This is a genomic window from Actinacidiphila alni, from assembly GCF_900112845.1.
Classification (GTDB): domain Bacteria; phylum Actinomycetota; class Actinomycetes; order Streptomycetales; family Streptomycetaceae; genus Actinacidiphila; species Actinacidiphila alni.
This window is the reverse complement of the sequence record NZ_FONG01000020.1, coordinates 56,020-113,229: the sequence shown is the minus strand read 5'-3', so window position 1 is coordinate 113,229 and position 57,210 is coordinate 56,020. Positions and strand designations below refer to the sequence as shown.

The window sequence follows — 57,210 nt, the reverse complement described above, 5'->3', positions numbered from 1 at the left end:
CCCCCGCCGAATTCCGTGAGCAGCGCCCGCGCCACCGGATGGTCCGGCACCCGCACCGCCACCGTCTCCAGCCCGCCGGTCACCTCCATCGGCACCCGGGGGCCGCGCCGCAGCACCAGCGTCAACGGGCCGGGCCAGAAGTGCTTCGCCAGCAGCCGTGCCGCCGCCGGCACGGCCTCGACCCAGTCGTCCAGGTGGTCCGCCGAACCTAGGTGCACGATCAGGGGGTGGGACGGCGGGCGGCCCTTGACCGCGAAAATACGGGCGACGGCCGCCGGATCCTCGGCATTCGCGCCGAGCCCGTAGACCGTCTCGGTCGGCAGGGCGACCAGCCCCCCGGCCCGCAGCACCTCGGCCGCCTTCGCGATGTCACTCTTCGTCGCCGTCACCCGCCCATCCTCCCACCGCCCGCACCTGCCTCCGACCGCTGACGGCTGGGAGGTCGGCCGCCGGCCGCCCGGCACAGTAGTGCCGCGCGTCACATCACCACCGCGGCGGCCCGGCAGGATGGGCGCCATGACTCACATCGCGCGCCGCATGTTCGAACTCCTGGAACCGATCTGCCTGGTCACCTTCCTCGCCGAGGAGTGCAACGAGGAAATGGCCGCACTCGGCCACCGCACGTACTGGGACGGCTACTTCGCCGGGCGCGGTGGTGTGCTGGGCGAGGTGCCCGCGGAGGTGATGCACGCCGCCTTCTACAGCTTCGCCGACGGGGAGGTCGCGCGGCACATCCCGAGCGCGTGGCGGACGATCCCGCGCGAGGCGTCCATCGCGGCACGGGAGCGGGGCAGCGCGGCGTCACTGCGGCGGATCCTCGGCGCGGAGGCGGCCGGCTCCGCCGGGCTGGCGCGCGCCGCCGACCTGATGACCAAGGCCGCGGTGAGCGCGCCCATGGAAGGCCGCATGATGTACGCCGGGATGCGGTCCCTCCCGGTGCCGGGCGAGCCGGTCGCCCGGCTGTGGCACTCCGCGACCATGCTGCGCGAGCACCGCGCCGACGGGCACATCGCGGCCCTGATCGGTGAGCGCGTCGGCGGCACCGAGGCCCACGTACTGTCCGCGCTGGACATGGGCATCGATCCGCCGGAGTCGTTCGGGCGCATCCACCACCTGCCCAAGGAACGGCTGGCCGCGGTGATGCGGGGCTTGCGCGAGCGCGGACTCGTCGACGCCGACAGCCGGTTCACCGAGGCCGGCCGCGCGACGAAGGGGCGCATCGAGGCGCTCACCGACGAGTTGGCCGCTCCCGCGTACGACGCCCTCGCGCCCGACGAGCTGGACGAGTTGATCGTCGTTCTCGAACCCCTCACCGCGACGCTGGTGGCCGCGGGATCGCAATGACGGGCGGACCCCGCCCCCCCCCGCGTGGTTGAACGATGAGAGTGCTGGTGACGACAGGCGCGCCCGCACGGCTGAACAAAGCCCGGATCGGGCTCAATCGCCGACCGTCATCCACCTCGTGCGTCGAGTACCGGCGGCAAATGAGGCCGGATCCAGCGTGACACCGCCCCGCGCCGAGGGCGGCGCCGGGACGTTCTCTCCCTCCGATTCCGCACGCGGCACCGGCTGACCGGCGCCGCACGGGTCCGCGCGGGCGGACCGACACCACGCAATCACGGGCCATGGCAACCCGATCCGTGACCGCGAACCAATCCGGGTCCGCGCCCGCTCCGAATCACTCGGTGGAGGCACCGGCCTCCGCTCGTCGAGCCGACCTCGCGCCGACTCTGCGGTATCCGCGAGTGAAAGGCAGCATCATGCGATCCACCAGCGCACGTGTCGCGACCGCGATAGGCGTGGCGGCCGTACCGTTGGCGTTCCCGGTGGCGGCATCCGCGGCCCCGGCGGCACCGGCCGACACCGACGTCCCGTGGACGACGTACCAGGCGACGCTGGACCCGGTCACCGCCAACCACGTCACGGGCAGCGGCACCGCGATGATCCAACTGTCAGGCAACACCGCGAAGATCACGGTCACCGCGAAGGGACTGGCCGGCGGCGCCGCGCCGCACGCCATGCACATCCATGTCGACGGCAACGGCGTGTGCCCCAAGCCGTCCGAGGCCAAGGACCACAACGGGCACAGCTCCACCAATGTCGCCGACGCCATGAAGGACTACGGCATGATCGGCACCTCGCTGACCACCAAGGGCGACAGCACTCCCAAGAGCGCGCTGGCCGTGGACCGTTTCCCGGCCGGTTCGTCGGTGAACTACAGCCGCACGCTGGAGGTCAGCGACGATGTCGCGGCGAATCTGAAGTCGGGCAAGGCCGTTCTGGTCGTGCACGGCATCGACTACAACGGCAACGGGAAATACGACAACGTCCTCGGCCCGAGCGAACTGGACAAGTCGCTGCCCGCCGAGGCCACCGACCCGGCGCTGTGCGGCCCCTTCGCCGTCTCGCAGATGACGTCGATGCCCGGTGGCGGCGCGGACACCGGTGACGGGTCCACGCAGTACGGCAACGGCGTCCAGACCGGCATGGTCGCCGGCGGTTCGGCCGCCGCCGTGATCGGCCTGGGCATCGGCGGATACGCACTGCGCCGGCGGAACGCCGCGAACCGGTGACCGACGCCTCCGCGCCGCGCGCGGGCCACACGCGACGTACGGCGATCCTGCTCGTCGTGCTCGCGGTGGTCTGCGTCGCGGCGGGCCTCACCGCCGTCCTGGCCGGGACCAGTGGCGGCGGCGCGGCCCCACCCCCGCAACCCGGCCCCGCGGCGGCCGGCACGCTGCCGGGCCATGAACCGGGCCATGGACAGGGCCACGGCGCGGGCCACGACATGCCGGGGATGCCCGCACCGTCGAGCGGCGCCGCGCCGGCCCCCACCGCCACCACCACGGTGCCCACCAAGCCGACCGCGAGCCCGGGTGCGCTGCCCGCCTCCCGGCCGGTCACCCTGGACATCCCCGCGATCGGCGTCCACTCGGCGCTGCTCGACCTCGGCCTGCACAAGGACGGCACGCTCGAAGTGCCGGCCAAACCGCTCCAGGCGGGCTGGTACCGCAATTCGCCGACCCCCGGCCAGGCCGGACCGTCCGTGATCCTCGGCCACGTCGACTCGTACGAGACCGGTCCCGCGGTCTTCTACCGCCTCGGCGCGCTCAAGCCCCACGAGCAGATCCGCGTCACCCGGGCCGACCACAAGGTGGCCGTCTTCACCGTCGACGCCGTCCGCTCCTACGAAAAGGCGGACTTCCCGACCCTCGACGTCTACGGCAACACCCCTGACGCCCAACTCCGCCTGATCACCTGCAGCGACTGGAACACCCGCACTCACTCGTACGAGGGCAACACCGTCGTCTACGCGCACCTCAGCACGTAACCGACGGCGTCATTCGGTGGCTTCCACCTGTGCGCCCCTTGTTACGGTCGCGGTCGCGGCCAGACGGCGGTAGAGGCGGTCGCGCCAACGCAGGACGGTGGTCGCGAGCAGCGCCGAGGTGAGGGAGCCGAGCAGGATCGCCGTCTTGACGTGGTTCTCGCGTGGTGTGCCGGGGGTGAAGCTCAGCTCACCGACCAGCATGGAGACGGTGAAACCGACGCCGGCCAGCAGGGATATGCCCAGCACGTCCCACCAGGACAGGCCGGCGTCCAGGGTGGCGCGGGTGAAGCGGGCCAGCAGATACGTCGATCCGAACACCCCGATCAGCTTGCCCACGACCAGACCGAGACCCACGCCCAGGCCGACGGGATCGCGCAGGGTGGGGCCGAGGCCGCCGGACAGCGAGACGCCCGCCGAGACCAAGGAGAACAGCGGGACCACGAAGCCCGCGGAGACCGGGCGCCAGCGGTATTCGAAGCGCTCCGCGAGGCTGGTCCTCCCGCCCGGTCCCGACAGGGCGGGCACGGCGAAACCCAGCAGTACGCCGGCGATCGTGGCGTGGACGCCCGAGGCGTGCATCAGCGCCCACGCGCCCACGCCCAGCGGCCCGAGGATCCACCAGCGCGTGACACCGCGCCGGGCCAGCAGCCCGAAGACCGCGACGGCGGCGAAGGAGCCCAGCAGCGGCCAGAGGCTGATGTGCCCGGCGAAGACCACCGCGATCACGAGCACCGACAGCAGATCGTCCACCACGGCCAGCGTCAGCAGGAACGACCGCAGCCCCGAGGGGAGATGGGTGCTGACGACGGCGAGCACCGCCACCGCGAACGCGATGTCGGTGGCCATCGGAACCGCCCAGCCGTCCGGAGTCCCGCCCCTCATCGTGGTGTTGACCAGGAGGTAGACGATGACGGGGCCGATCATCCCGCCGACGGCCGCGAGGATCGGCAGCGCCGCCCGGCGCGGAGAGCGCAGGTCCCCGGCGACGAACTCCCGCTTCAGTTCCAGGCCCGTGACGAAGAAGAACACCGCCAGTAAACCGTCCGACGCCCACTGCCGCACGCTCAGGTGGAGATCGAGCCCGCGCGGTCCGAACGTCACGTCCGTGAACGAGGCGTAGCCGGACTTCCACGGCGAATTCGCCCAGACCAGCGCGACGACGGCACCGGCCAGGAGCAGCAGACCGCCCACGGTCTCACCGCGTAGAGCGACCGCGAGCGCCCGGGCCCCGGCCCGGTCCAGCCGCGCGAACAGTCGCAGGCCCGAACGGCGTTGGGACGGAGGCGGCGAGGCGGCCACAGGGAACTCCCGGGGAAGAGGGCAGGCAGAAGACCTCGCCGACCAGACTTCCCGGCACACCTTCGGTCACCTTAACGGGTCCTTGACGGCCGGCGCACCGGCCGGTCCACCTCACCGTTCCCGCGCGACAGGCGGGGCCCGCCGACGCGTGGTGTTCGTTATCCACCGCAAAATTTCTGACGAGCAGTCAATTCCCTTTGTTAGCGCAGCTTTCCGCCGCGTCGAGATAGCGCGCGACCGGGCCGAGGGTGAGCATGCCGCTGGCCGCGCCCGCGTGTTCGGCGGCGCACAGGCGCAAGGACTCGGCGGCGCGCGCGGCGATCGCCGGCTCGCCCAGGTGGGCGGCGGCGTGGGCGACCAGAGACCACATGGCCTCCTGGAGATGGTCGGGCGGCGGCTCGGGCGCACGGCGAAGGGCGGCGCGGGCATCGTCCGTACGGTCCTCGGCGAGCAGCAAGAGCGGGGCGGCCCAAGGGAGATACGGGCCCCAGTCGAGGCCGGGACCGGTCGGCGCGGGCCGGTCGTGCAGCAGGCGCAGGCCCAGCAGGGCCAGCGGGAGCAGGCCCCGGCGTACACCCGGCATGCCGGCCGTGGCGAGTGTGCCGTCGGCCACGCGGTACGCCTGCGCCGCGGCCGCCGGAGCGGGCCCGCCGGGTTCGGCGCTGCGCTCGGCCATGAGCCGGGCCCGGAACCACTGCGTGAAGACGGGCACGAGCCGGGACTCGTGCTCCGCGCCCAGCCGGTCCACCGCGCCCGCGTGCGCCTGCGCGGCCTCCCGGTCGCCGGCCGCCGAAGCGGACTGCAAGCGGATGAGCAGCCCCAGGATGGCGAAGGCCGGCAGCCCGGCCGAGGCGGACAGCGCGATCAGCTCCGCGCCGATCGCGTCCCTGCGCGGCGCGAGACCCGGGCGGCCGAAGGACTGGAGGAACACGCCGTCGAGCGCGAAGGCCAGCGCCGCGGGATCGCCGAGGTCCCGGGCCAGTACCTCGGCCTCCCGCGCGGCCCGCGCCGCGCGCTCCCGCTCCCGCGTCCCCAGGTCGCCGCTGCGGCTCTCGACCGCGACCGTGGCCAGCAGCCGGGCGCGCGACGCGGGATCGCCGCCGGGTCCGAGGCCCGCGAGCGCCCGTTCGGCCGCCGCCACGACGGCAGCGGCCTGCACGGGATCGTCGGCCCGCGCCCAGACCGCGGGCACGTCGTAGGCGCCGATCACCCGCGCGGTCAGCGCCACGTCGCCGGTACGCTCCGCCGCCCGCACGGCCGCGAGGCGATTGCGCCGCGACAGGACCAGCGCGTCGCCGCCGGCGAGGGCGACGGCGCGGGCGAGGTCCATGGTCGTCCGCGGGCCGAATCCGGCGCCGCCCGACGGCAGCGGCTGCGCCCCGGACGGTTCCAGGGCCGCGGACCGGGTAAGGATGTCCGTCTCCAGGCGGGCCAGTTCCGGCCCCGGATCGAGTCCCAGCCGCTCGGCCAGCATGGTCCGGGCCCTGCGGATCGCGGCCAGCGCGTCGGCCTGCCGCCCCGACCGGTACAGCGCGCGTGCCAGCAGCGCCCAGGCCGGCTCGCGCCACGGGTGCTCGGTGACATGCGCGCCGAGTTCCGCGACGAGCGCGGCACCGTCTCCCGCACCGCCGCCGTCCAGCAGCGCCCCCGCCCGTACTTCCACCGCCTCCAGCCGCAGCTCCTCCAGCCGGGCCCGCTCGCGCCGCACCCAGGGGGAGTCGGGCAGATCGGCGTAGGCGGTGCCGCGCCAGGACCGCAGGGCCTCCTCCAGCGCGCCGACGTCCTGCGGCGGGCGCCGCGCGGCGGTGAGCGCGTCCTCGAAACGGTGGACGTCCACGGCCGCGCGCGGCAGCCGCAGCGCGTAGCCGCTGCCTTCCGTGACGAGGATCCGCGGGGGCGTGCGCGGCGGCTGGCCGGGTTCAAGGGCGCGGCGCAGAGCGGCGACGAACGTCCGCAGCGCGCCCACCGCGCCGTCCGGCGGATCCGGCCACAGGTCCGCGACCAGGTCCTGCGTGGTGACCATTCGCCCCTCGGCAACCACCAGCCGCGCCAGCACCTCGCGCTGCCGCGGCCCGCCCAGCCGGACCGGACCGCCGCCGCCGTCCACGGCCCGCACGGCCCCCAGCACATCGATCCGCATGCCCTCATCCTCACCCACCGCCCCCGACCGCGCCGGACCGTACTGATCGGCTGCTGATCGAGTCCGTGCACGGTGGGGTGCGGCGGCGTCGGTGTTCGCCTTCGGCGGGCGGGACGGGCCGCCGGTAGCGGACCGGCGGACGGCCGGCGACCGTCACCCAACGACTCCCGCGCCCACCGGCGTACGGGACGCGAAAGGAAGCACCATGACCCCCACCATCCCCGGCTTCGAGAACACCACGCTGCCCGGTGCGGACGGCGTACGGCTCGCCGCCGCGGTCGGCGGCAGCGGCAGCCCGGTCGTGCTGCTGCACGGCTTTCCCGAGACGCACCTGATGTGGCGGCACGTGGCCGGACGGCTGGCCCGTACGCACACGGTGATCTGCCCCGACCTGCGCGGCTACGGAGCGAGCGACAAGCCGGCGGCGACCGGGCCGGAGGTGTACGCCAAGCGCGGCATGGCCGCCGACGTGGTGGCCGCGGCGGCGGCGCTCGGGCACGACCGTTTCGCGCTCGTCGGGCACGATCGCGGCGCGCTGGTCGCCTTCCGCGCCGGACTCGACCATCCCGAGACCGTGACGCACCTCGGCATCCTCGACATCGTGCCGACCCTCGACATGTGGCAGGTGCTGCGCGGGGTGTCGGCCGCGGTCGGCTACCACCTGTTCCTGATGGCCCAGCCGCCCGGCCTGCCGGAAACCATGATCGGCAACAGCGCGGACGCGTTCTTCGGGTCCTTCCTGGACGCCTGGGCGAAGGACCCGGCCGCGATCCCCGACGACGTACGGGCGGCCTACCTGCGGGCGAGCGCCGCGGCCGTACCGTCGATCGTCGCCGACTACCGCGCCTCCGCCGGGATCGACATCGCCCACGACCAGGCCGACCAGGACGCGGGCTCGCAGTTCGCCATGCCCGTCATGGTCGTGCAGCAGGACTGGGGCGCCCGGCTCGGCTACGACGCCGCCGAGGTGTGGCGGGCCTGGGCACCGGACCTGGACCACCGGCTCACCACCGCGGGCCACTTCATGGCCGAGGAGGCGCCCGACGAGATCACCGGGGCGATCCTCGACCTCCTGGCCCGCTGAGCAGCCGCCGGGCCGATCGGTTTCGCGCCGTAACCGCGTAGCCGGGGTGCCTCCGCGTTGCGACAGCCGGTCCGAGCCGTATCACCCGCCCGGACCGGCTGCGCCGGGGCTCACTGCCGAACCCCGGACCTGATGTGTTCAGCCTCGTATGACATGGGGGGTCGCGCGCACCGGGTGCCCCGCTGCGAGACATGAAACGTACGAGTGGAAGCTTGTCCGCACCGCGGCTTCGCGCCCCCGGGCGGTACGCGTGCGGGCGGGCCTCACGAGAGAGCCCCGGTGCGGCAGACGTGCTCGGCGACCGTCCTCAGCTTGACGTTCCTCTCCTGGGACCGGCGCCGCAGGGCGTCGAACGCCTCGGATTCGCTGAGCCGGTCACTGACCATGAGGATGCCCATCGCCTCGCCGATCACATGCCGCGTGAGGACGGCCTGCTCCAACTGGGCCCGGTTGTGGGCGCCCGCGACCGCGACCGCCGCGTGCGAGGCGAGCAGCCAGGCCGCGGTCTGGCTCGCCTCGGTGAAGGCACCGACGGTACGGGAGTACATGTTGAGCGCGCCGAAGTCCCCGTCCTCGGTGAACAGCAGAAAGCCCATCATGCTGGCGACCCCCAGATCATGGGCACGGGGCGCGAACAGCGGCCACCGTTCGCGCTGCCGGTCGTCGGTGAGGTCGGCGATCCGGTACACCTGCCCGGAGACGCTGGTGCGCGCCGCGTCGAAACAGGGGCCCTGCCCCAGCTCCTGCTGAAGCCGGTCGCAGCTGACCGCGAGCGGGTCGGTCGGCGCGAGGGTCCGGCTGTCCTTCCCTCGCAGCAGCAGGATGCCGGCGACTTCGCAGCCCTCGATCAGTTCCGTCGCCGAAGCGGTGACGCGGCCGAGGGTGTCGTCGACCGAGTGCTGGGCCAGCAGGTCGCGGGCCAGCGATGCCATGCGTTCGCCGTACTGCCGCCAATCCATAACAGTCTCCCGAACAAGCCGTGGACGGTGCTGCGAGTGCCCGTGCGCCACGCCCCGAAACCGCCCCCCGAGCCGGAGGCAGCGCGTCGCGCCCCCCGGGCGTGCGGGAGCCGTAGGATGGAGCGCGAGCGCGTGGCGCTCCGGCTGAGCGTATTCGCGCGGGGACGCGGCGGACACGATTGTGGGGTACGGAAGCGTTGCCCTCCCTTTTTGACCGAAGGTGAGGCGTCGACGTGCGCGGGAACATTGTGCGGTTGCGGGGCGGTGCGGGCTGGCTGTGGCTGGTCAGAGCCGGTGAGGCGCTGAACGGTCCGGTGAGCGGCTGGCCCGAGGGGATGCGCGACGAGGACGACGCCTGCCGGGGCGTCCTGCTGGATCTTTCCCGGACGAATCTGCTGTCGGCCGCCGCGGCCGGATCGACGATCGAGCGGATGGTCGTACTGCGGCAGCAGGGCCGTCGGGTCTGGCTCGCGGGCGTCGGCCCCGGGATCGAGCGCGTCCTGCGGCGGGCCGATCGCGACGATCTGCTCGCCACCGGGCGCCAGGACATACTGCAGCCGTCGGTGGAGGCGGCGCTGGCGGCCGCGGCCTCGGCGTATGCCGACGCGACGGACCTGGCGCACGCCATGGCCCGGCCGGACGGCGGCCACGCAAAAGCCACTCTCGTGGAGGTGGGCGGCGGCCCGCGCACCTGCGCGGGCGCCGGCGCCGGGCGGGAGGAAACCCGGTCCGGGCGCGAGATGCGGGACGGCCGCCGCAAGGCGCGCGGCCGACCGGTCGTGGCCCTGGCCGGCGGTGTGGTGGGCAGCCGCTACGGGCTCGACGGCGACGCGGCGCTGGAACTGCTGGTGGCGACCTCGCAGCGGCACAACATGAAACTGCGGGCACTCGCGGCGTCCGTGGCCATGGTCGTACCGCCGCAGCCGGGCGGGGCTCAGTGGTTCCCGGGGCGTTCGCGCCGCCCGGCGCCCGCCCTGTCGTTCCTCGAAGGGCGCCCGGTCGCGAAGGCGAACCCCTCGGAGGTGCTGGCCGCACTGCTGCGGTCGGTGCTCGAGGTCGCCTGGGCGGACATGGGCAACGCGCAACTGGCCGATCCGATGACCGGTGACCTGTGGATCGAGGCGCAACGGGGTCACTCCGAGGAGTTTCTGGACTACTTCGACTATGTGGCGGGTCCGGGCCACGCCTCGAAGGACCCCGCCGGCGACACGGACTCCGGGGCGCCGGCAGTCGACCGCTCCAGCAGCCATCTGGCCGCTGCGCGGGGCGTTCAGGTGGCGGTGCTGGACGTCCCCCACGACGCGCTGTACGACGCCCCGGGACAGGCCGTCATGCGCGACTCCGGTTCCGTGGCCTGCCACAGCGTCCCGATCGCGCTCCCCACCGGGGAGCTGCTCGGCATGGTGACCTGCCACTACCGGCACCCGGCCGCGATCAGCCGCGTGCTGGTCGCCGGACGTACGTACGCGCTGGACCACCCCGCGGGACAGGCCGCCGCCTGGCTGGACTGGTACCGGCGCACCATTGTCCTGGACGCGCTGGAGGACCTGCACACGCGGGCCCGCGCCTTGCGTGCGGGCGACTGAGCCCCGGGCGCCCGAGTCCCGGCCCCTCGTCCGTCGGATGGCGGATCTACGTCAACGCGGCATCGCGCTCACTTGATTTGTCGCCGCGCGGGCAGAAGGGTTGCCACGGAACGACGAACACCCGGTCAGGACGGCGGCCGATCCCCTTTCCCCGCCTGAGGTGTGTCATGAACCAGCGATCCGCGGGTCCCCGTAGCGGCAACGGGGCCCTGCACAACGGCCGCGCCGTGGCCGTCCGGCACGAGAGCGCTGTCGGCCGGCTCCCGGCCGGTGGGTCGCCGGATCCCGACGTCATGCTGCTGCCGCTCGTCGGAGCCCTGGACGCGTCGAACGTCGGTGATCTCGGCCGGCGGATCCGCCGGCATGTCGACGCGGCCCGGGCCGCGGGGGAAGGTCTCGTCCTCGACCTCGACGGCGTCGTCGTGTTCGGCGCGGCGGCCGCCGCCGCGGTCGGCGGCGCGCTCGGCGACGCGGACGGTGTCGCCGTCGCCGTGGCGGTGTCCGACGCCACCATCCGTGCCGTACTGCGCGCACGGGCACCGACGTTGGAGGTGTACGCCACCGTCGTGGACGCCGTCCGCGCCGTCTCCGCCCGGCCCGCGGGTCCCGCGCCCCGGGCGGACGCGCGCGTCCAGGACGAACTGGCCGCGCTGCGCGAGGAGGTGTACGGATTGCGGGCCCGTTCCCGGTCCCGCGGTCTGATCGGCGTCGCCCAGGGCATGGTGCTGGCCCGGTATGCGCTGCCCGACGCGGACAGCGCGCTGGCAGTGCTGCGGGAGTCCTCGCAGCACCACAACGTTCCGCTGCGGGCCTTCGCCTCCGCGGTGGTGTCGGCGCCGCCGCCGGCGGCGGACGGCCCGTGGTTCCCCCGCCGACGGCGCGCGCCGGCACCGCCCGCGGAATTCCTCACCGCCCGCGGCGTACGGCCCGACGAGCGCGGCAGGGCCCTGCAGGCCGCTGTCGAGGCGGCCGCCGACGGTACGGACGCCGACGCGGCGGCCCTGCATCTCGTCGACCCGGCGCGCGGCGGAGCACTGTTCCTCGAGGCGGACCGGCATCACGGCCCCGCCTACCGCGACGCCTATGCCCGGCTAGCCCCCGACGCCTCGGACACGGCCGTCACCGTGGCGCGTGCCCACAGCGCCGGTCGGCCCACGGCGGGCACCGAGGCCGCGCCGCTCTTCTTCGAACAGCGTTCCGCCGCACCGCTGTTCGCCTCGGTCTTCCACCGCGTGCACGCCGTTCCCCTGCTGTCCTCCGACGGCCGGTGCGTCGGCGTCCTCTCCGTGCAGCACATCGGCACCGACCGTCGGCTGACCCGCGCCGAAACCGGCCTGCTGGTCTCCCTGGCCGCCGACACCCACGCATGGCACAGCTGGTACCAGCGCACCGTGGTCCTCGACGCCCTCGAACGCCTGCACACACACGGCACCGGTCGTGGCTGACCCCGCCCTACCCGTACGGACCGGCTCCCGAACGGGCTGCTGAAAGCCACCGGAAAGACGTACGAATGCCGCGGGCGCATCCGGGCACTCGGCCCCCCGCCGTGGGCGCCCGCGGTGGGCGCGGCGGCCCCGGTGCCGCCGGCGTCGCGGTGTCGACCAGGGAGTGATGCGCATGCTGGTGTTCCGCCGACAGCGGTTGAGGACACGAGCTGTCGCACGGAACGCCGCCAGGACCGGCTTTGTCGTCATCGACCGCAGACTCCCGGTCGCGGTCAGCGCCAAGAGGCTGCTGCGCAAGGCGTTTCCCGACCACTGGAGCTTCCTGCTGGGGGAGTTGGCGCTCTACAGCTTCGTCGTGCTGCTGCTCACCGGCACCTGGCTGACGCTCTTCTTCGACGCCGGAACGACGCAAAGCACGTACCGTGGGTCGTACGCGCCGCTGCAAGGGCTGCCGGTCTCCGCCGCGTACGACTCCACCGTGCACATCAGTCTCGATGTCCGCGGTGGTCTGCTGATCCGGCAACTGCACCATTGGGCGGCACTGATCTTCGTCGCCGCCATCGCCGTGCACATGCTGCGGATCTTCTTCACCGGCGCCTTTCGCCGGCCGCGCGAGATCAACTGGATGATCGGTGTGACGCTCTTCCTGGTCACGCTGCTCGAAGGCTTCTGCGGCTATTCGCTCCCGGACGACCTGCTGTCCGGTACCGGGCTGCGCACCGCCAACACCATCGTGATGTCGATCCCGCTGGTCGGCAGCTATCTGGCGTTCTTCGTGTGGGGCGGGCCCTTCCCTGGGCACGTGCTCAACGGCCGCCTGTACATCCTGCACGTGCTCTTCGTGCCGGGACTGCTGATCGCGCTGATCACCGTGCATTTGATCCTGGTTTTCTACCTCAAGCACACCCAGTGGAGCGCACCCGGGCGCACCAACCGCAATGTCGTGGGACGCCCGCTCTTCCCGCACTTCGTCGCCAAGTCCACCGGCCTGTTCTTCCTTGTGTTCGGCGTCCTCGCCGTGCTCGCGGCCACGGTGCAGATCAATCCGGTGTGGGAGTACGGTCCCTACCGCGCCGACCAGGTGAGCACCGGAGCCCAGCCCGACTGGTACGTCGGCTTCCTGGAGGGCGCGCTTCGGCTGATGCCGCCCTGGGAGACGGCGGTCGCCGGGCACACCGTCATGTGGAACGTGCTGCTGCCCGCCGTGGTCCTGCCGGGCGTTCTCTTCCTCGCCCTCTACGGCTATCCGCTGTTCGAACGCTTTGTCACCGGTGACCGCGGCGAGCACCATCTGTGCGACCGCCCGCGCGACAGACCGACAAGAACGGCGCTGGGAGCGGCCGGGATCGTCTGGTACGCCGTCCTGCTCGCGGCCGGCGGCAATGATGTGACGGCCTTCTCCTTCCATCTGTCGGTGAACGCGCTGACGTGGCTCTTCCGGGTTCTGGTCGTCCTCGGCCCGGTCCTGGCGTTCGTGGTGACCAAGAGGATCTGCCTGGCGCTCCAGTCCCACGAACGACGGTTGCTGACGGAAGGTCAGGAAACCGGCGAGGTCGTCCAGAGCGTCTACGGCGCGCTGGAGCCCCGGCACGCCGATGTCGCACCCGAGCGGCTCTACCGCTTTCTGGTCCGCGACCTGCCGGTCCCCGAGCCCGCCCCCGGTCCGGACGCTCCGGCGCGCCGTCGCCTGCGGGCCGCGCTGAGCCGCTGGTACTACGGCCGCGGTGTCCGCCTGCCCATGACGCCCGAACAACGGCGCCACGTCGAGGAAGCACTCGCAGAACCGGAACGAGGAACGCGATGACGCGTACCGACGCACGGGCCGCATCGCCGGAGCCCGCGGGGCCCGACACCACCGAAGGCGCCGACCGGGGAAGCCGGCTGGGCGACCGGTTGCTGGACTACGTGACCACCACCGACCACAAGACGATCGGCGGCATGTATCTGGTGACGGCCTTCTGCTTCTTCCTCTTCGCGGGCCTGCTCGCCATGGGGATGCGGGCCGAACTGGCCCGGCCGGGACTTCAGTTGTGGAGCACGGGGCAGTACAACCAGCTCGTCACCATCCACGGCACCATCATGATGCTCCTGTTCGCCACGCCGATGTTCGCCGGCTTCGCCAACGCGATCATGCCTTTGCAGATCGGCGCGCCCGACGTGGCCTTCCCGCGGCTGAACGCGCTGACGTACTGGCTCTATCTGTTCGGCGCCCTGATCGTCGTCTCGGGTTTTCTGGTGCCGGGCGGTGCCGCCGCCTTCGGCTGGTTCGCCTACGCGCCGCTCAACAGCGCGATCCATTCGCCAGGAGCGGGCGGCGACCTGTGGGTGATGGGCCTGGTGCTGACCGGATTGAGCACCACCTTGGGATCGGTGAACTTCATCGCCACCATCGTCTGCCTGCGTGCCCCCGGCATGACGATGTTCCGGATGCCGATCTTCACCTGGAACATCCTGTTCACCTCGATCCTCGCGCTGCTGGCCTTCCCGGTGCTCACCGCGGCGCTGTTCGCCCTGGAGGCGGACCGGAAATTCGGTGCGCATGTCTTCGACGCGGCCAACGGCGGGGCCATTTTGTGGCAGCACCTCTTCTGGTTCTTCGGGCACCCCGAGGTGTACATCGTGGCTCTGCCGTTCTTCGGCGTGATCACCGAGATCATTCCGGTGTTCAGCCGCAAACCGACCTTCGGCTACATCGGCATGGTCGGCGCCACGATCGCCATCACCATGCTGTCCGCGACCGTGTGGGCCCACCACATGTTCGCCACCGGAATGGTGCTGCTGCCCTTCTTCTCCCTCATGTCGTTCCTCATCGCGGTACCCACCGGAGTGAAGTTCTTCAACTGGATCGGCACCATGTGGCACGGCACGCTCTCCTTCGAGACCCCGATGCTGTGGTCGCTCGGCTTTCTGACGACCTTTCTGCTCGGTGGCCTGAGTGGGGTCCTGCTCGCCTCGCCACCGCTGGACTTCCACGTCACCGACAGCTATTTCGTGGTGGCACACCTGCATTACGTGCTCTTCGGCACCGTCGTCTTCGCGATGTTCGGCGGCTTCTACTTCTGGTGGCCCAAATGGACCGGCCGGATGCTCGACGAACGGCTGGGCCGTATTCACTTCTGGACGCTCTTCGTCGGCTTCCAGACCACCTTCCTCGTCCAGCACTGGCTCGGCGAGAAGGGCATGCCGCGCAGATACGCCGACTACCTCGCAGCGGACGGCTTCACCACGCTCAACACCGTGTCGTCCATCGGTTCGTTCCTGCTGGGACTCTCGACGCTCCCGTTCCTCTACAACGTGTGGAAGACCTGGAGATACGCGCCGACGGTCGACGTGGACGACCCATGGGGATTCGGCCGTTCCCTGGAGTGGGCGACCTCCTGCCCGCCGCCGCGGCACAACTTCCACACGCTCCCCAAGGTCCGTTCCGACTCACCGGCATTCGACCTCCACCACCCGGAGGCCGCGCTGCTCGCACCCGCGACGCCGCCGGGCCGGCCCACCCCCGACCCGCACCAGGAGGCCGCGTCGTGAGGACCGAGTCGTATCTGTTCGGCGGCGTCGCCATGTTCTTCCTGATCACAGGAGTGGGTTACGGGCTGTGGTCGGGTCCGGAACCGGCGGGCACCGCGGCACTCGCCGTCGCCTTCGTCATGTCCGCGCTCGTCTCGTTCTTCTTCGACCAGACCTACCGGCGCCGCGGCTCCCGACCGGAGGACCGCAAGGATGCCGAGGTCATCGAGCGCGCCGGACCACTGGACTTCTTCCCCGCCCGCAGCGCCTACCCGCCGGTCGTCGGGGCCGGTGCCGCCCTTGCCGCGCTCGGCATCGTCTTCGGCCTGTGGCTCTTCCTCATCGGCTTCGGAGTCCTGGGCGCGGGCGTGGGCGGCATGGTCTTCCAGTACGCGCGCAGGGGTGAGTGAACCGTCCGCGCGTTTCGGCACGGTCCGGCACGGTACCCGGAAGGCGTGGGCGTCCGGCGGACGGGTGCCGAACCGGGAAGGTGGACAGCATGATCGAGGTGCCGGGGGACGGTGTGGTGACGGTCCGGACCACCGGGTGCCTCGACCTGCCCGGGGACGCGGCGGCACTGGTGGCCGCGGAACTCGTCTACCGGCCCCGGGACTGCTTCGCGGTGAATCTGCTGCTGCGCGGTCCCGACGGTGTGACCGTCGGCTGGACCTTCTCCTGGGAGCTGCTGAGCCAGGGCCTGCTCGGCCCGGTCGGCGACGGTGACATCAGAATCCGGCCGGAGAACGGGACCACACCCGTCATAGAGGTGCTGCTCGAACCCCACTGCGTGGCCGCCCGGATACGGTTCCCGGCCCGCGACATCGGCTATTTCATCAGCCGGGTCCGGGCCGCGGAAGCGCCCCGCGAGCGGCGCATAGCCGAGGCCCTCGACCGGGAACTGGCCTCGATCATGGAAGAGACGTAATGCCCGTCCCGCGGAGCGGGCCCCGGCCGCAGCCGCGCACGACGGGAGCCTGCCCCCGTTTTTTCCGGACAGCAGATTTCAGGGGTTAGAGCCAACTCGGCCAGGGCACTCGCCATCGCGAGCCCGTCGAGACCACGGCGGCAGCACTGCGCACCCCGACAACGGCCGTGTCCCATGTTCCGGCCCGGGGCGCGGGGAATTCCTGAAATCCGATGAAGGGCCGATCCATGCCGTCCATGACCGCGCCCGCACCCTGGCGCCGGGCCCTGGTGACCGGGGGAGCGGGATTCCTCGGATCGCATCTGTGCGAGCAGCTGCTGGATTCGGGTGTCGACGTCGACTGCGCCGACAATCTGCTGTCCGGTTCGCCCGACAACATCGCCCATCTCACCGGGCGGCCCGGCTTTCGCTTCGTGGAGTGCGATCTCAGCTCGCCCGACAGCGTGAGCGTGCTTCCAGGACCGTACGACCTCGTACTGCACTTCGCGTGCCCCGCCTCGCCCGCCGACTACCTGGGGCATCCGCTGGAAACGCTCGACGTGGGCAGTTTCGGCACCCGGCACGCTCTGGCGATCGCGCACCGCGACTGCGGTCGCTTCCTGCTCGCCTCCACCTCGGAGGTCTACGGCGATCCCTTGGTGCATCCGCAGCGCGAGGACTACTGGGGCAACGTCAACCCGGTCGGGCCGCGCAGCGTGTACGACGAATCGAAGCGCTTCGCGGAGGCCCTGGTAACCGCGCATGTGCGCACCTTCGGGAGCAACGCGGGCATCGTCCGGCTGTTCAACAGCTACGGCCCCCGGATGCGCGCCGACGACGGGCGGGCGGTGCCCACCTTCATCAGCCAGGCGCTGGCCGGCGAACCGGTCACCGTCTCCGGCGACGGCAGCCAGACCCGGACGCTGTGCTACGTGGACGACACCATCGCGGGCATCCTGGCGGTCGCCGCCAGCCGTTCGGTGCGCCCGGTGAACATCGGCGGCACCGACGAGACCAGCGTGCTGGACATCGCCCGGCAGGTGGTGGACCTGACCGGCTCCCGGTCGGAGCTGGCGTTCGTGGAACGGCCCGCGGACGACCCCGAAAGGCGCCGGCCGGACATCACCGTGGCCCGCGAACTGCTGCGCTGGGAACCACACGTGCCGTGGACCGAGGGCATCAAGCGGACGATCGCGTACTTCGCGGACCATCCGCGAGCGGCGTGAGCCGAGCCGCACCGGGATGCCCGTACGGGGCGGCGCCGTCCACCTGACCGGTTCACAGCAATCGAAGCACCCGTAGGTCCCGACCCGCCCGAGGAAGGGGAGACATCGATGCGAGTCCTGGGAATCAACGCGCTCTTCCACGATCCCGCCGCGGCCCTGGTCGTCGACGGCCATGTCGTGGCGGCTGCCGAGGAGGAACGTTTCAGCCGCCGTAAGCACGGCAAACGGCCGATCCCCTTCTCCGCCTGGGAGCTTCCCGAACTGTCGGCCCGCTGGTGCCTGCGGCAGGCGGGGCTCACACCCGGTGACCTGGACGCGGTCGCGTACTCTTACGACCCCGCGCTCGCCCGGCCCGCCGACGAACTCGGCCTGCACGACCCCTGGGACCACCTCCGCCAGGACTACGCCCGCCGGGCACCGGACTTCCTCGCCGAAGCACTGCCCGGCCTCACGCCCGACAAAGTGCGCTTCGTCCCCCACCACGTGGCGCACGCCGCGTCCGCCGGCCTCGCCTCACCGCACGGCGACTGTGCCGTCCTGGTCCTCGACGGCCGCGGGGAGTGCGCCTCCCACCTGGCGGGCCGCTACCGCGACGGACACCTCACCGTCCTGGACACCCAGGAACTGCCCGATTCCGTCGGTCTGTTCTATGAGGACGCCACCCAGCACCTCGGATTCCTGCGCAGCAGCGACGAGTTCAAGGTCATGGCGCTCGCCTCCTATGGCACACCGCGCTTCAGCGACCGTCTACGGGAGTACGTGCACGCCGAGGGCGACGGCTTCCGGGCCGGTACCGTGCCATGGGCCGACCTCGTGCCCGCCCGGGAACCGGACGGGACCTGGACGCGGGAGCACGCCGATCTCGCGGCGAGCGCCCAACTCTGCCTGGAAGAAGTGATCCTGGGTCTCGCCCGCGGCCTGCACGCGCGTATGGGCGAGCAGACGCTGGCGCTGGCCGGCGGCGTCGCGCTCAACTGCGTGGCCAACACTCGGATCCACCGGGAGACGCCGTTCGAGAACGTGTGGGTGCAGCCCGCGGCCGGGGACGCCGGCACCGCGCTCGGGGCGGCCCTGCATGTCGCGCGCGAGCACGAAGAGACCCATCCGATGCCGACTGCGGCGCTCGGCCGCGGCTGGAGCGATGACGAACTGCGCGGCTGGCTGGACCGCGCGGCCGTGCCGTACGAAGAACCCGACGACATCGCCGAGACGGTGGCCGCGGAACTCGCGGGCAACGGCGTCGTGGCCTGGTTCCAGGGCCGCGCCGAGTACGGCCCGCGGGCGCTCGGCCACCGCTCGCTGCTGGCCCACCCCGGCCACGCCGACAATCTTGAACGGCTCAACGCCGTCAAGGGGCGTGAGGAATTCCGGCCCGTCGCCCCCATGGTTCTGGCCGACCGGGCGGCCGAGCTGTTCGACGGCCCGCTGCCGAGCCCGTACATGCTCTTCGTCCACGACGTCGACGCCGCTTGGCGGGAGCGGATACCGGCCGTGGTCCACGTGGACGGCACCGCCCGCATCCAGACCGTCGACCCGGCCGCGGAACCTCTCGTCGCCCGCATGCTGAGCGCGTTCGAGGCGCGCACCGGACTGCCCGTGGTGGTCAACACCAGCCTGAACACCGCCGGCCGCCCCATGGTCGACGATCCGCGGGACGCCCTGGAGTGCTTCGGCTCCGCGCCCGTCGACCTGCTGGCGCTCGGCCCCTTTGCCGTCCGCCGGAAGGAGCTTTTCGCATGACCACCCGGCACTCCTCCGCCACCGCCCCCGCGTACGCCGTCGTCATCCCCACCATCGGCCGTCCGTGCCTCGCCGACTGCCTGCGGGCCCTGGCGGCATCAGAGGGACCCGGACCCGCCGAGATCGTCGTCGTCGACGACCGGCGCGACGCCACCGCCGGGCTTCCGCTGGAAGCCGCGGGAGACCTGCGCCCCCGGCTGCGCGTCGCCGGGAGCGGCGGCCGGGGCCCGGCGGCAGCCCGCAACACCGGACTGCGCGCCGTTACCGCGCCATGGGTGGTCTTCCTCGACGACGACGTCCGTGTGCTGCCCGACTGGCGGCGGCGCTTGGCCGGCGACCTGCTGGCCGCCGACGCGCGGACCGGGGGAGTGCAGGGCGTCCTTCAGGTGCCGTTGCCGCCCGGCCGCAGGCCCACCGACTGGGAACGCGGCACCGCCGGACTCGAGGCCGCGTCCTGGGCGACCGCCGACATGGCTTACCGGGCATCGGCGCTGACAGCCGTCGACGGCTTCGACGAGCGATTCCCGCGCGCCTTCCGGGAGGACGCCGACCTCGCGCTGCGTGTGCTCGACGCGGGCTGGAGCTTGTGCCGCGGCGACCGTGTCACCCAGCACCCGGTCCGGCCCGCGGACCGCTGGGCCTCGGTGCGCGCCCAACGCGGCAACGCGGACGACGCGTTGATGACCGCACTGCACGGGCCCGACTGGTGGAGCCGTGCCAGGGCACCTCGTGGCCGACTGCGCCGGCACACGGCGGTCACTGCCGCGGCCCTGACCGCATCCCTGCTCGCACTGTCCGGGCGCCGCACGGGCGCCGCGGTCTGCGCGGCGCTCTGGGCGCTGGGCACCGCCGAATTCGCGTGGGCCAGGATCGCGCCGGGACCGCGCACCGGCCAGGAGGTCACCACGATGCTGGCCACCAGCGTGGTGATCCCGCCGCTCGCGGTCGCCCACCGCGCCGCCGGAGCCGTACGGCACAGGGGCGCCGCACCGCTGGGACGGGTCGCATGACCGGGACCGCGCGGCCGGTCGCCGTGCTCTTCGACCGGGACGGCACGCTGATCCACGACGTTCCGTACAACGCCGACCCGGACCTCGTCCGCCCCATGCCCTACGCGGCCGAGGCGCTGCGGCTGCTGCACGCCGAGGGTATCGCGACCGGCGTCGTCAGCAATCAGTCCGGCATCGGGCGCGGCCTCCTCACGGCGGACCAGGTACGCCGCGTCAATGCCCGGGTGGACGCCCTGCTCGGCCCCTTCGGTACCTGGGAAGTGTGCCCGCACCGCCCGGCCGCCGGCTGCACCTGCCGCAAACCGGAACCAGGACTCGTCCTGCGGGCGGCGCACCGGCTCGGCGTCCGGCCCCGCGACTGCGCCGTGATCGGCGACATCGGCGCCGATCTGCTGGCCGCCCGCGCGGCCGGTGCCCACGGCGTCATCGTGCCGACGCTGGCCACGCGGTGGGACGAGTACGCCGACGAGCCCGACGCCGCGCCGGACATCCTCACCGCCGTACAAAGCCTGCTGTCGATAGGCCCCGACCAGGAGCAGGCGGGCGGTGGGCCGTCATGAGGGCCCTCGTCGTACGCCTGGACAGCTTCGGAGACGTGCTGCTGGCCGGGCCCGCCGTACGCGCCGTCGCGGAGCACGCCGACCAGGTGACGCTGCTGTGCGGGCCGCTCGGCGAGGCCGCGGGCCGGCTGCTGCCCGGGGTGGACGACGTCAAGGTGTGGCGGGCGCCGTGGGAGGGCGTGAGCCCGCCCGGCGTGGAGGAGGCCGACATCGACGGCCTTGTCCGGCGGCTGCGCGATGCCCGCTTCGACACCGCCCTCGTCCTCACGTCCTTCCACCAGAGCCCGCTGCCGACCGCGCTGGTGCTCCGGATGGCCGGTGTCGAGCGGATCGGCGCGGACAGCGCCGACCAGCCCGGCCGGCTGCTGGACGTCAGGCACCGGCGGCAGCCTGGCCGGCACGAGTGCGAGGCCGCCCTCGATACCGCGGCGGCCATGGGGTTCACTCCCAGGGCCGGGGACGACGGACGGCTGCGCGTCCTGCCGCCACCGGACACCACCACGCTCACCGGCAACGGCTCCTATCTCGTCTTCCACCCCGGAGCCAGCGCGCCCGCGCGCGCCTGGGGGCCGGAACGGTGCGCGGAAGCCATCGAGTCGCTCACTGACCACGGCCACCGGGTGATCGTCACCGGAGGCCCGGCGGAGACCGGGCTGACCCGGCGGGTCAGCGGCGCCGTGGCCGTCGACCTCGGCGGCAGGACCGACGCACGGACCCTGTCAGGAGTGCTGTACTTCGCCGACGCGGTCGTCTGCGGCAACTCCGGACCCGCACACCTCGCGGCGGCCGTCGGCACACCCGTGGTCTCCCTCTTCGCACCCGTCGTCCCCGCCGACCGCTGGCGGCCGTACGGCGTCCCGCATGTCCTGCTCGGCGACCAGGGGGCGTCGTGCGCCGACACCCGGGCCCGGCACTGCCCTGTCCCCGGCCACCCCTGCCTGACCGGCATCACACCGCACGACGTGGTGAGCGCCGTGCACAAACTCGTGCAGGAGACCCTATGAACATCCTCGTCTGGCATGTGCACGGCTCCTGGCTCACCTCGTTCGTCCAGGGTCCCCACACCTACCTCGTACCGGTGACGCCCGACCGCGGCCCCGACGGGCTCGGCCGCGCGCGGACCTGGGACTGGCCCGCCTCCGTGCGAGAGGTGTCGCCGGACGAGCTGCGGACGGCCGACATCGACCTCGTCGTGCTGCAACGGCCGCGCGAAGTGGAACTCGTACGGGCGTGGACCGGCCGCCGCCCGGGCATCGACCTGCCCGCGGTGTATGTCGAGCACAACACCCCGGCTGCGACACCGGCCACCCAACGGCACCCGCTCGCCGACCGCGACGACATCACGCTCGTGCACGTCACCCATTTCAACCACCTCATGTGGGACAACGGCCGGGCACCCACGACCGTGGTGGAGCACGGCGTGATCGACCCCGGTCCGCTGTGGACCGGGGAGGAGCGGCGCGCCGCGGTGGTCGTGAACGACCCCCTGCTGCGTGGCCGCGTCACCGGCACCGACCTGCTGCCGTCCTTCGCGGCGAGCGCACCGCTGAGCGTGTTCGGCATGCGCACCCAGGGGCTCGCCGACCGGCTCGGTCTGCCCGCCGACCGCTGCCGCACGCAGGATCTGCCGCAGCACCGGCTGCACCCGGCGATGGCGCGCTGCCGCCTCTACCTGCATCCGGTCCGGTGGACGTCACTCGGGCTGTCCCTGCTGGAGGCGATGTTCCTCGGCATGCCCGTCGTGGCCCTGGACACCACCGAGACCCGCGAAGCCGTACCCGAAGGCGCTGGCGTCGTCTCCAACCGCCTCGACATCCTGCGCGACGCTTGCCGCGACTACTTGGGCGACCACGGCCACGCCAGGAGAACGGGGGAGGGGGCCAGGGCCGCGGCCGTCGCCCGCTACGGAGTGCGGCGCTTCCTGGACGACTGGGAACAACTGACGAAAGAGGTCACGCGATGACGTACACGTACTCCGCCCGCGGCCGGATCGCCATGGTGTCCGAGCACGCCAGCCCGCTCGCCGCCCTCGGCGGGCCCGACGCCGGCGGGCAGAACGTTTATGTGGCGCGGCTGGCCGAGCAGTTGGCGGCCCGCGGCCACGAAGTGACCGTATACACCCGGCGTGACGATCCGGAACTGCCCGAGCGGATGACGATCGGCGACGGCGTGCGGCTCGTGCACGTCACGGCGGGCCCGGCCACACACATGCCCAAGGACGAACTCCTCTGCCACATGCCGGAGTTCGGCGACCGGCTGGCCGCGTACTGGCACGAGGAGCGGCCCGATGTGGCGCACGCCCACTTCTGGATGTCGGGCACCGCCGCTCTTGCCGGTGCGGCGGGCCTGGGCGTCCCCGTCGTCCAGACCTTCCACGCCCTCGGCACCGTGAAGCGGCGCTACCAGGGCGCGGCCGACACCAGCCCCGCCGAACGGATCGCCGTGGAACGGCGGATCGGCCGCGAGTGCGCCCGTGTCCTGGCCACCTGCTCCGACGAGGTCGCGGAACTGGGCGCCATGGGAGTGCCGGAGAACCGGATCTCCGTCGTGCCGTGCGGGGTCGATCCCGCGGACTTCGCGCCGGTCATCGGCCGCCGGTCCGACACCGCCCGTGCCCCGGACCGTGACCGGCGCCGCCAGGTGCTGACCGTCGGCAGACTCGTTCCCCGCAAGGGCTTCGACCGGGCGATCCGCGCGATGGCCGAGATCCCCGACGCGGAACTGCTCATCGCGGGCGGGCCCGCGCACGACCTGCTCTTCGCCGACCCGGAGGCCGAGCGGCTGCGCAAGATCGCCGCGGACTTCGGCGTGGAGGACCGGGTACGGCTGCTCGGCGGGGTCGACCACGACGACATGCCGCGGCTGATGTCGGAGGCCGACCTCGTGCTGTCCGTGCCCAGTTACGAACCCTTCGGGATCGTCCCGATCGAGGCGATGGCGTGCAGGACACCGGTTGTCGCGACCGCCGTCGGCGGACAGCTCGACACAGTCGTCGACGGCGTCACCGGCACATGGGTCGGGTCCGACGCGGAAGGCGGCGCGGTCCCGGGCGGACGCGGCGGCGACAGCCTCGGCCGGGTCGTCCGTGACCTGCTCGGCGATCCCGCACGGCTCGCCCGGTACGGCGCCGCGGGCCGCAGGCGGGTGCTCGGCCACTACACCTGGAGCCGGGTGGCGGACGGGATCGCCGGTGTCTACGGCGATGTGTCCGGTGCCCCTTCCCTGGCAGGAGGCACACGATGAGAACGGCGACCGATCTTCGGCACTGCGACGACCTGAAGACCGCACTGGACGAATTCCGCACCTCCTGCTCGCTGACCCGGCGCTGGGGCGTGGACCTGGCGGACGCGCTGAGGGGCGGCGCCAGACTACTGGTGGCGGGCAACGGCGGCAGCGCGGCCCAGGCCCAGCACCTCACCGCCGAACTCGTCGGCCGCTACCGGGACGACCGGCCGCCGTTCTCCGCGCTGGCGCTGCACGCGGACACCTCGTCCACCACAGCGATCGCCAACGACTACGGCGTGCAGGAGGTCTTCGCGCGCCAGGTCCGCGCACACGGCCGAGCCGGTGACGTGCTCATGCTGCTGTCCACCAGCGGTGCGAGCGCGAATCTGCTGGCTGCGGCCGACGCCGCCCGGCGGACCGGCATGCGGGTCTGGGCGCTCACCGGCCCGTCGCCCAATCCGCTCGCTGCGGCGGCCGACCAGACGCTGAGTGTGAGTGCGCCCGCCACCGCCACGGTGCAGGAAATCCACCTCGTCGCGGTCCACATGATCTGCGAAGCCTTCGACGAACGGGCCGGCGTCGGAGCCGCGCGCGGGCGGCCCCGCGCGTCAGGGCGGGGGGACGGCTCATGACCGGGCGTACACCGCTGCTGGTTGTCGGCGACGCCTTGCTCGACCACGACCTGTCCGGGCGGGCCGACCGGCTCGCCCCTGACGCGCCCGTGCCGGTCGTGAGCGGGGCCGCCCGGTCGGTCCGGCCCGGCGGAGCCGCGCTCGCCGCCTGGCTGGCCGCGGGCGACGGGCGCGAGGTCACGCTGGTCACCGCGCTCGGCGACGACGCGTCGAGCCACGAGGTGCGGCGGCTGCTCGCCGGCCGCGTCGAACTGGTCGAACTGCCGCTCAACGGCGGCCTCTCGACCAAGACCCGTATCCTGGCCCGCGGTCGGCCCGTCGTCCGTCTCGACGACGGTGACGGCCGCGCCGGTGCCGCCACCGCCCGTGCCTGCGCCGCCGTCGCCGCGGCCCACGCCGTCCTCGTCTCCGACTACGGCCGCGGCACCGCGGACGCCCTCCGCCCCGACCTGCACCGAGCGGCGACCCGCGCCCCCCTGGTCTGGGACCCGCACCCCCGCGGCGCCCCACTGGTCCCCGGCACTCGCTTGGCCACCCCGTCGGCCACCGAGGCCCACGCCTTCGCCGGTGAGGAGGACGGCGGATCCGGACCTGTGCGGAGGGACGCGGCGGCGCGCGGTGGCGGATCGGGTACCGAAACGGCCGGATCGGGTGCGATCGGATCCGATACGGCCGGATCGGAAGGGGCCGGATCCGATATGGCCGTCGGCCTGCGGGACGACCTCGGCTCATCCGGTCGGTCCGGAGCCTTGGAGCGGACTTCCCCGGCGTGGGACGTAGCGGTGCCGGGCGTCCCTGCGGCTACGGCATGGGCCGGTTCGCGCGGCGACCGCCCGGACGGCGACGGTGCCGCGGGCGCGCTGCGGGCTGCCGCGCGGGACGCTCATGTGCTGGTCGCACGGTGGCGCGTCACATCGGTCGTCGTGACCCTCGCCGAATACGGCGCGTTGCTGTCGCACGGGGAGGCGCCGCTGCTCGTGCCGACACCGCGGCGGGCGCACGGCGACGCCTGCGGGGCGGGCGACCGCTTCGCGGCGACGGCCGCCTGCCTGCTGGCCGATGGCGCACTGACCGAGACGGCCGTGCGTGGCGCCGTCGAGGCGGCCACTGACTACGTCGCGGCGGGCGGCGCCGGATCGGTGTCGTCGGCCGCCGAAGGACGCGAACCGGCCGCGGGCGACGTATCCGCCCTCGACGTCGGCGGCGAACCCGGTCCCGCCGAGGTCGTGACGCGGGTGCACCGCGCCGGCGGCACCGTGGTGGCGGCCGGCGGCTGCTTCGACCTCCTGCACGCCGGGCATGTTGGCATGCTCCAAGCGGCGCGCCGCGCGGGCGACTTCCTCGTGGTGTGCCTCAACTCCGACGCATCCGTCCGCCGGCGCAAAGGTCCGGGGCGTCCCCTGGTCCCGTGCGCCGACCGGATGCGCGTGCTCCGGGCACTCGAATGCGTCGACGCCGTCGCCGTCTTCGACGAGGACACGCCCGAACGGCTGCTCGCCGAACTCCGCCCCGACATATGGGTCAAGGGCGCCGACTACGCCCGCGGCAGCCTCCCCGAGACGGCACTCGTCGAGAGCTGGGGCGGCCAAGTCGTCCTGCTGCCCTACCTCGACGGCCGGTCCACCACCCGCATCGCCCGCCGCGCGGCCGAAGACCGTACGCCCTCGGTGCCCGTCGACAACGCCCGCGCGCCGCAGCCGCCCGCCTCCGGCGCACGGGTGGTCGACCGTACCGCTCCGACCGGCGGCCAGGAGCGGTCGTCGTGAGCGGGACGGATCCGAAGCGGACGCGGAGAACTCGGTCCCTTACACCGGAGGCGTGGGCGGGCCACCGCAGGAGTGGACGTCAGGAGCGGCCGTCATGAGGCGACGGAGGCCGGTCCGGGCGCGGCGCCTGCTGGTGCTGCGGGCCCTCGGGCTCGGGGACCTGCTGGCCGGGGTGCCGGCCCTGCGCGGCCTGCGGCGGGCGTTCCCGGCGCACGAACTCGTCCTCGCCGCGCCCGAGGGGCTGCGCGAGGCCGCGGCCGCGACCGAGGCGGTCGACACCGTCTTTCCGGCCGAGGCACCAGGTCGCGGCGTGCCGTCACTGCGGCACTGGACCGGACCGCCGCCCGATGTCGCCGTCGATCTGCACGGCAACGGACCCGAGAGCCACCGTGCGCTCGCCGAGCTTGACCCGCGCCGCCTGCTCTCGTTCGCCCGGCCGGGCACCCCGCCGGACACGGCCCCGCGACGGCGCTCCGACGAGCACGAACGCACGCGCTGGTGCCGCTTGCTGTGGGCGTACGGTATCCCGGCCGACCCGTCCGACCTGCGGCTTCGGCTTCCGACCGAGCCGTCACCCGTACCGGACGCGGTGGTCGTCCACCCGGGGGCGAACGCCGCGGCGCGGCGCTGGCCCGCATGGCGCTATGCCGCCGTCGTACGGCAGTTGCGCGCCGCGGGCCTGCGCGTCGTCGTCAGCGGCGGACCGGGTGACGGGCCGACGCTCGACGAGGTCGGCGAGCGTGCCTGGCTCACCGGTGAGGACTTCGCGTACGACCTGCCCTTCGCGCGGTTCGCCGCGCTCGTGGCGCACGCCGCGGTGTTCGTCAGCGCGGACACCGGACCCGCGCATCTCGCGGTGGCGTACGGCACGCCCTCGGTCACCCTCTTCGGACCGGTCGCCCCCCGGCTGTGGGGCCCGCCGCCTGACAAGCGGCACACCGTGCTCTGGCACGAGGGTGCCCCCGGCGACCCCAACGGCCGCCGCCCGGACCGGTCACTGCTGCGTGTCCGTGTCGCCGAGGTCGTCGATGCCGCGCTCGCCCGGGTGCGGGAGCCCGCCGTACCGGGGCCGGGGGGCCTGCGCCATGTCCGATGACACCGGGCACGCCCGGCCCACGCCGTACGCCGCCCCCGCCGCCGATCCACGCACGACGGTCGCGATGATCACCCGGAACCGCCGGGAGAGCGTGCTGTGCGTGCTCGACCGGCTGGCCGACCTGCCCGAGCGGCCGCCTGTCATCGTCGTGGACAACGCGTCGCAGGACGGCACGGCCGCCGCGGCGCGCGCCCACCGGGCGGGCGCGCGCGTCCTGGCCCCCGGGCGCAACACCGGCGCCCTCGGCCGCAATCTCGCGGTACGCCACGCCGTCACGCCGTACGTCGCCTTCAGTGACGACGATTCCTGGTGGACGCCAGGCGCCCTGCGCGCCGCGGCCGACCTGCTGGACGCCCACCCGCGGCTCGGACTGCTGGCCGCCCGTACCGTTGTCGGCCCCGAACGGAGCGAGGATCCGCTCAACGCGGCCCTTGCCGGCTCGCCGCTGCCACCCGCCGCCGACCTGCCCGGCCGGCCCGTCCTGGGCTTCCTCGGCTGCGCCTGCGTCGTGCGCCGCACGGCGTTCCTCGACGCCGGAGGCTATCACGGAGTCCTCTTCTTCGGCGCGGAGGAGACGCTGCTCGCTTACGACCTTGCCGCGCGTGGCTGGGGCCTGTCCTATGTGCCGACGGTGATCGCGCGCCACGACCCCGACTCCGGCGCGCGGCCCGGCCGTTCGGCGCTACTGCGGCGCAACGCCCTGCTCACCGACTGGCTGCGGCGACCGCTTCGCCTCGCGCTGAGAAGGACTGTGCGGCTCGCCGTGCGCGCGGCGGCGGGCGACCCGGACTCCGTGAGCGCGCTGCACGGAGTCCTCGCCCGGCTGCCCAAGGCGCTGCGCCGGCGCAGGGCACTGCCCCTCGCCGTCGAGAAGGCGGCACGCTGCCTGGACGAGCACCGGGACCGTACCGGAGGGCGGACGCGATGACCGACGACCGGCTGACCGTCGTGGTGATCACGCGCGACCGACGCGCCGAACTCCTCCGTACGCTGCGGCTGTTGACGCGGCTGCCGGAACATCCGCGGGTGATTGTCACCGACAACGCCTCGGGCGACGGTACTCCGGAAGCGGTGGAGCGCCACTTCCCCGGCGTGACGCTGCTGCGCGCGGACCGCAATCTGGGCGCGGTGGGCCGCAATGTCGCCGTCCGCCGCGTACGCACGCCCTATGTGGCCTTCTGTGACGACGACACCTGGTGGGAGCCGGGTTCGCTGCGCCGCGCCGCGGATCTCCTGGACGCGGCCCCCGGCCTGGCAGGAGTCAACGCCCGGATTGTCGTGGAACCTGCAGGTGCCGAGGATCCGGTGGTCGGCGATCTCCGTGATTCACCCCTGACGGGCCCGAGTTGGCTGCCGGGCCCGGCGATCGGCTCCTTCCTGGCGGCGGCCACGGTGCTGCGCGTGACCGCCTTCCGTCAGGCGGGCGGCTTCCACCCAGGGCTCTGGCTCGGCGGGGAGGAGGAGCTGCTGGCCACCGATCTGCGCCGCGCGGGCTGGGAGCTGTGCTATGTACCGGAGTTGACGATCCATCACGCGGCCTCGGCGGTCCGCGACAGCACCGCACGCCGCGTCGTGGGTTTGCGCAACACCCTGTGGTTCACCTGGCTGCGGCGTCCGTGGCGCTCCGCGCTGCGCCGCACCTGGGAGCTGCTGCGTACGGTGCCGCGGGACGCGGCGTCGGTGCGGGCCTTCGCGTACGCGCTGGCGGGACTTCCCTGGGTGTTGGCCCGGCGCGACCCGGTTCCGGCCGCCATCGAGGCGGACCTGGCCGCCTTGGAACGCGCTCGCCGGACGTCCGAGGCGCGCCGCTACATCGGCTGACGCGGCAAATGGTCCCACTTGGGACGTTTGCGCGCCTCCCGATCGGTTACCCGCCGGGCGACCACGCCGGGGACGGCGTGCGGTCCGGAAGGAGAGCGACCTGTGTCCACCACCAGCAAACGACACACCGGTACGGAACCGGTCCGCGCGCGGACCGCCGGACGGCTCCGGCTCCTGCTGTCCCTGCTCTTCGCCCCGGTCTTTCTCGTAGGCGCCGGGCTGCTCGCCTGGTGGGCGGCGGAATCCGGCTCCGGCGACGCGCCCGGGAGGACCGTACTGGCCGTACTGGCCGGCGTCTGCGCCCTGCTCTTCCTGGTGGCCGTGACGGACGCCGCCGTGCTGGGCCGCCGGGCCCGGCACCCCGCGCGGCGGACGACCGACCGCTGAGCTGCGCCACCCGACCCGCGCCGACCCGAACCCGCGACCGTACCGGCGCCCCCTGGACGCCATACCGCACGCCCCGATGGAGGACACCGACCGATGAACATGGATCCGCTGCGGCCCCTCACCACCCGGTCCGGCCCCTGGGCGAGCGCCTACGTCGCCGGCGGCCACACCGACGAGTCGGGAGCCAAGGAACGCGAACTCGAAGTGCGCGATGTCTGCCGCGCGCTCCGGCGGGACGGCGCGGACCCGGCGACCGTCGGCGCGGTCCGCGACGTCCTGGAGGCTGTCACGCCCGCCGAGAGTCCCTACGGCAGCGCGGTCTTCGCGGCCGCCGGGCAGGTCGTCCTGCTGCTCCACCTGGCCGTGCCGCCCCGCCGCCCGGGCGCCCACTGGTCGGCGCTGCCGCGGCTGGCTCCGCTGCTCGACGCCTACGCCGCCGATGTGCCGTGCCTGCTGGCCCGGATCGACCGAACCGGCGCCGATCTCGAACTGCGGGACTTCGTGTCCCGGCACGTGGGCCGGGTGCGCGGACAGCGGTGGCCGGTGCACCGTACGGGCCGTAACGACTGGTCCGAACGCCACTTCCAGCTCAAGGTCGAGAACACCTGGGAGCACAACGCGGGACAGATCGCCGAAGCCCTGACCACCGCGGTGAAGGAGTGCGAACCGGCCGTCCTCGTACTGGCCGGAGACCCGCGCGAACGGGAGGCCGTGCTCGGACGGCTGCCCGCCGACGTCCGCGGCATCACCGCGTCGAGCGATCACGGCGGCCGGGCCGCGGGCGCCGACTCGGCGCCCCTCGAACGCGACATCGACGCGGCCCGTCAGGAGCACCTGCGCCGCCACAGGGAACAGGTGCTCGACCGCTTCCGCGCCGGACGTGTGACCTCCGACCGACCCACGGACGCCGTGGAGGGTGTACCGGCGGCAGTCGAAGCGGCACGCGAGCACCGCATCGCGACGCTCCTGCTGCGCCAGGACACACCGGCGCTGCACGAAGAGGTGTGGACCGGCGCCGAGCCGGACCGGATCGCGGTCCGTAAGTCCGCCGACGAGCCGACTGCAGCGCGCGCCGACGACGCCCTGCTGCGGGCCGCAGTGGCCACGTCCGCCGACGTGCTCCTGCTGCCCGCGGCAGAAAGCGGCGAGGGTGAGTCCACGGATGACGCGACGAGCGGCGCTGACGACATCCCTGTGGGCGGGCTGGGCGCCCTGCTCCGCTGGCCCGACGGCGACGCGGCCCCGGACAGGGAGGGCTCCGCGCCGTGATGCGACGCGCCGTGACCTGCCCGCCGGGGCCGGCTTCGGCACCTGCCGCGGCCGGTCCGGTCGGTCAGTTCTGGACGGCTCAGTTCTGGGCGGCGCGGGCGGGGCTCTCCGCCATGATCTGGGCGCGGATCCAGGAGCAGGACGTACTGATCAGCCGGGACACATGCATCTGGGAGATGCCGAGGTCGGACGCGATGCTGCTCTGCGTCCTGTCCTGGAAGAAGCGCATGTACAAGATCATCCGCTCACGCTCCGAAAGGCGCCTGATGAGGGGCTTCACCGCCTCGCGGTCGACTACCAGGTCGACTCCGGTGTCGACGTCGCCAAGGGTGTCGGCCATCGAGCCGAGCATCGTGTTGTCCTCGCCACCACCGCGCTGCCCCGCGTCGAGGGAGAGCGAGGAGAAACTCTCCAGAGCCGCCAGGCCGACCGCGGTCTCCTCCTCGGTCAGCAGCGCGCGCTCGGCGACGGCTGCGGCGGTCGGCGCGTGTCCGTCGGCGGCGTCGAGCGACAGATACGCCTCACGGACCCGGCTGCGCAGTTCCTGGACGCGGCGCGGGACGTGCACCGCCCACATGCAGTCGCGGAAGTGACGTTTGATCTCGCCTTCGATGGTGGGCACCGCGTAGCCCTCGAAGGGCGTGCCGCGCCCGGGGTCGTAGCCCTTGACGGCCTTGACGAGACCCACCGCGGCCACCTGCCGCAGGTCCTCCCAGGACTCGCCGCGGTTGCGGTAGCGGCCGGCCAGCCGGTCGGACATGGGCAGCCAGGCCGTCGCCAGGGACTGCCGCAGGTGTTCCTTGGGAGGTCCCTCGGGGAGGGCGGACAGGCGGCGGAAGTCCGCCGCGGTGTCGGGGGCGTCGTCGTGCGAATGCTTCTGCTTCATGCGCGGGGTCATGACCATCACCGACTTGTCTCGGTGGGGGAAGGAGGTCCCGGAAGACGACCGGTTCGGAAAATCAGGTCGGACGACCGGTCAGCGGCATACGTCCGGAGCGGTCGTCACTCCCGGGGACGTGCCTCCAGTCCGAAGCACGAAGGTCGCATGCCCGTATCCGCACCCCGCAAACAAGTCTTCGCCGCAGTGGCTCAGCGACCGCCCCCGGTGCCGGAAAACCGCAGGTCGGAGGCGCTGACCAGCCGGGCGCCCATATTGCGCTCCATCATCCGCAGCGCGGCGTCGGCCAGCTCCGGATGGATGTGGGCGACCGCGTCGCGGACCACCGTGACGTCGAAATGGCGGATGTGCGCGTCGAGCGCGGAGTACAGCACGCACTGCTCGGTGGCCTGCCCGCACAGGGCGACGTGCCCGATGCCGTTCTCCTGGAGCAGATACTCCAGCGGGGTCTGGTAGAAGATCGAATGCCGGGCCTTCACCACGAACAGCGAGTCGTCGTCGGGCAGCACCGGTTCGACCAGATCGGCACGCCGGCCGGCCAGCGCCGCCGTGATCAGCTCGTCGCGGTGCGAGCGCTAGCGGCCGAAGTTGTCGTTGACATAGATCACGTCGATGCCGCTCTCCCGGGCCCGGCCGATCGCGGTGCGGACCGCCGGCAGCACCTCGCGCACAGACGGCACCAACCGGTCGGCGTCCGGGTGGTCATAGGTGTTGATCATGTCGATGACCACAAGGGCGGACTTTCGCGTGCCGGTCACCGTGCGTGTCAGCCCTCGACGGCGACGCGGACGGTCGCGAGGGTGCCGTCGGCCGCGTCGGGGACGACCATGCCGGCGGCCACGCCGGAGCGCAGATAGGCGACGGCCTCCGGGCTGAGGCGCTCGCCGGGGAGCGCCGCGGGGATCCCCGGTGGATAGGGCGTGAGCATCTCCGCGGCGATCCGGCCCGCGGCCCGCTCGCTCGGCACCGTCTCGATCGGGCCGAAGAAGGCGTCGCGCGGCAACAGCACCTGCTCCAGGCGGAGTTCGGCGGGGGAGGGGATCTCGATCGCCGGAGCGGGCTCGAAACGGTCGGCGTGCCGGGCGAGATCGCGCAGCGCGTCCAGGAGACGGGCGGTGGTCTCCTCGTCGTCGGCGTACGTCAGTTGCGCGCTGACCCGGCGGTGGTCGCACACATGGAGATTGACCCGGTGCCGGTCGCGCAGCCAGTCCGCCGCCTGATAGCCCGTCAGCCCGAGGCCGGTCAGGTCGACGAAGACCTGCAAGGGGTCCATGCCGTACGCACGGCCCGGCCCGCAGAAGTCGTCGCGGCCGTGGACGTGCAGACCGTCGATCTCCTCGATCGCCTCCCGGACCCGCCCGGCGAGCGCGAGAGCGCCGTCGAGCAGCCGCGTGCCCTGCTCGACCATCTGCCGCCGCCAGCCGTCGAGCCCCGCGTAGAGCAGGACCGAAGGACTCGTCGTCCCCAGCAGATCGGCCCGCGCCGCCAGCGTCTGCGGGCTGATCCGCTCACCCTGCAAGTGGAAGACCGAGCCCTGCTCGAAGCCGGAACCCATCTTGTGCACCGATGTGACGCACAGGTCCGCCCCCGCGTCCATCGCCCACTGCGGCAGGCCGTCGTGGAACGGCAGATGCGCGCCCCACGCCTCGTCCACGATGACCGGCAGATCACGCGCGTGCCCGATCCGTACGATCGCGCCGAGATCGGCCGTCGTGCCGTACGGGGTCGGGCTGGTCACCAGCGCACCGCGCGCGTCGGGGTGCGCGTCGAAGGCCGCCTCGTAGCTCCGCGGGGCCGGCGGGTGGGCCAGATGGCGGTCGGGGTCCCACTGCGGTTCCACCCAGACCGGCCTGATCCCGGCGAGGATCAGCCCGGAGACCACGGCCTTGTGCGCGTCCCGGCTGACCAGCAGCTCTTCGTGCGGGCCCGCCACCGCCAGCATCGCCGCCTTGACCGACAGCGAACTGCCGCAGGTGGAGAAGAAGGTGTGATCGGCGTGGACGGCGTCGGCCATCAGCGCCTCGGCCTCCGCCAGGACCCCATGGGACGACGTACGGTCGTCGAGCCCCGCCGTCGCCAGCACATCGGAGCGGAAGACGCTCTCGCCCAGCACCGTGGTGACCCGCGGATCCGCTCCCCGCCCCTGCTTGTGGCCCGGCGGGGTGAACGGCAGCTGTTCCTCGGCCCGGTACGCGGCCAACGCCTCCAGCACGGGTGCCTTCGAGTGGTCCATGCCCGGCTGCCTGCCCCGGCGGTGCACCAGGAAACCCTTCCTTGGGCCGACCGGGTCACCACACGGCCACCACGCCGCCACCACGCGGTCACTACGCGCCGGACGAAAACCGCTGGGCAGCGCTGCGGGTGCCCTCCGGGAGGCGGCGGAAATCAGGCGTGTCGGTGTGCGGCAGTGGGGCACCCGAGTCCGGGTACGGCACGACGAACGGATCGACAACACAAGGAGTTGGACCATGTCCGCAGTCGAGGAATCCGTCGAGGTCGACGTCCCCGTGACCACCGCGTACAACCAGTGGACCCAGTTCGAGGAATTCCCGCAGTTCATGGATGGCGTGGAACGCATCGAGCAGCGTGGTCCGACGCTCACGCACTGGGTGACCAAGGTCGGCGGCGCCACGCGGGAGTTCGACGCGGCGATCACCGAGCAGATCCCGGACGAGCGGATCGCCTGGACCACCGTCGAGGGCGAGGCCCGGCAGGCCGGAGTGGTGACCTTCCACCGGCTCGACGACGGGCACACCAAGGTCATGCTGCAACTGGAGCACGACCCGCAGGGCGTCGCGGACACCGTGGGCGACAAGCTCGGCTTCGTCCGCCGCCAGGCCAAGGGCGACCTCAAGCGGTTCAAGACCTACATCGAGTCCCGCGGCGCCGAGAGCGGCGCCTGGCGCGGCAACGTCTGAGCCCCCCGCCCGATCGCCTCGTCCGCGTCACGCCGAGGCGTGCCACCGGTCAGGTTCTCCCTGACCGGAAAGCTCGCCTGGCGAGACGGTGGGACATAAAAGCGCGACGGTGAGCCATTCAGCGGCTCATTCGATCTCCCTACGGTTGAGCACAGCCAAGCAGCACACCGCACAACCGACCACAGGGAGATCCTGATGCGCGCTGTCATCCAGAAGACCTTCGGCGGCCCCGAAGTCCTCGAAGTCGCCGAGGTCGACCGCCCCCGGCCGCTGGCCGGCGAAGTCCTCGTCCGTGTGCACGCGAGTGCCGTGAACCCGGTGGACATCGCCGTACGGTCGGGGGCCTTCCCGCTGCTCGGCGAGCCGCCCTTCGGTGTCGGCTGGGACATCTCGGGCGTCGTCGAGGAAGCGGGGCCCGGCGCCCGGTTCGCGGCCGGGGACGAGGTGTACGGGATGCCGTTCTTTCCCAGGGCCGCGACCGCCTACGCCGAGTACGTCGCCGTCCCGTCGCGGCAGGTCGCCCGCAAGCCCGCTACCCTCGATCATGTGCAGGCCGCCGCGCTGCCGCTGGCCGCGCTCACCGCGTGGCAGGGCCTGGTGGACGCGGCGCGGATCACGGAGGGCGACCGGGTGCTGATCCAGCGCGCCGCGGGCGGTGTCGGCCACCTCGCCGTACAGATCGCCAAGGAGCGCGGCGCGCACGTCATCGCGATCGCGAGCGCGCCCCGGCACGACTTCGTCCGCTCCCTCGGCGCCGACGAGGTGATCGACTACCGGACCACCGACTTCACCGAGGCCGTACGCGACGCGGACGTCGTCTTCGACTCCACCGCGCAGGGCGAGCGGTCGCTGACCGTGCTGCGGCCCGGGGGACTGCTGGTGAGCATCCTGGAGCACGGCGACGCGGCGCTCGCGGCCACGGTCGCGGCCGCCGGCCGGCGCTTCGCGGGGGTCTCCGTCGAACCGGACCACGCGAGCCTGGAGGCGATCGCGGCCCTCGTGGACGCCGGGCGGATCCGCCCGTACGTCGAGGAGACCTTCCCGCTGGCCGAGGCGGGCAAGGCCCACGAGCTGGTCGCGTCGGGACACGTCCAGGGCAAGGTTGTCCTCACGGTGTGACCCGATCGCGACCGGATGTCCGAGCCCTCTGGTACATCTGATGGCGAGGGACGCGGCAGCCCGGGCCGGAAGGTGTGCCCGGGCAGAAGGAGAGGGGGAAGCGGCGATGGACATCCTCACCGAAGCGCTGGCCTCCATGCGCACCGGCAAACCGTCGTCCGTCCGCACCGACGGCCGGGCCCCGTGGGGCCTGCGGCTGCCGCCGGTCGCGGGCGCGGGATTCCACGTGGTGCTGCACGGCACCTGCTGGCTGGTCCCGCTCGACGGCGCCACCGCGCCCGTCCCGCTCGCCCCGGGCGACGTGATCTTCGTACGGGACGGGTCCGGGCACATCCTGGCCGACCATCCCTCGACGCCGCCCACCGAGCCCCAGGCCGTGCGGATGTGCGAGGGGTCGCCGATCGGGTCGGTCCAGCTGGGCGGCGACGGCCCGCCGGCCAGCCTGCTGTGCGGCAACTACCACCTGGACCAGGCCCGGCCGCACCCGCTGGTCAGCCGGCTGCCGGAGATCATCCATCTGCCCACCGGGCACGGCCGTCATCCCGAACTCAGCGCCGCGGTCCAACTGCTCCGCGCCGAGCTGGACGATCCGCGGATCGGCTCCGACGGCATCGTGCCCACGCTGATCGACTCGCTCCTGCTGTACATCCTGCGCGCCTGGCTGGACGAGCAGCCCGCCGACACCGCGCAGGGCTGGGCCGCGGCGCTGCGCGACTCGGCGGTCGGGCCCGCCCTGGCCGCGATCCACCGCTCGCCGGCCGCGCAATGGACGGTGGAATCGCTCGCCGCCGAATCCGGGCTGTCCCGCGCCGCCTTCGCCCGCCGCTTCAACGCGCTGGTCGGGGAGCCGCCGATGACGTATCTCACCCGGTGGCGGATGACCGCGGCCGCCCAACTGCTGCGGGAGTCCGACATACCGCTGACGACGGTCGCCACCCGGACCGGATACGGCTCGGAATTCGCCTTCGCCAAAGCCTTCAAACGCGAATTCGGCCAGGCACCGGGCGGCTACCGCCGCCAGGCGCGGGCGGCCTGAGCGGCGCCCGGGCAGGATCGGCACCGGGGCCGGGCCGTGGACCGGCACCCGGGTCGAGATCCCGGTCGGCCCCCGGATCACAACCCGGACCGGGATCCTGAGCGGACACGGCCCTCACCGTCGTCCGGCCCGGCTCGCGCCCCAGGCGACGGCCGCTCCGGCGAGCAGCGCGCCCGCGGGCCACGCCAGCCGGGCGTGTTTTGCGAGCGCGGCCTGCGGCGCGTGCGCGTGGGCCTTGGCGTCGAAGACGCCGTGCGCGCCGAAGTCGTGGCCGCCGCCCGCATCACCGCGCTCGCCGCCGTTGCCGTCCGCACCGTCCAGCGGCCGCCAGAGATTGCCCGGCCGGCCCGGTGGCACGCGCTCGCCGCTCTGCTGCGAGTCGTAACCCGTACGGGCCAGATAGCGGTCGAGCAGTCCCGCCGCGACCCGGTTGGCGAGAATCGTGGCGACGGTGGAGCCGCCCACGTAGAACTGCTTGCGGCCCGGATGGTCGGCGGCGTACCGCACGGCGCGGGCGGCCACCTCCGGCTGGTAGATGGGGGGCACCGGCTGCGGATGACGCGGCAGCCGGGACAGCACCCAGGAAAACTGCGGGGTGTTGACCGCGGGCATCTGCACCATCGTGATCCGCACCCCGCTGCCCTGGTGCATCAGCTCGGTCCGCACCGAGGACGTGAAGCCGTTGACGGCGTGCTTGGCCCCGCAATAGGCGGACTGCAACGGGATGGAGCGCTCACCGAGCGCCGAACCCACCTGCACGATGGTGCCGCGGTCGCGCGGCATCATCCGCGACAGCGCCTCCCGTGTGCCGTTCACGTACCCCAGATACGTCACCTCCGTGACGCGCCGGAATTCGGCCGGACCGATCTCGGTGAAGGGCGCGAAGACGGACGTGAACGCCACATTGATCCAGACGTCGATGGGGCCGAACCGCTCCTCGACGGACTCGGCCGCCACCCGTACCTCCTCGTGGTCGGCCACGTCCGCAGGAACGACCAGCGCCTGGCCGCCCCGCTCGCGCACCTCACGGGCCGCCGCTTCGAGCCCGGCGCGGCCGCGCGCCACCAGGCCGATCCGGTCGCCCCGGGCGGCGAACTCCCGGACGACGGCCCGTCCGATCCCGCCGCTCGCTCCAGTGATGACGACTGTCGAAGGCATGCTCCGGTCTTCCTCTCCAGGGTTCTGACCTCCCGACGCCCGGACCGCCGCGGCGCCGCCGCGCCCGCCCCGGCCACCGGACCGCTCATCGCTCTCTGTACCGCTCCGCGTCGGACCGCAGCGCCATGCCGTGGCCCGGTGACCCGTCGGCGCCGGGCCGTACGCTGCCGCCGGCCGGGTCGAGCGCGCCGGTGAACAGCGCCGTCTCGATCCGTACATGGTCGTGGAACCACTCCAGATGCCGCAGGTTGGGCACCGCCGCGGCCACATGGGCGTGCAGATGGGGCGCGCAGTGCCCGGAGATCTCCAGACCGCGCGCCTCGGCGAGGGCCGCCACCCGCTGCCACACGGTGATGCCGCCGCAGCGGGTGACATCGGCCTGGAGGCAGTCCACCGCGCCCGCGGCGAGCATGTGGTGGAAGTACGGCAGCGTGTAGCCGTACTCGCCCGCGGTGACGTCGGCGCTCACCGCCGCCCTGACCTCGGCCAGTCCCGCCGGATCGTCGGAGGAGACCGGTTCCTCGAACCAGAGGACGCCCTCCGCGTCCAGATGCCGGGCGAGGCGTACCGCCTGCTTGCGCGTGTAGCCGCCGTTGGCGTCCACGTACAACTCCACGGCGTCGCCGACGCTCCGCCGGGCGCGGCTGACCCGGTCGCGGTCGCGCTCCTCCCGCGCACCCCATGACTCGCCGATCTTGATCTTCACCCGGGGGATGCCCGACTCCTCGGTCCAGGCGCGCAGTTGGCGGTCCTGCCGCCCGTCGTCGTACGTGGTGAAGCCGCCGCTGCCGTAGACCGGAACCTCGGTGCGGGCCGCGCCGAGCAGGCCGACCAGGGGCAGACCGAGCAGCCGGGCCTTGAGGTCCCACAGCGCGATGTCCACCGCGGAGACCGCGTGGGCGATCACACCGGGCCGGGCGGCATTGCGTACCGCCCGGCTCATCTCGTCATTGGCGGCGGGCACGTCCCACGCCGGGCGGCCGGTGACGACGGCCGCCAGATGTGCGCGGACCGCCTCGGCGGCGGCGGGGGAGCCGTACGACCAGCCCAGGCCCGTCACGTCCGCCGCCGTCACCCGGACCGTCACCAGCGTGGTGGCGTCCCAGGCCAGCGTGCCGTCCGCCTCCGGCACCCCGGTCGGCACGGTGTAGACGGCCGTCTCGACCGACTCCACGGCCGGGGCGTCGGCAGACCGCACAGCGGTGCCGCGGGCACCGGCAGCCGGTTCCGCCGACGGTGTCATCAGCCGTCCGCCCCCGGCCGGTCCTCGCGGTGCCGCCGCCCCGGCAGCAGCTCCTGCACCTTCGCCTTCACGCCCTGCTTGACCACGGCGGCGCGGTCGCTGTCGCCGTGCAGGACGGACGAGGCCGCCGCCTCGATCTGGTCGAGCGTGGCGTGCGGCGGGATCGGCGGCACGGCCGGGTCGGTGCGGAAGTCGATCACGAACGGGCGGTCGGCGGCCAGCGCCTGCTGCCAGGCGCCCAGCACCTCGCCGGGCTTCTCCACCCGGACGCCCTCAAGGCCGACCGAGCGGGCGAAGTCGGCGTAGCGCACATCGGGGATCGACTGCGACGGCAGGAATTGCGGCGCGCCCTCCATGGCCCGCATTTCCCATGTCACCTGATTGAGGTCCTGGTTGTTGAGCACGGCGACGACCAGCCGCGGGTCGCTCCACTGCTGCCAGTACTTGGCCGCGGTGATCAGTTCGGCCATCCCGTTCATCTGCATGGCGCCGTCGCCGACCAGCGCGAGCGCGGGCCGGTCCGGGTGGGCGAACTTCGCGCCGATGGCGTACGGCACACCGGGCCCCATGGTGGCGAGGGTGCCGGACAGCGAGCCGCGCATGGCCCCGCGCATCCGCAGATGGCGGGCGTACCAGTTGGCGGAGGAACCGGAGTCGGCGGACAGCATCACATCCTGCGGCAGCAGCGCGTCCAGCGCGTGCACCACGTACTCCGGATTGACCGGGTCGGCGTCGACGGCGGCCCGCCGCTCCATCACCTCCCACCACCGGGCGGTGTTCTTCTCGACGGTCTCGCGCCACTTGCCGTGCTTCTTCTGCCGCACCTGCGGCAGCAGCCGCTTCAGCGTCTCGGCGGCGTCCCCGACCAGATTGACCTCGAAGGGGTAGCGCAGCCCGATCATGTGCGGGTCGTTGTCGATCTGCACCGCCCGCGCCTGGCCGAATTCCGGCAGGAACTGCGTGTACGGGAAGCTGGAGCCGACCACCAGCAGGGTGTCGCAGTCGCGCATCATCTCGTACGACGGCCTCGTCCCCAGCAGGCCGATCGAGCCGGTGACGTACGGGAGTTCGTCGGAGAGCACATCCTTGCCGAGCAGTGCCTTGGCGACGCCCGCGCCCAACGCGTCGGCGAGCTGCTCCACTTCGTGCCGGGCGCCGCGCGCGCCCTGGCCGACCAGGACGGCGACCTTCTCGCCGGCGTTGAGGATCTCGGCTGCCCGGTGGATGTCGTCGTCGCCGGGGACGGGGGCGTAGTCGGCCATGCCCAGGCTGGAGGGCACCATCTTGAAGGCGTGCGTCGGCGCGGAATAGTCCAGCTCCTGCACGTCGGCGGGGATGATGACGGCGGTCACGGTGTGCTTGGCGTACGCGGTGCGGATCGCGCGGTCCAGGACATTCGGCAACTGCTCGGGCACGGTGACCATTTCGCAGAAGTCGGCGGCCACATCCTTGTAGAGCGTCAGCAGATCGACCTCCTGCTGGTAACTGCCGCCCATGGCACTGCGGTTGGTCTGGCCGACGATCGCGACGACCGGTACGTGGTCGAGCTTGGCGTCGTAGAGGCCGTTGAGCAAATGGATCGCACCGGGCCCCGAGGTCGCCGCGCACACCCCGACCTTCCCGGAGAATTTGGCGTAGCCGACCGCTTCGAAGGCGGCCATCTCCTCATGCCGGGCCTGGACGAACTCCGGTTTGTTGTCGGCCCGTCCCCAGGCCGCGAGCAGCCCGTTGATCCCGTCGCCGGCATAGGCGAAGACATGCTCGACGCCCCATTCGCGCAGGCGCTGGAGTACATGGTCGGAGACTTTGATGGACACGGGGTTTCCTTTCCCTGAGTTCGGTGCGGGCCGTGAGGTCCGTACGGCGGTCGCTGCCGGGGGCCGGGGGGATGGGTCAGGGCCGTCGTCGGCGGATCAGCGCGTACGTGCCCGCGCCCGCGGCCGCGATGGCGCCGCCGGCCGCGGCCGTGACCAGGCGGCCCGCCGTACGGGTCGGGGCATCGGTGCGGGCGGCGGCCTTCTCTGGCCGGTCTGCGGGCGCCGGGCCGTTCAGGCCGAGGGCGAGCACCTCCGCCAGGTGGAGCGCCGCGCGGCCGGTGCCGCCCTGCTCGATCTGGGTGCGGCAGCTGAAGCCGTCGGCGATCACCAGGGCGTCGGGCGCGGCCTTGCGGACGGCGGGCAGCACGCCCGACTCGGCGATCTTCATGGACAGTTCGTGGTGCCCCGCCTCGAAGCCGAAATTGCCGGCGAGACCGCAGCAGCCCTCGTCCAGCACGTCCGCGTCGATGGCGGCGCGCCGCAGCACCTCGCGGTCGGCGTCGAATGTCGTCACCGCGTGCTGATGGCAGTGCGTCTGCACGGTCGCGGCCCGGCTCAGCGCGGGCGGCTGCCAGCCCTCGGGCGCCCGCTGGAGCAACAGCTCGGAGAAGGTGAGGAATTGGGCGGCGAGCCGTTTGATGTCCTCGTCGTCCGGCAGGAGTTCGGGCGCGTCGGCGCGGAAGACGGCGGTGCAGGAGGGTTCCAGGCCCACCACCGGCGTGCCCGCCTCGATCCACGGCCGCAGTACCTCGGTGGTGCGGCGCAGCACCCGCTCGGCGATCCCGAGCTGGCCGGTGGAGATCCAGGTCAGTCCGCAGCAGACCGCCTCGGTGGGCACCGCCACCCGGAAGCCGGCGTCCTCCAGCACCGCCACCGCGGAACGCGCCACCGCCGGGTGGAAGTACGTGCTGAAGGTGTCGGGCCACAGCACGACGGTCCGCGGATCGGCCGGATCCGGCGCCGGCCGGCCCGCGTCGTGCGACCGCCACCAGCTCACGAACGACTCCCGCGCGAACAGCGGCGCCTCCCGCTGCGTGGCGACGCCGGCCAGCCGCTTGCCGGCGCGGGCAAGACCCGGCGCCCGCAGCGCCGCGTTGACCATGGCGGGCGCGGCCTGCGCCAGCCGGGCCCACAGCGGCAGCCAGCCCAACGCGTAGTGCGCGGCGGGCCGCAGTCGCCTCTCGTAGTGGTGGGACAGGAATTCCGCTTTGTACGTGGCCATGTCGACGCCGGTCGGGCAGTCGGACTTGCAGCCCTTGCAGGCCAGGCACAGGTCGAGCGCGTCACGGACCTCGGTGGACCGCCAGCCGTCGGTGACCGGTGAGTCCTCGTGGCCGCCGATCATCTCGAACAGCAGCCGGGCCCGGCCGCGGGTGGAATGCTCCTCCTCGCCCGTGGCCCGGTAGGACGGGCACATCACGCCACCCTCGTGACCGCGGCAGTTGCCGATGCCGACGCAGCGCAGCACGGCCTGATTGAAGGAGTGACCGTCCTCCGGATAGCCGAAACGGGCATCGCTGTCGTCGCGCGGACGCCAGTGCGCGCCGAGCCGCAACTGCCCGTCGACCGGCTGCGGATGGACGACCTTGCCGGGGTTCATCCGGTCGTCGGGGTCGAACAGCGCCTTCAACTCCCCGAAGGCGCCCACCAGCCGGTCGCCGAACATCACCGGCAGCAGCTCGCCGCGCGCCTGGCCGTCGCCGTGCTCGCCGGACAGCGACCCTCCGTAGGAGGCGACGAGTTCGGCGGCCCGGTGCAGGAACGCGCGGAAGGCGGCGACACCGTCGGCGTCCCGCAGGCCGAAGGGGATACGGGTGTGCACACAGCCCTGCCCGAAGTGCCCGTACAGCGACGGGTGGTCGTAACCGAATTCCGCGAACAGGCCCTTCAGATCCCGGAGATAGTCGCCGAGCCGCTCCGGCGGGACCGCCGAGTCCTCCCAGCCCTCCCACGTCTCCCGGTCGTCGGGCGGCCGGGCCGTGACGCCGAGCCCGGCCTCCCGCGCCTTGAGCATCCGCCGCTCGCGCGCCGGGTCTTCCGACAGTGCCACCGTCGGGTCCTTCTCGTCCTTGCCGAGCGCGCGCAGCAGGTCGTGCGCCTGCCGGTCCACGTCCTGCGGGTCGTCACCGGCGAACTGCACCAGCAGCCAGCTGCTGCCCTCGGGGAAGGAGCGCAGCGACTCCAGATGGCTGCCCTCTTCGTGCATCAGCTGCGCCATCCGGTCGTCCAGCGCCTCCAGTTGACCGGGCGTGCTGTGCTCCAGCAGCCTCGGCACATCGTCGGCGGCGGCGCAGATGTCGTCGTAGCCGAGGACGAGGATCGCCTCGGCGGCAGGGACGGGTACCAGGTCCAGCTCGGCGTGCAGCACCGTCACCAGCGTGCCCTCGCTGCCGGTCAGCCCGCGGGCCACATGGAAGCCGTTCTCCGGCAGCAGATCGTCCAGGTTGTAGCCGGAGACCCGGCGCGGGATCTTCGGGTAGCCGCGGCGGATGTCGGCCAGATGGCGGTCGGCCAGGGCGCGCAGCCCGGCGTAGATCTCCGCGCGCCGTCCGCCGGCCGCGGCGATCTTGTCGTACTCCTCCGGCGAGGTGCGGCCGGTCCACATCCGGGTGCCGTCGTAGGTCAGCACCTCCAGGCGGCGCACATTGTCCGCGGTCTTGCCGTACGCCTGCGCCGAGGCGCCGCAGGAGTTGTTGCCGATCATCCCGCCGAGCGTGCAGTGCGTGTGCGTGGCCGGTTTCGGCCCGAACATCAGGCCGTGCGGCGCGAGCGCGCGGTTGAGCTCGTCCAGCACGATGCCCGGCTCCACGACACAGGTGCGGCGCTCGGCGTCCACCGAGACCAGGGCGCCGCAGTATTTGGTCCAGTCGATGACGACGGCCGTGTTGGTGCACTGGCCGCCCAGACTGGTGCCGCCGCCGCGCGACAGCACCGGCGCCCCGAAGCGCGCGCAGATCCGTACGGCCTCGGCCCCGGCGTCCACCGACCGCGGCACGACCACCCCGATCGGCACCTGCCGGTAGTTCGAGCCGTCCGTGACATAGGCGCCTCGGCTGCCCGCGTCGAAGCGCACTTCGCCGTCCACGCCGTCCCGGAGCGCCGCCTCCAGCACGGCGGCGTCCGGCGCCGACAGCCCTGCCGCGTCCCCTCGTCCGGTCGGGGATGCTTCCCTGCTGCTCATACGCGCCCTTCCCGGCGTGATCCGCCCGTCGCCTCGTGGCCGGCGTCATGGCAGGCGCCGATGGGACGGTCGCGGGTCGTGCCGTCTGCGGTCGAACGTCCGGTGCGGTGCGCCCGTCGTCGTGGAGCGGCGAGTGACCTTCGTGAAGCGCCTGCCCGGACCCCTGGGTCCCACGCGCCCGGATCGGCCGATCGGGCCGTGCGCGGTCCGGGTGCCCGGAACGGCCCAGGTCAATCACACCGGCCGGGCGCGGCGGCCGCGCCCGGCAAAATCACGGTCCCGCCGGGGTTTCGCGGACCACGTCGGAGGGCCGCTTGTCGTCCCGCAGGCCGAGGAAGCGGGGATGGCGCAGCATGCCGTCGCGCGTCCACTGCGAGAAGCCGACCTCCGCGACGAGTCTGGGCTCGGCCCAGTGCGGCGCGCGCTCACGGACGGTGTCCACGAAGGGCGAGCGGCCGGTTTCGAGACCGTCAAGACGCTCGCGCAGCTCCCGCAGGGTGCGGTCGTCGTAGCCGGTGCCGACCTTGCCCGCGTACCGCAGTCGCGTGCCCTCGTAGTAGCCGAGCAGCAGGGCGCCGAAACCGATCCGCGCCCCGGCCGGTTCGGTGAAGCCGCCGATCACGAATTCCTGGCCGAGGCCGCACTTGAGCTTCAGCCACGCGCCGGAGCGGCGCGGCTCGTACGGGCCCGACGCGCGTTTGGCGATCAGGCCCTCCCAGCCGCGGCCGCACGCCTGGTCCAGCAGCTCCTGGCCGCCCTCGTTGCGGTGCGGGGTGAAGCGCAGCGGCGCCCGGTAGATCAGCGCCCTGCGCAGCAGCGATTTGCGCGACCGCAGCGGGATCGCGGTGACATCGGCGCCGTCGAGCCGCAGCAGGTCGAAGACGTAGTACGTGACGGCCACCCCGGTGGCGCGGATCCGGCGCGCGTCGGTCAGACCCATGCGCTGCTGGAGCAGCGAGAAATCGGTACGGCCCCTGGCGTCGAAGGCGACCACCTCGCCGTCCACCGTGAAGTCGTCCGCCTCCTGCGCGGCGAGGGCGTCCGCGATCTCCGGATAGGCGGAGTCCAGCCGCCGTCCGGTCCTGGACAGCAACCGCACCTCGCCGGCCTCCCGTACGGCGAGCACCCGTACCCCGTCGAGCTTGCGCTCGAAGATCCAGTCCGTACCGAAGTCCCGCCGGTCGCTCAGCGTGGCCAGCATCGGCCGCGCCGCGAGCTCCGCGCCCGGCCGCGCGGCCCGTACCTTCCGCAGCTCGGCGACGGGCAGGGTTTCCAACAGGCTCTTCACCGTCCGCGCTCCTTGTCCGTTCGTCCGTCGCAAGTCCTCCTGTCCCCGGAGCGTGCCCGGTTTGCGGCACTGTGTGCGCCCTTCCCCAACGGCGGGCTCCGAATGGCGGCGCACCCGGCCTGTCCCGTTACGGGCGGACGGCGTGGGGAAGCCGCCGGGTGAGCGCTCGTGAAGAGGGCGTCACGGAAGGAGACCGCCATGGGCCGTGAACAGAAGGACGACACCGGGGACGGCACCCGCCGCGAGCACGGCGGCACCGCCGAGGAACTGGTCAGGGAACTCGGTGAGGAGCACCGCACGCGCGGCAGGGACGGCGAGGCGGGCGACGCGACCAGCCCCAACGTGGGCGCGCAGCGCGAGGCCGACGACGAGTCCGGCGGGGGAGCCGGTGAATCCGGCACCGATTGAGCGCCGCGTGTTTCCCGTGCCGTTCAGGGGTCACGCGGTCACGTGGAAGCTCCGCCGCGTGCGGCGGAGGACATCCACGGAGCACAAGGCAAGGAGTCTGTGATGAGCGCAGCCGATGAGAGGGCCGCGGCGGCGAAGCTGCCGGAAGGCGATGTCGTGGCGCTGCTGCTGGAACAGCATGCCCGGATCCGCGGGCTGTTCGCCCGGATCGCCCTCGGCGAGGGCGACGAGAAGGAGGCCGCCTTCGACCAACTGCGCGGCCTGCTGGCGGTGCACGAGGCCGCCGAGGAACTGATCCTGCGGCCGGTGGCCAAGAAGACCGCGGGCGAGGGCGAGGCGGAGGCCCGCAACGCCGAGGAGAAGGAGGCGAGCCGCGTCCTGAAGCAGCTGGAGTCCATGGACGTCGCGAGCCCCGAATTCGCGTCCGCCATCGCCGAGTTCGAGCAGGCGGTCAGCTCGCACGCCGAGCACGAGGAACGCGAGGAATTCCCGGCGATCGTCGCGCAGTGCACCGCCGACCAGCGGCATTCCATGGGCGAGCGGCTGCGCCGCGCCGAGCACCTGGCGCCGACCCACCCGCACCCGACCGCGACCGGTTCCCCCGCGGCCCTGGCCATGACCGGTCCCTTCGCCGCGATGATGGACAAGGCGCGCGACGCCATCGGCCGCTGAGGCCGCCGAGCCGGCCGCGCCGGGGCGGTCCGCCGGGCGCCGTTTGCTTCCCGGCACAGGGGTACTCGCCGGGCATGACCGACACCGTTACGCCGCCGCTGCCCCCAGCGGCCATCCGCCACCACGACCTGCCGTACCGGGCGCGGTCGTGGTGGCGCGTCATACCCGGCGCCGGGGGAGGCGCGCCGTGGACGCCCTGACCCGGCACACCGCCGGCGCGGACCTCGTCGAGATCCCGGACGTCATCGACTTCGAGGACCGCGAGCCCGCCCTCGCCCTGCTGCGCGCCGCCCTCGACCGGTGCCGGCAGCCCCTGCTGGTCGTCCGCCTGACCGATCCGGTCGTCACCGTGACCGCGCTGCACGTACTGTCCGACGCATACGACTACGCGCACGACCGCGGTATCGTCCTGCGGACCCGCCCCGACCCCGCCGCCGCGCACATCTTCCGGCTCGTGGGCCTGCCGCACCTCCTGGACCCGGTCCGTGCGACCGCGTGAGCGCTCCACTGCTTGAGCCCTTCACCGCGCAAGCCCTCTTCACGTAAGTCCCACTTCACGGAAGCCTCGCACCGCGTAAGCCCTTTTTCGCCCCGGCCGTCCTTGACACGGTCCGGGGCCCGTGCGACGGTGAGCCATATTACTTAGGGATGTTAAATGAAATTTTGAGGGTGTGGGTCCCGCACCCGAGGGCTGCCCCGAAGGAGTGGCATGAAGCTGAGGTTGTCGCCGCAGGACGCGGTCTTCCGGGCGGGTCTGCGGGAGTTCTTCACCACCCAGGTGCCGCAGGACATCCGGGAGACCGTGGCGGCGCGCGAGGAGCTGACCAAGGAGCAGATGGTCCGGTCGATGCGGACGCTTGACGCGGCCGGTATCGCCGTGCCCAACTGGCCGGTCGAGTGGGGCGGCAAGGACTGGACGCCCCTTCAGCGGCACATCTGGCACGAGGAGATGAGCGCGGCGTGCGTTCCGCCGCCGGTGACCTTCAACGCCTCGATGGTCGGCCCGGTCATCGCCGCGTTCGGCTCGCGCGAGCAGAAGGAACGCTTCCTGCCGGCCACCCGGAGGGTCGACATCTGGTGGTCGCAGGGCTTCTCCGAACCCGACGCCGGCTCTGACCTGGCCGCGCTGCGGACGTCGGCCGTCCGCGACGGGGACGACTACGTCGTCAACGGCCAGAAGATCTGGACCTCCTACGCGCAGTACGGCGACTGGATCTTCACGCTGGTGCGCACCGACCCGGACGCCCCCCGCCGGCAGGCGGGCATCTCCTTCCTGCTCGTCGACATGACCTCACCGGGCGTCACCGTCCGGCCGATCCGGCTCATCGACGGCGGTGATCTGGTCAACGAGGTCTTCTTCGAGGACGTCCGCGTCCCGGCCGGGAATCTCGTCGGCGAGGAGAACCGAGGGTGGGACTACGCCAAATTCCTCCTCGGCAACGAGCGGGTGGGCATCGCGGGCGTGGGCGGGACCAAGCGGCTGCTGGCGCAGGCCAAGACCTGGGCCGGGGAGCGGCTGCGCGAGGACCCGCTGCTCGCGGCGGAATTCGCCAGGCTGGAGAACGACCTGCTGGCGGTCGAGCTGACCTCGATCCGGGTCGCGGCCGACTCGGCGGACGGCAAGGCCCAGCCCGCCTCGTCCGTCCTGAAGCTGGCGGGGTCGGAACTGGAACAGGCGGTCACCGAACTCGTCCTCGGCCTGGCCGGTGAGCAGGGGCTCGGCTCCGACCCGGCGGCGGGCGCGCCCGCCTGGACGCGGACGGCCGCGCCGAACTACCTCCATCTGCGGGCCGCCAGCATTTACGGCGGCTCCAGCGAGGTGCAACGACAGATCATCGCCGGCACGATCCTGGGGCTCTGAGGGATGGATTTCGACTACAGCGACGAACAGCGGGCGCTGCGCGAAGCGGTGCGCGCCCTGCTCGGCAAGACCTACGCCACGATCGACGGGCGCCGCGCCGCCACCGCGAAGGACCCGGGATTCGACGAGGCCGTCTGGTCCCGGCTCGCCGAGATGGGGGTGCTCGGCCTGCCCTTCCCCGAGGAGGCAGGCGGCATGGGCGCCGGGCCCGTCGAGGTCGCCGTCGTGGCGGAGGAGTTGGGGCGCGTGCTGGCGCCCGAGCCCTTCGTGGAGGCCGTCGTGCTCTGCGGCGGGCTCCTGGCGCGGGCCGACGCCGACGTCTCGGCGATCGCCAACGGTACGGTCCTGCCCGCGTACGTGGGCGGCCCGGGGGTCACCGCACGGCGTGACGGCGACCTGTGGGTGCTGGACGGCGGCGCCTCGCCGGTGCTCAACGGCGCACGCGCGGACCTGCTCGTGGTGGTCGCCGACGTCGACGGGACACCGGCGCTGTTCACCACGGCCCAGGGGGAGCGGACGGCGTTCGCCACCTACGACGGCGGCCGCGCCGCCCGGGTGACCTTCGACGGGACGGCCGCCGGGCCGATCGGCGATCCGGCCGCCGACGCGAGCGGCACGATCGCGTACGCACGGGCGTGCGCCCAAGTGGCGTACGCGCACGAGGCGCTCGGCGCCATGGAACGCGCGCTGGAGATGACCCGCGACTATCTGCGTGACCGCCACCAGTTCGGGAAGCCCCTCAAGGCGTTCCAGAATCTCGCCTTCCGTGCCTCGGACATGTATGTGTGCCTGGAACTCGCGCGCAGCATGGCGCTCTGGGCGTCGCTGGTGCTCCAGGACGGCGACGAGGCCGAAGGCGTCGAGGCCGCCTCGCGCGCCAAGCTGCGGGCAGCCGAGTCCGGCCGGCGCATCGGCCAGGAGGCCATCCAACTGCACGGCGGCATCGGCCTGACCATGGAGTATGGGGTCGGCCACTACGCGATGCGCCTCACCACCATCGAGCACCTGCTGGGCAACCGGCGGCACCACCTCGCGGGCCTGGCGGCGGCCGTCAGCGACCATCGCGGCGTCGACCCGCTCCGGTAAGCCGGTAAGCCCCCCGCTCCCTCGCGGTGCGGACAATTTTCCGGCCGCGCACTCTCGCTTATTCCTTAACCATGCTAAATTACCGTGCAAGCGAAGGAGGTCGCATGGCGGCGTCGGTCACCGTAAGCGAAGTCCGGCTCACCCATGACGGCGCGGATCCCATCACCGCCGCCTCGTTCGAGGTGGCCGCGCGCGAACTGCCCGGACCGGCCGACGGCGAGATCACCGTCGGCGTCGGCTACGCCTCGCTCGACCCCTCGCAGCGGATCCGCATGAGGTCCGAGGGTGCCGGCTTCGTCCCGCCCGCGGGCGTCGTCGGCACCGTGACCGCGACCCGCAGCGACCGCTTCGCCGTGGGGGACACCGTGCTCGCCCCGGGCGCCTGGGCGAGCGCGGTCACCGTACCGGCGGCGGACGCGGAGCCGTACGACGTGCCGGACGGTGTACCGCTGCGGCACGCCGTCGGACTGCTCGGACTGACCGGTCTGACGGCCTACTTCGGCGTGACGCGGGTGCTGCGGCCCCGGCCGGGCGAGAAGGTCGTCGTGACCGGCGCCTTCGGCGGGGTGGGCCAGGCCGCCGCCCAACTCGTCGCCGCGAGCGGCGCCGAGGTGCTCGGTGTGGTGGGCGGCCCCGACAAGGTGGCCGGGCTGGCCCGGCTCGGTGTGCGCGCCGTGGACCACCGGTCGCCGCAATGGCGGGCGGAGGTCGACCGCTGGGCGCCCGACGGGGTGCACGCGGTCTTCGACAACGTCTGGGGCGAGGTGTCCGCGCGGCTCGTGGAACGGCTGCGGCCGCTCGGCCGGGTCGCGCTGTGCGGGCAGATGTCGGGCATCGCCGACGCGGTCGTCCCGCCGCTGCCGCTGGACAACTGGTTCCGGCTGGTGACCCGCTCGCTGACCGTCCAGGGCTTCCGCGCCGCCGACTTCGCCGCGGACAACGCGCAGGCGCGCAAGGCCCTCGCGGAGATGATCGCGGCGGGCACACTCGACCAGGAGATCCAGCAGGCCCCGGGGCTGGCCGCGGCCGGAGCGGCCTTCGCCGACCTGCTGCGCGGCCGTACCGTCGGCAAGCTCGTCGTGGAGGTGCGGGCATGAATTCGCTGCAGGACGACGTACGCGCGCTGCTGGCCGGCGACGGCGGCAGGCTCGCGGATCCGTACCCGACCTGGAACAGGCTCCGCGAGGAGATCCCGGTCTGGAAACAGGACGACATGGTGATCCTCAGCCGCCACGAGCGGGTGCAGGAACTGCTGGGGGACAACAACATCCTCTACAGCCGGCAGGGCACCAAGACCTCCGCGCGCTACGAACGCGCCAAGCGGGACTTCGGCCCGCACGGCAGCGCGGCCTTCGGGCGGGTCCTCGACCACGAATTCCACCAGCTGGTGCGGATGGACCCGCCGGACCACCCGCGGGTGCGGCGTACGGTGCAGCCGCCGTTCTCGGCGCGCAGCCTGGCCCGCGAGATGCAGGCGAAGGTCGACGAACGGGTCGCGCGCAATCTGGCCGCGCTCGCGAAGGGCGGCGGCGAGGCCGACTTCAAGAAATTCGCCTATTCGCTGCCGCTCCAGGTCCTCGGCGACCTGCTGGGCATCCCCATCGACGACCTCGACATGGTCCATTCCTGGGCGCAGAAGATCGCCGAGAACAAATTCAACGCCGACTCGGAGCGGGCGGCGATCGAGGCCGACGAGGCGTACCGGAAACTGATGGCCTACATCGACGTCCTCGTCGCGCGCCAGCGGGACACCGGGGCCGAGACCGGCCTGGTGGCGGCGCTGCTGGACTCCGAGCGCAAGGGTGTGGTCTCCCACGAGGAAGCCATGGCGATGATGGCGCTGATGATCTTCGCCGGCCATGAGACGACCAGCAATCTGCTGGCCATCGGACTGCTCGAACTGCTGCGGCACCCCGGCCAGTGGGACCTGCTCGTCGCCGAGCCCGAGCGCGTCCCGGCGGCGGTGGAGGAACTGCTCCGCTTCGTCACGCCGGCGCACTTCCTGCCGTACGTCGCCAAGGAGAGCCGGGAGATCGACGGGGTGCCGGTCGAGGCCGGTGACACCGTGATCGGTGTGCTGGCCGCCGCCAACCGCGACCCGGACGTCTTCGAGCGCGCCGACGAACTGGACATCGCGCGTACGGACAGCCGCGCGCACGTCTCCCTCGGCCTCGGACCGCACTTCTGTCTGGGCGCGGGGCTCGCCCGGATGGAGGCGACGGCGCTGTTCGGCACGCTCGCCCGCGAGTATCCGGGCGCGCGGCTGGCCGGGGCGGAGCTGCGGTGGGGCGGCCGGTCGCTGCGGACACCGCTCGCCATGCCGGTCAGGCTCACCGGCTGAGGGCGCCGCCGCAAGGCCGCTGACATGCGCCTTGACTGCGGCGGACGCCGATCCTATCGTCTTATTTCACATCGCTAAATGAATGATCGGGAGGTTCCGGTGCGATACGTCATCACGGGCGCGGGCAGTGGGATCGGGCAGGCGGTGGCGACGCTCGCGTCCCACACGGCGGACAGCGCCGGGACCGGACCGGTACGCCTGGCGCTGCTGGACCGTGACGCCGAGTCCGTCGAAGCGGTCGCCGCCGAACTGCGCGGCACCGGGGCCGAATGCCTGCCGCTGGTGGTCGACCTGGGAGACCCGGCGGCGGCGGGCAAAGCGGTGGAACAGGCCGTATCGGCCTTCGGCGGCCTCGACGCCCTGGTGAGCAACGCCGGCATCAGCTCCGCCGACGCCCTCGAAGACCTCAGCCTCGACACCTACCAGCGGACCTTCGACGTCAACACGCGCGCCACCTTCCTGCTGGCCCGCGCCGCCTTCCCGGCGCTGCGGGACTCCCGGGGCGCGATCGTCGCCACGGCGTCGATCTCCGCGACCCACCCGACGCCGCCGCTGGGGATGTACAGCGCGAGCAAGGCGGCGCTGAAGATGATGATCCAGCAGATGGCGGTCGAATGGGGCCGCCACGGCATCCGCGCCAACTGCGTCTCGCCGGGCCCCACCGACACCGGGCTCACCCGCGGATCGTTCGGCGACGCGCGCGACGCCGCGGCACGGGCCAACCGCCGCTACCGCGAGGCGGTCTCGCCCATGCGGAAGATCGCACGCGCCCAGGACATCGCCGAAGCGGTGCTCTTCCTGGCAGGACCGCGCGCCGGACACATCACCGGCGTCGACCTGCCCGTCGACGGCGGCCTCTCGCTGACCGTCATGCCGCTCACCGGAGGCACGCCCGGATACCGACTCGACGAGATCGCGCAGGAGGCGACAGCACGATGACCAGCACCACCGCGCGGGCCCTGCCCGGATTCCTGTCCGCCGAGGTCGCCGCCGACCCCGACGCCTTCTACCGCAGACTGCGCGCCGAGGACCCGGTCCACTGGGACGACGGCTACCAGGGCTATCTGATCAGCAAGCACGCCGACGTCGGATTCGCCTACCGCAACCCGCTGTTCTCCACACAGAACTACGAGGTCAGCCTCCAGCCGGTGTTCGGACGCTCGATGCTGCAGATGGACGGGGCCGAGCACAGCCGCAAGAAGGCCCTGGTGACGCCCTACTTCCGCGGCAAGGGCCTGGAGAAATGGGCGCCGGTCATCGCGCGCAACGTGGCCACGATCCTGGACCGCTCGGTCACCTCCGCGTCCGAGCACATCGTCCGCGGCTTCCGGCCGGGCGACACCGTCGACCTGCTGGCCGACTTCGGCTACTACCTCCCGGTGTACGTGATCACCGACATGCTCGGGCTGCCGCACAGCGACTACGACCGCTTCTTCGACTGGTACAGCCGCCATGTCGCCTTCCTCGGCAATCTGGCCCGCGACCCGGAGATCGACGAGCGCGGCCGGCGCGCGACCAAGGAACTGTGGGAGTACCTCGCCCCCGTCGTCGAGGACCGCCGCTCGCACCTCGGCGAGGACCTCATCTCCGGCCTGATCACCGCCGAGATCGACGGCGAACGGCTGGACGACCTCGAAATCCTCACCCACGTCACGCAGTTGCTCAACGCGGGCTCGGAGACCACGGGCAAGGCACTGGCCAGCATGTTCGCCTATCTGCTGCGCGAACGGGAGCTGTTCGAGGAGGTACGGGAGGATCGCGCCCAGGTCGTCCCGGCGATCAGCGAGACACTGCGGATCAGCCCGCCGTCACAGATGAACGGCCGCAAGACCACCCAGGACGTCGACCTGCACGGCGCCCACCTGCCCGCGGGCACCCTGGTGATGCTGCTCATGGCGTCCGCCAACCGCGACGAGGACCGTTTCCACGACCCCGACACCTTTGACTTCCACCGCCCCGACCTCGACCACACCAAGACCTTCTCCGCCGCGGGCGACACCTTCGCCTTCGGCTCCGGACGGCACTTCTGCCTGGGCGCGATGCTCGCCAAGTCCGAGCTGGAGATGGCCGCGAACGTACTGCTCGACCGATTCCCCGACATGCGTCTGGCCGACGGTTTCACGCCCCGGTGGGCGGGCCTGAAGATGCGGTCGGTGGACAGGCTGACGGTGACCCTCTGAACGACCGGGCGCCGCGGCCGGCCCTGCGCGGACGGCCGCTGTCGGCGCTGCTGGTGTGCGCCGCCCTGGTCTCGGCGGCCGTCGTCACCCTCGGCGGCCCGCTCGTCCCGCAGGTCCAGCAGAGCTTCGGCGTCGGCACCGAGGCGTCCCAGTGGTCGTACACCATCACCCTGCTCGTCGGCGCCACACTGACGCCGCTGCTCGGCCGGCTCGCGGACGGGCGGCGGCGCAGACCCGCGATGATCGTCGTCTGCGCGCTGGTCACGCTCGGCTGCGCCGTCTCCGCCCTCGGGACGCGGTACGGCGTCTTTCTCACCGGCCGCGCGTTCCAAGGGGTGGCGGTGGCCCTGGTCGCGATGACCATCGCCTGCGCCCGCGACCTGTTCACCGGTCCCGCGACGGCACGCCTGATCGCGCTGCTGTCGATCACGACCGCGCTCGGCGTCGGCGCCGCCTATCCGCTGACGACCTTCGTGGCCGATCACCTCGGCCTGCGGGCGGCGTACGGCGGCGCCGCGCTGCTGTCGCTGCTCGTCACGCTCGCGGTGGCCGGCGGCCTGCCCGCGGTGGCGGCGCGGGACGGCGACCCGCGGCTCGACGTACCCGGCGCGGTCGTCCTGATCGCCGCCACCGCGTGCGCGCTGCTGGCCATCAGCCAGGGCAACGCGTGGGGCTGGACCAGCGCGGGCGTGGCCGCGCTCGCCGCTGCCGCCGCCGTCCTGCTGCTCGCCTGGATCCGGCTCGAACTGCGCGTCCCGCACCCGCTGGTGGAACTGCGGCTGTTCGCCCGGCGCGATGTGCTCGCCGCGCATCTCACCGGTCTGCTGATGGGCGTGAGCCTGTACAACACCCCGGTCCTCATCACCCGCATCGGCCTCGCGCCCCGCGACACCTCGTACGGGGTGGGGCTCGGACTCAGCGCCATCGGTGTGGTGATGGCGCCGATCGCGGTCTGCAACTACCTGAGCAGCAGGGGCGCGACCGCCCTGGCCAGGGCGCGCGGCCGGCGGATCGCCCTGGCGGCCGGGGGAGTCGTGGGCGCGCTCGGGCCGCTGATGCTGATCGGCGTCGACGGGCATCTGTCGCTGCTGCTGGCATCGGTCGTGCTCACGTCCTGCGGCGCCGGGGCCACCTTCGGCACCCTGCCCGGGCTCATCGTGGACGCGGTCGAGCCGGGCGAGACCGGCAGCGCCACGAGCGTCAACATCCTGCTGCGGGCGGTCGGCGGCGCGGTCGGCAGCGCCGCCACCGCGGCGCTGGTCGGCGCCGCCGCGGGACCGGGGGGACAGACCACCTCCACCGGGCTGGCCTGGGCGGCGCTCGCCTGCGCCGGCACCTGCGTGGCCTCCGTCGTGGTCAGCGGCTGCGTGCCGAGCCGCCGCCGGCGAACCGCCTCACATGCGGTCGCCGTCGAACCAGTCCCACTCCCACGGACGGATTGACAGCAGCGGGGTGCTGAGCAGGACGTGCTCCACGTCGCCGGCCGCGCTGCCCCGCCCGATCCAGTCAGGACGCGCCCGCTCGACGGCCGCGCTCGTTTCCAGGACGTCGCCGTCGAGATACAGCAGGCGGAGCGTCAGACCGCCGTCGGCTTCGGGGCCCTGCGCCCCGAAGGCGGCGGCGCCCTCGGCGAACCGGTAGGTCGCCGCGCCCGCGACACCCGGGACCGCCAGCAGCGCGGGGACCACCTGCCGGTCGAGCGCCGCGAAATACGCGGCGCCGGCCGCGGTGTCGGGCGCGGCCGTCCTGGACAGCGTGAGATGGACACCTCGGTGCGGCCGGTGCGGCAGCGCCGCGGGCGCGACGAGCACCCGGGGCGCCGCGTAGTCCTTGACCGGGTGGAAGAAACCGGCCGGCTGCCGCCGGGTCCAGGCCAGTTCGGGGCGGCGCCCCCACCACAGGGCCCGCTGATTGAGGTCCGTCCAGTCCCGCAGCGCGGTCTCCAGCGGGTGCCGGAAACCGTAGGCGACCGCGTATTGGACCGGCGCGAAGGCCGGGTCGCCGACATGGCCGGCCGCCGCGCACCCCGGGGTACGAACCCAGCGGTCGCCCCAGGCGACGCCCGGCAGCAGGCGGTTCTCCGGCAGGTGGTCGAGCTGGTGCCAGGCGTTGTACTCGGCGTGCCGGGTGGCGTCGGTGAGATGGGTGAAGGTGAGGAAGAGCCGGTCCGTCGTCATGCCCGCCCGCTTTCCGTCCGCAGCCACTCGCGCAGGACCGTGTCGTTGTCGGCGCCGAGCCGCGGCGCCGGTACGGGCTCGCCGAGCCCCCAGCCGGCGGACCTGGCCACCGGGCCCGGCGTCGGGAAGACGCCGACACCCGGCTGATCCACCTGGTGGAAGAGGTCGTTGGCGGTGACCAGCGGATCGGTGACGAATTCGCCGAGGGTGCGGTAGTCGCCCCACAGCACACGGCCGGCGTCGAGCGCGGCGACCGCCTCGGCATGGGTGCGGGCGGAGAACCAGGGTGCGAGGACCGCCGAGATCAGGTCGCGGTGCGCGTAGCGCGCCCCTTCGTCGCCGAAGTCCGTGTCGAGGGCGCGCTGGAGGCTGTCCAGGACGGCCCGGGTCCCCGTCAGCTCGACCAGCGTGTCCCAGTGACGGGCCGTCAGGGCGACCACCATGACCCGGCGGCCGTCGCCGGTCGCGAAGTCGCAACCGTAGCTGCCGTACAGGTAGTTGCCGTCGCGCAGCCGTCCCGGCCCGTTGACCACCGCGTCGGCGACGAAGCCGAGGTGCGCCATGGTCGCCGCGGCGACATCGGCGAGACCGACCTCGATGAGCCGGCCCCGTCCGGTGGCCGTGCGCTCGCGGTGCGCGGCCAGCAGCGCGAGCGCGATGTGCAGGCCGGTGAGCAGGTCCCAGGCGGGCAGTACGTGGTTGACCGGGCGAGCGGAGTCCACCGGACCGGTCAGCCAGGGCAGCCCCACCTCGGAGTTGATGGTGTAGTCGACGGCCGGACGCCCGTCGCCGCGCCCGCCGATACGGGCCACGATCACGTCGGACCTGACCCGCCGG

General features: G+C 72.8%; 51 protein-coding genes and 1 pseudogene (2 of these 52 cut by a window edge). 38 read left to right on the top strand and 14 right to left on the bottom strand.

The features are described 5' to 3' along the window. Positions 1-389 carry the start of an L-threonylcarbamoyladenylate synthase gene (locus BM076_RS27690; RefSeq protein ID WP_245796439.1) on the bottom strand. Its footprint begins 586 nt before the window's first position, so the window shows 389 of its 975 coding nt (coding positions 1-389); the start codon lies at positions 387-389; its stop codon lies off the left edge, out of view. A 127-nt stretch (positions 390-516) separates the two neighbouring features. On the opposite strand from BM076_RS27690, the gene BM076_RS27685 reads away from it, so the two are divergent. From BM076_RS27685 to BM076_RS27675, 3 genes are all read left to right on the top strand, one after another. Next, the gene (locus BM076_RS27685) at positions 517-1,344 is read left to right on the top strand and encodes an SCO6745 family protein (RefSeq protein ID WP_093716449.1); all 828 of its coding nucleotides are present in this window, start codon (positions 517-519) and stop codon (positions 1,342-1,344) included. 416 nt (positions 1,345-1,760) lie between these two features. Next, on the top strand, positions 1,761-2,573 hold the full coding sequence (locus BM076_RS27680; RefSeq protein ID WP_093716448.1) for a hypothetical protein: 813 nt from the start codon (positions 1,761-1,763) through the stop codon (positions 2,571-2,573). Beyond that, positions 2,570-3,331, top strand: a complete 762-nt coding sequence (locus BM076_RS27675; RefSeq protein ID WP_093716447.1) for a class F sortase — start codon at positions 2,570-2,572, stop codon at positions 3,329-3,331. The genes BM076_RS27680 and BM076_RS27675 overlap by 4 nt, the downstream gene beginning before the upstream one ends. 9 nt (positions 3,332-3,340) lie before the next feature. Here the strand turns inward: BM076_RS27675 and nhaA are convergent, their stop codons facing one another. Continuing rightward, positions 3,341-4,630, bottom strand: coding sequence for a Na+/H+ antiporter NhaA (gene nhaA / locus BM076_RS27670; RefSeq protein ID WP_093716446.1), 1,290 nt, complete (start codon positions 4,628-4,630; stop codon positions 3,341-3,343). A gap of 187 nt (positions 4,631-4,817) precedes the next feature. Further along, entirely contained in the window at positions 4,818-6,770 is a 1,953-nt protein-coding gene (locus tag BM076_RS27665; protein WP_093716445.1) for a BTAD domain-containing putative transcriptional regulator, read from the bottom strand. Positions 6,771-6,975: 205 nt separating this feature from the next. Here BM076_RS27665 and BM076_RS27660 point away from each other — a divergent pair, with 205 nt between their 5' ends. Then, positions 6,976-7,854: an alpha/beta fold hydrolase gene (locus tag BM076_RS27660; RefSeq protein WP_093716444.1), complete on the top strand. Its 879-nt coding sequence runs from the start codon at positions 6,976-6,978 to the stop codon at positions 7,852-7,854. A gap of 263 nt (positions 7,855-8,117) precedes the next feature. Here the strand turns inward: BM076_RS27660 and BM076_RS27655 are convergent, their stop codons facing one another. After that, a complete protein-coding gene (locus BM076_RS27655) occupies positions 8,118-8,786 on the bottom strand; it encodes a GAF and ANTAR domain-containing protein (protein ID WP_245796438.1) in 669 nt (222 codons plus the stop codon). Positions 8,787-9,046: 260 nt separating this feature from the next. Here BM076_RS27655 and BM076_RS27650 point away from each other — a divergent pair, with 260 nt between their 5' ends. From BM076_RS27650 to BM076_RS27555, 20 genes are all read left to right on the top strand, one after another. Further along, entirely contained in the window at positions 9,047-10,399 is a 1,353-nt protein-coding gene (locus BM076_RS27650) for an ANTAR domain-containing protein (protein WP_143120657.1), read from the top strand. A 167-nt stretch (positions 10,400-10,566) separates the two neighbouring features. Continuing rightward, positions 10,567-11,844 (top strand): GAF and ANTAR domain-containing protein, encoded by a 1,278-nt coding sequence (locus tag BM076_RS27645; protein ID WP_093716441.1) that lies wholly within the window; start codon positions 10,567-10,569, stop codon positions 11,842-11,844. A 175-nt stretch (positions 11,845-12,019) separates the two neighbouring features. Then, the gene (qcrB, locus tag BM076_RS27640) at positions 12,020-13,648 is read left to right on the top strand and encodes a cytochrome bc1 complex cytochrome b subunit (protein ID WP_093716495.1); all 1,629 of its coding nucleotides are present in this window, start codon (positions 12,020-12,022) and stop codon (positions 13,646-13,648) included. Beyond that, positions 13,645-15,375 carry an aa3-type cytochrome oxidase subunit I gene (gene ctaD, locus BM076_RS27635; protein ID WP_093716440.1) on the top strand — a complete coding sequence of 577 codons (1,731 nt, stop codon included), beginning with the start codon at positions 13,645-13,647 and terminating at the stop codon, positions 15,373-15,375. The genes qcrB and ctaD overlap by 4 nt, the downstream gene beginning before the upstream one ends. Then, positions 15,372-15,764, top strand: a complete 393-nt coding sequence (gene ctaF, locus BM076_RS27630; RefSeq protein WP_093716439.1) for an aa3-type cytochrome oxidase subunit IV — start codon at positions 15,372-15,374, stop codon at positions 15,762-15,764. Before ctaD ends, ctaF begins: the two co-directional genes overlap by 4 nt. A gap of 89 nt (positions 15,765-15,853) precedes the next feature. Continuing rightward, positions 15,854-16,279, top strand: coding sequence for an SsgA family sporulation/cell division regulator (locus tag BM076_RS27625; RefSeq protein WP_093716438.1), 426 nt, complete (start codon positions 15,854-15,856; stop codon positions 16,277-16,279). Positions 16,280-16,506: 227 nt separating this feature from the next. Continuing rightward, positions 16,507-17,484, top strand: coding sequence for an NAD-dependent epimerase/dehydratase family protein (locus BM076_RS27620; RefSeq protein ID WP_177246648.1), 978 nt, complete (start codon positions 16,507-16,509; stop codon positions 17,482-17,484). Between the two features lie 108 nt (positions 17,485-17,592). Further along, positions 17,593-19,224 carry a carbamoyltransferase family protein gene (locus tag BM076_RS27615; RefSeq protein ID WP_093716437.1) on the top strand — a complete coding sequence of 544 codons (1,632 nt, stop codon included), beginning with the start codon at positions 17,593-17,595 and terminating at the stop codon, positions 19,222-19,224. After that, positions 19,221-20,234 carry a glycosyltransferase family 2 protein gene (locus BM076_RS27610; RefSeq protein WP_093716436.1) on the top strand — a complete coding sequence of 338 codons (1,014 nt, stop codon included), beginning with the start codon at positions 19,221-19,223 and terminating at the stop codon, positions 20,232-20,234. The genes BM076_RS27615 and BM076_RS27610 overlap by 4 nt, the downstream gene beginning before the upstream one ends. Further along, a complete protein-coding gene (locus BM076_RS27605) occupies positions 20,231-20,794 on the top strand; it encodes a D-glycero-alpha-D-manno-heptose-1,7-bisphosphate 7-phosphatase (protein WP_093716435.1) in 564 nt (187 codons plus the stop codon). Before BM076_RS27610 ends, BM076_RS27605 begins: the two co-directional genes overlap by 4 nt. After that, positions 20,791-21,798 carry a glycosyltransferase family 9 protein gene (locus BM076_RS27600; protein ID WP_093716434.1) on the top strand — a complete coding sequence of 336 codons (1,008 nt, stop codon included), beginning with the start codon at positions 20,791-20,793 and terminating at the stop codon, positions 21,796-21,798. The genes BM076_RS27605 and BM076_RS27600 overlap by 4 nt, the downstream gene beginning before the upstream one ends. Continuing rightward, positions 21,795-22,757, top strand: coding sequence for a glycosyltransferase (locus tag BM076_RS27595; RefSeq protein ID WP_093716433.1), 963 nt, complete (start codon positions 21,795-21,797; stop codon positions 22,755-22,757). Before BM076_RS27600 ends, BM076_RS27595 begins: the two co-directional genes overlap by 4 nt. Beyond that, the gene (locus BM076_RS27590; RefSeq protein ID WP_093716432.1) at positions 22,754-24,037 is read left to right on the top strand and encodes a glycosyltransferase; all 1,284 of its coding nucleotides are present in this window, start codon (positions 22,754-22,756) and stop codon (positions 24,035-24,037) included. The genes BM076_RS27595 and BM076_RS27590 overlap by 4 nt, the downstream gene beginning before the upstream one ends. Next, positions 24,034-24,651 (top strand): D-sedoheptulose-7-phosphate isomerase, encoded by a 618-nt coding sequence (locus BM076_RS27585; protein ID WP_093716431.1) that lies wholly within the window; start codon positions 24,034-24,036, stop codon positions 24,649-24,651. Before BM076_RS27590 ends, BM076_RS27585 begins: the two co-directional genes overlap by 4 nt. Then, entirely contained in the window at positions 24,648-26,417 is a 1,770-nt protein-coding gene (gene rfaE2, locus BM076_RS27580; protein WP_093716430.1) for a D-glycero-beta-D-manno-heptose 1-phosphate adenylyltransferase, read from the top strand. The genes BM076_RS27585 and rfaE2 overlap by 4 nt, the downstream gene beginning before the upstream one ends. Before the next feature lie 94 nt (positions 26,418-26,511). After that, positions 26,512-27,513 carry a glycosyltransferase family 9 protein gene (locus tag BM076_RS27575; RefSeq protein ID WP_093716429.1) on the top strand — a complete coding sequence of 334 codons (1,002 nt, stop codon included), beginning with the start codon at positions 26,512-26,514 and terminating at the stop codon, positions 27,511-27,513. Continuing rightward, positions 27,503-28,441 carry a glycosyltransferase family 2 protein gene (locus BM076_RS27570; RefSeq protein ID WP_093716428.1) on the top strand — a complete coding sequence of 313 codons (939 nt, stop codon included), beginning with the start codon at positions 27,503-27,505 and terminating at the stop codon, positions 28,439-28,441. The genes BM076_RS27575 and BM076_RS27570 overlap by 11 nt, the downstream gene beginning before the upstream one ends. Then, positions 28,438-29,334 carry a glycosyltransferase family 2 protein gene (locus BM076_RS27565; RefSeq protein WP_093716427.1) on the top strand — a complete coding sequence of 299 codons (897 nt, stop codon included), beginning with the start codon at positions 28,438-28,440 and terminating at the stop codon, positions 29,332-29,334. Before BM076_RS27570 ends, BM076_RS27565 begins: the two co-directional genes overlap by 4 nt. A gap of 102 nt (positions 29,335-29,436) precedes the next feature. Further along, on the top strand, positions 29,437-29,721 hold the full coding sequence (locus BM076_RS27560; RefSeq protein ID WP_093716426.1) for a hypothetical protein: 285 nt from the start codon (positions 29,437-29,439) through the stop codon (positions 29,719-29,721). 93 nt (positions 29,722-29,814) lie between these two features. Next, positions 29,815-30,990 carry a baeRF2 domain-containing protein gene (locus BM076_RS27555; RefSeq protein ID WP_093716425.1) on the top strand — a complete coding sequence of 392 codons (1,176 nt, stop codon included), beginning with the start codon at positions 29,815-29,817 and terminating at the stop codon, positions 30,988-30,990. A 79-nt stretch (positions 30,991-31,069) separates the two neighbouring features. Here the strand turns inward: BM076_RS27555 and BM076_RS27550 are convergent, their stop codons facing one another. The 3 genes and pseudogenes from BM076_RS27550 to BM076_RS27540 all read right to left on the bottom strand — a co-directional run bounded on the left by BM076_RS27550 (position 31,070) and on the right by BM076_RS27540 (position 34,121). Next, complete coding sequence (locus tag BM076_RS27550) at positions 31,070-31,876, bottom strand: SigB/SigF/SigG family RNA polymerase sigma factor (protein ID WP_093716493.1); 807 nt, start codon at positions 31,874-31,876, stop codon at positions 31,070-31,072. 203 nt (positions 31,877-32,079) lie between these two features. Continuing rightward, positions 32,080-32,607, bottom strand: a pseudogene (locus tag BM076_RS27545) (cysteine hydrolase family protein). Positions 32,608-32,654: 47 nt separating this feature from the next. After that, entirely contained in the window at positions 32,655-34,121 is a 1,467-nt protein-coding gene (locus BM076_RS27540) for an aminotransferase class I/II-fold pyridoxal phosphate-dependent enzyme (protein WP_093716492.1), read from the bottom strand. A gap of 235 nt (positions 34,122-34,356) precedes the next feature. Here BM076_RS27540 and BM076_RS27535 point away from each other — a divergent pair, with 235 nt between their 5' ends. From BM076_RS27535 to BM076_RS27525, 3 genes are all read left to right on the top strand, one after another. Next, positions 34,357-34,806 carry an SRPBCC family protein gene (locus BM076_RS27535; RefSeq protein ID WP_093716424.1) on the top strand — a complete coding sequence of 150 codons (450 nt, stop codon included), beginning with the start codon at positions 34,357-34,359 and terminating at the stop codon, positions 34,804-34,806. A gap of 195 nt (positions 34,807-35,001) precedes the next feature. Next, entirely contained in the window at positions 35,002-35,925 is a 924-nt protein-coding gene (locus BM076_RS27530) for an NADP-dependent oxidoreductase (RefSeq protein WP_093716423.1), read from the top strand. Between the two features lie 106 nt (positions 35,926-36,031). Next, positions 36,032-36,961, top strand: a complete 930-nt coding sequence (locus tag BM076_RS27525) for an AraC family transcriptional regulator (protein WP_093716422.1) — start codon at positions 36,032-36,034, stop codon at positions 36,959-36,961. Positions 36,962-37,075: 114 nt separating this feature from the next. Here BM076_RS27525 and BM076_RS27520 read toward each other — a convergent pair whose 3' ends face one another. The 5 genes from BM076_RS27520 to ligD all read right to left on the bottom strand — a co-directional run bounded on the left by BM076_RS27520 (position 37,076) and on the right by ligD (position 45,648). Beyond that, a complete protein-coding gene (locus tag BM076_RS27520; RefSeq protein WP_093716421.1) occupies positions 37,076-38,119 on the bottom strand; it encodes an SDR family oxidoreductase in 1,044 nt (347 codons plus the stop codon). An 85-nt stretch (positions 38,120-38,204) separates the two neighbouring features. Beyond that, the gene (locus BM076_RS27515) at positions 38,205-39,293 is read right to left on the bottom strand and encodes an enolase C-terminal domain-like protein (RefSeq protein ID WP_245796436.1); all 1,089 of its coding nucleotides are present in this window, start codon (positions 39,291-39,293) and stop codon (positions 38,205-38,207) included. A 68-nt stretch (positions 39,294-39,361) separates the two neighbouring features. Continuing rightward, positions 39,362-41,179 (bottom strand): thiamine pyrophosphate-requiring protein, encoded by a 1,818-nt coding sequence (locus tag BM076_RS27510; protein ID WP_177246647.1) that lies wholly within the window; start codon positions 41,177-41,179, stop codon positions 39,362-39,364. Between the two features lie 76 nt (positions 41,180-41,255). After that, positions 41,256-44,360 (bottom strand): FAD-binding and (Fe-S)-binding domain-containing protein, encoded by a 3,105-nt coding sequence (locus BM076_RS27505; RefSeq protein WP_093716419.1) that lies wholly within the window; start codon positions 44,358-44,360, stop codon positions 41,256-41,258. A 271-nt stretch (positions 44,361-44,631) separates the two neighbouring features. Continuing rightward, complete coding sequence (gene ligD, locus BM076_RS27500) at positions 44,632-45,648, bottom strand: non-homologous end-joining DNA ligase (protein ID WP_093716418.1); 1,017 nt, start codon at positions 45,646-45,648, stop codon at positions 44,632-44,634. Between the two features lie 198 nt (positions 45,649-45,846). Between ligD and BM076_RS27495 the strand changes: the two genes are divergently transcribed. The 11 genes from BM076_RS27495 (at position 45,847) to BM076_RS27450 (ending at position 55,638) form a co-directional block, all read left to right on the top strand. Beyond that, positions 45,847-46,056 (top strand): hypothetical protein, encoded by a 210-nt coding sequence (locus tag BM076_RS27495; protein ID WP_093716417.1) that lies wholly within the window; start codon positions 45,847-45,849, stop codon positions 46,054-46,056. A 102-nt stretch (positions 46,057-46,158) separates the two neighbouring features. Next, positions 46,159-46,728: a hemerythrin domain-containing protein gene (locus tag BM076_RS27490; RefSeq protein ID WP_093716416.1), complete on the top strand. Its 570-nt coding sequence runs from the start codon at positions 46,159-46,161 to the stop codon at positions 46,726-46,728. 74 nt (positions 46,729-46,802) lie between these two features. Continuing rightward, complete coding sequence (locus BM076_RS38065; RefSeq protein ID WP_265737115.1) at positions 46,803-46,928, top strand: hypothetical protein; 126 nt, start codon at positions 46,803-46,805, stop codon at positions 46,926-46,928. Continuing rightward, positions 46,916-47,227: a hypothetical protein gene (locus BM076_RS27485; protein WP_093716415.1), complete on the top strand. Its 312-nt coding sequence runs from the start codon at positions 46,916-46,918 to the stop codon at positions 47,225-47,227. Before BM076_RS38065 ends, BM076_RS27485 begins: the two co-directional genes overlap by 13 nt. 210 nt (positions 47,228-47,437) lie before the next feature. Further along, positions 47,438-48,589: an acyl-CoA dehydrogenase family protein gene (locus BM076_RS27480; RefSeq protein WP_093716414.1), complete on the top strand. Its 1,152-nt coding sequence runs from the start codon at positions 47,438-47,440 to the stop codon at positions 48,587-48,589. A gap of 3 nt (positions 48,590-48,592) precedes the next feature. After that, positions 48,593-49,675 carry an acyl-CoA dehydrogenase family protein gene (locus BM076_RS27475; RefSeq protein WP_093716413.1) on the top strand — a complete coding sequence of 361 codons (1,083 nt, stop codon included), beginning with the start codon at positions 48,593-48,595 and terminating at the stop codon, positions 49,673-49,675. Between the two features lie 104 nt (positions 49,676-49,779). Further along, on the top strand, positions 49,780-50,772 hold the full coding sequence (locus BM076_RS27470) for an MDR family NADP-dependent oxidoreductase (protein WP_177246646.1): 993 nt from the start codon (positions 49,780-49,782) through the stop codon (positions 50,770-50,772). After that, a complete protein-coding gene (locus BM076_RS27465) occupies positions 50,769-52,016 on the top strand; it encodes a cytochrome P450 (RefSeq protein WP_093716411.1) in 1,248 nt (415 codons plus the stop codon). The genes BM076_RS27470 and BM076_RS27465 overlap by 4 nt, the downstream gene beginning before the upstream one ends. 99 nt (positions 52,017-52,115) lie before the next feature. Continuing rightward, on the top strand, positions 52,116-52,955 hold the full coding sequence (locus tag BM076_RS27460) for an SDR family NAD(P)-dependent oxidoreductase (protein WP_093716410.1): 840 nt from the start codon (positions 52,116-52,118) through the stop codon (positions 52,953-52,955). After that, positions 52,952-54,196: a cytochrome P450 gene (locus BM076_RS27455; RefSeq protein ID WP_093716409.1), complete on the top strand. Its 1,245-nt coding sequence runs from the start codon at positions 52,952-52,954 to the stop codon at positions 54,194-54,196. The genes BM076_RS27460 and BM076_RS27455 overlap by 4 nt, the downstream gene beginning before the upstream one ends. Beyond that, entirely contained in the window at positions 54,145-55,638 is a 1,494-nt protein-coding gene (locus BM076_RS27450; protein ID WP_177246645.1) for an MFS transporter, read from the top strand. Before BM076_RS27455 ends, BM076_RS27450 begins: the two co-directional genes overlap by 52 nt. Here BM076_RS27450 and BM076_RS27445 read toward each other — a convergent pair. Together BM076_RS27445 and BM076_RS27440 are read right to left on the bottom strand one after the other, a co-directional pair. Beyond that, positions 55,591-56,373 carry a hypothetical protein gene (locus BM076_RS27445; protein ID WP_093716407.1) on the bottom strand — a complete coding sequence of 261 codons (783 nt, stop codon included), beginning with the start codon at positions 56,371-56,373 and terminating at the stop codon, positions 55,591-55,593. The two genes, BM076_RS27450 and BM076_RS27445, sit on opposite strands and share 48 nt — an antisense overlap. Further along, positions 56,370-57,210: the 3' portion of a CoA transferase gene (locus BM076_RS27440; RefSeq protein ID WP_218160121.1), read on the bottom strand. 332 nt of this gene lie beyond the right edge of the window; 841 of the gene's 1,173 nt are visible here — the last part of the coding sequence; its start codon lies beyond the right edge, outside the window — the gene reads right to left on this strand; its stop codon occupies positions 56,370-56,372. The genes BM076_RS27445 and BM076_RS27440 overlap by 4 nt, the downstream gene beginning before the upstream one ends.

Excerpts from the sequence above, each read along its gene's own strand:
- BM076_RS27685 (WP_093716449.1), top strand. The coding sequence starts at position 517 with ATGACTCACATCGCGCGCCGCATGTTCGAACTCCTGGAACCGATCTGC.
- BM076_RS27680 (WP_093716448.1), top strand. The coding sequence starts at position 1,761 with ATGCGATCCACCAGCGCACGTGTCGCGACCGCGATAGGCGTGGCGGCC.
- BM076_RS27665 (WP_093716445.1), bottom strand. The coding sequence starts at position 6,770 with ATGCGGATCGATGTGCTGGGGGCCGTGCGGGCCGTGGACGGCGGCGGC.
- BM076_RS27660 (WP_093716444.1), top strand. The coding sequence starts at position 6,976 with ATGACCCCCACCATCCCCGGCTTCGAGAACACCACGCTGCCCGGTGCG.
- BM076_RS27655 (WP_245796438.1), bottom strand. The coding sequence starts at position 8,786 with ATGGCATCGCTGGCCCGCGACCTGCTGGCCCAGCACTCGGTCGACGAC.
- BM076_RS27645 (WP_093716441.1), top strand. The coding sequence starts at position 10,567 with ATGAACCAGCGATCCGCGGGTCCCCGTAGCGGCAACGGGGCCCTGCAC.
- ctaD (WP_093716440.1), top strand. The coding sequence starts at position 13,645 with ATGACGCGTACCGACGCACGGGCCGCATCGCCGGAGCCCGCGGGGCCC.
- BM076_RS27625 (WP_093716438.1), top strand. The coding sequence starts at position 15,854 with ATGATCGAGGTGCCGGGGGACGGTGTGGTGACGGTCCGGACCACCGGG.
- BM076_RS27620 (WP_177246648.1), top strand. The coding sequence starts at position 16,507 with ATGCCGTCCATGACCGCGCCCGCACCCTGGCGCCGGGCCCTGGTGACC.
- BM076_RS27615 (WP_093716437.1), top strand. The coding sequence starts at position 17,593 with ATGCGAGTCCTGGGAATCAACGCGCTCTTCCACGATCCCGCCGCGGCC.
- BM076_RS27610 (WP_093716436.1), top strand. The coding sequence starts at position 19,221 with ATGACCACCCGGCACTCCTCCGCCACCGCCCCCGCGTACGCCGTCGTC.
- BM076_RS27605 (WP_093716435.1), top strand. The coding sequence starts at position 20,231 with ATGACCGGGACCGCGCGGCCGGTCGCCGTGCTCTTCGACCGGGACGGC.
- BM076_RS27600 (WP_093716434.1), top strand. The coding sequence starts at position 20,791 with ATGAGGGCCCTCGTCGTACGCCTGGACAGCTTCGGAGACGTGCTGCTG.
- BM076_RS27595 (WP_093716433.1), top strand. The coding sequence starts at position 21,795 with ATGAACATCCTCGTCTGGCATGTGCACGGCTCCTGGCTCACCTCGTTC.
- BM076_RS27590 (WP_093716432.1), top strand. The coding sequence starts at position 22,754 with ATGACGTACACGTACTCCGCCCGCGGCCGGATCGCCATGGTGTCCGAG.
- BM076_RS27585 (WP_093716431.1), top strand. The coding sequence starts at position 24,034 with ATGAGAACGGCGACCGATCTTCGGCACTGCGACGACCTGAAGACCGCA.
- rfaE2 (WP_093716430.1), top strand. The coding sequence starts at position 24,648 with ATGACCGGGCGTACACCGCTGCTGGTTGTCGGCGACGCCTTGCTCGAC.
- BM076_RS27575 (WP_093716429.1), top strand. The coding sequence starts at position 26,512 with ATGAGGCGACGGAGGCCGGTCCGGGCGCGGCGCCTGCTGGTGCTGCGG.
- BM076_RS27570 (WP_093716428.1), top strand. The coding sequence starts at position 27,503 with ATGTCCGATGACACCGGGCACGCCCGGCCCACGCCGTACGCCGCCCCC.
- BM076_RS27565 (WP_093716427.1), top strand. The coding sequence starts at position 28,438 with ATGACCGACGACCGGCTGACCGTCGTGGTGATCACGCGCGACCGACGC.
- BM076_RS27555 (WP_093716425.1), top strand. The coding sequence starts at position 29,815 with ATGAACATGGATCCGCTGCGGCCCCTCACCACCCGGTCCGGCCCCTGG.
- BM076_RS27550 (WP_093716493.1), bottom strand. The coding sequence starts at position 31,876 with ATGAAGCAGAAGCATTCGCACGACGACGCCCCCGACACCGCGGCGGAC.
- BM076_RS27540 (WP_093716492.1), bottom strand. The coding sequence starts at position 34,121 with ATGGACCACTCGAAGGCACCCGTGCTGGAGGCGTTGGCCGCGTACCGG.
- BM076_RS27535 (WP_093716424.1), top strand. The coding sequence starts at position 34,357 with ATGTCCGCAGTCGAGGAATCCGTCGAGGTCGACGTCCCCGTGACCACC.
- BM076_RS27530 (WP_093716423.1), top strand. The coding sequence starts at position 35,002 with ATGCGCGCTGTCATCCAGAAGACCTTCGGCGGCCCCGAAGTCCTCGAA.
- BM076_RS27525 (WP_093716422.1), top strand. The coding sequence starts at position 36,032 with ATGGACATCCTCACCGAAGCGCTGGCCTCCATGCGCACCGGCAAACCG.
- BM076_RS27520 (WP_093716421.1), bottom strand. The coding sequence starts at position 38,119 with ATGCCTTCGACAGTCGTCATCACTGGAGCGAGCGGCGGGATCGGACGG.
- BM076_RS27505 (WP_093716419.1), bottom strand. The coding sequence starts at position 44,360 with ATGAGCAGCAGGGAAGCATCCCCGACCGGACGAGGGGACGCGGCAGGG.
- BM076_RS27495 (WP_093716417.1), top strand. The coding sequence starts at position 45,847 with ATGGGCCGTGAACAGAAGGACGACACCGGGGACGGCACCCGCCGCGAG.
- BM076_RS27490 (WP_093716416.1), top strand. The coding sequence starts at position 46,159 with ATGAGCGCAGCCGATGAGAGGGCCGCGGCGGCGAAGCTGCCGGAAGGC.
- BM076_RS38065 (WP_265737115.1), top strand. The coding sequence starts at position 46,803 with ATGACCGACACCGTTACGCCGCCGCTGCCCCCAGCGGCCATCCGCCAC.
- BM076_RS27480 (WP_093716414.1), top strand. The coding sequence starts at position 47,438 with ATGAAGCTGAGGTTGTCGCCGCAGGACGCGGTCTTCCGGGCGGGTCTG.
- BM076_RS27475 (WP_093716413.1), top strand. The coding sequence starts at position 48,593 with ATGGATTTCGACTACAGCGACGAACAGCGGGCGCTGCGCGAAGCGGTG.
- BM076_RS27470 (WP_177246646.1), top strand. The coding sequence starts at position 49,780 with ATGGCGGCGTCGGTCACCGTAAGCGAAGTCCGGCTCACCCATGACGGC.
- BM076_RS27465 (WP_093716411.1), top strand. The coding sequence starts at position 50,769 with ATGAATTCGCTGCAGGACGACGTACGCGCGCTGCTGGCCGGCGACGGC.
- BM076_RS27455 (WP_093716409.1), top strand. The coding sequence starts at position 52,952 with ATGACCAGCACCACCGCGCGGGCCCTGCCCGGATTCCTGTCCGCCGAG.
- BM076_RS27445 (WP_093716407.1), bottom strand. The coding sequence starts at position 56,373 with ATGACGACGGACCGGCTCTTCCTCACCTTCACCCATCTCACCGACGCC.